This is a genomic window from Actinoplanes siamensis (assembly GCF_016862395.1).
GTDB lineage: Bacteria > Actinomycetota > Actinomycetes > Mycobacteriales > Micromonosporaceae > Actinoplanes > Actinoplanes siamensis.
Map to the genome: position 1 here is coordinate 1 of NZ_BOMW01000043.1, position 57,671 is coordinate 57,671.

The 57,671-nt window shown below is 71.2% G+C and carries 46 protein-coding genes and 4 pseudogenes (1 of these 50 running past the window's edge); 32 read left to right on the forward strand and 18 right to left on the reverse strand.

The features are described from left to right. Positions 1-247 precede the first annotated feature (247 nt). Entirely contained in the window at positions 248-1,702 is a 1,455-nt protein-coding gene (locus Asi03nite_RS22030) for a GGDEF domain-containing protein (protein WP_239102845.1), read from the reverse strand. Positions 1,703-1,839: 137 nt separating this feature from the next. Next, positions 1,840-2,751: an N-acetylglucosamine kinase gene (locus Asi03nite_RS22035; RefSeq protein WP_203682324.1), complete on the reverse strand. Its 912-nt coding sequence runs from the start codon at positions 2,749-2,751 to the stop codon at positions 1,840-1,842. An 86-nt stretch (positions 2,752-2,837) separates the two neighbouring features. Here Asi03nite_RS22035 and Asi03nite_RS22040 point away from each other — a divergent pair, with 86 nt between their 5' ends. The 4 genes from Asi03nite_RS22040 to Asi03nite_RS22055 are packed head-to-tail and all read left to right on the forward strand — an operon-like array spanning position 2,838 to position 6,918. Next, positions 2,838-3,761 (forward strand): MurR/RpiR family transcriptional regulator, encoded by a 924-nt coding sequence (locus Asi03nite_RS22040; protein ID WP_239102846.1) that lies wholly within the window; start codon positions 2,838-2,840, stop codon positions 3,759-3,761. 21 nt (positions 3,762-3,782) lie between these two features. Continuing rightward, positions 3,783-5,114 (forward strand): extracellular solute-binding protein, encoded by a 1,332-nt coding sequence (locus Asi03nite_RS22045; RefSeq protein WP_203682325.1) that lies wholly within the window; start codon positions 3,783-3,785, stop codon positions 5,112-5,114. A gap of 5 nt (positions 5,115-5,119) precedes the next feature. Beyond that, positions 5,120-6,094, forward strand: a complete 975-nt coding sequence (locus tag Asi03nite_RS22050) for a carbohydrate ABC transporter permease (protein ID WP_239102847.1) — start codon at positions 5,120-5,122, stop codon at positions 6,092-6,094. After that, entirely contained in the window at positions 6,091-6,918 is an 828-nt protein-coding gene (locus Asi03nite_RS22055) for a carbohydrate ABC transporter permease (protein WP_203682327.1), read from the forward strand. Before Asi03nite_RS22050 ends, Asi03nite_RS22055 begins: the two co-directional genes overlap by 4 nt. A 492-nt stretch (positions 6,919-7,410) precedes the next feature. Here Asi03nite_RS22055 and Asi03nite_RS22060 read toward each other — a convergent pair whose 3' ends face one another. Both Asi03nite_RS22060 and Asi03nite_RS22065 read right to left on the reverse strand, forming a co-directional pair. Beyond that, positions 7,411-8,877 (reverse strand): GGDEF domain-containing protein, encoded by a 1,467-nt coding sequence (locus tag Asi03nite_RS22060; protein WP_239102859.1) that lies wholly within the window; start codon positions 8,875-8,877, stop codon positions 7,411-7,413. A gap of 415 nt (positions 8,878-9,292) precedes the next feature. Continuing rightward, positions 9,293-11,617 (reverse strand): putative bifunctional diguanylate cyclase/phosphodiesterase, encoded by a 2,325-nt coding sequence (locus Asi03nite_RS22065; RefSeq protein ID WP_239102848.1) that lies wholly within the window; start codon positions 11,615-11,617, stop codon positions 9,293-9,295. Positions 11,618-12,076: 459 nt separating this feature from the next. Between Asi03nite_RS22065 and Asi03nite_RS22070 the strand changes: the two genes are divergently transcribed. From Asi03nite_RS22070 to Asi03nite_RS22085, 4 genes are all read left to right on the forward strand, one after another. Further along, on the forward strand, positions 12,077-12,244 hold the full coding sequence (locus Asi03nite_RS22070) for a hypothetical protein (protein ID WP_203682328.1): 168 nt from the start codon (positions 12,077-12,079) through the stop codon (positions 12,242-12,244). 113 nt (positions 12,245-12,357) lie between these two features. Further along, positions 12,358-13,821, forward strand: a complete 1,464-nt coding sequence (locus tag Asi03nite_RS22075) for a PepSY-associated TM helix domain-containing protein (protein WP_203682329.1) — start codon at positions 12,358-12,360, stop codon at positions 13,819-13,821. 557 nt (positions 13,822-14,378) lie between these two features. Next, positions 14,379-15,530 (forward strand): DUF4872 domain-containing protein, encoded by a 1,152-nt coding sequence (locus Asi03nite_RS22080; protein WP_203682330.1) that lies wholly within the window; start codon positions 14,379-14,381, stop codon positions 15,528-15,530. Next, positions 15,527-15,868: an SCP2 sterol-binding domain-containing protein gene (locus Asi03nite_RS22085; RefSeq protein ID WP_203682331.1), complete on the forward strand. Its 342-nt coding sequence runs from the start codon at positions 15,527-15,529 to the stop codon at positions 15,866-15,868. The genes Asi03nite_RS22080 and Asi03nite_RS22085 overlap by 4 nt, the downstream gene beginning before the upstream one ends. Positions 15,869-16,451: 583 nt before the next feature. On the opposite strand, the gene Asi03nite_RS22090 is transcribed toward Asi03nite_RS22085, so the two are convergent. Then, positions 16,452-16,676: a hypothetical protein gene (locus Asi03nite_RS22090; RefSeq protein WP_203682332.1), complete on the reverse strand. Its 225-nt coding sequence runs from the start codon at positions 16,674-16,676 to the stop codon at positions 16,452-16,454. A gap of 149 nt (positions 16,677-16,825) precedes the next feature. On the opposite strand from Asi03nite_RS22090, the gene Asi03nite_RS22095 reads away from it, so the two are divergent. After that, on the forward strand, positions 16,826-17,485 hold the full coding sequence (locus Asi03nite_RS22095; protein WP_239102849.1) for a flavin reductase family protein: 660 nt from the start codon (positions 16,826-16,828) through the stop codon (positions 17,483-17,485). A gap of 407 nt (positions 17,486-17,892) precedes the next feature. Continuing rightward, positions 17,893-18,825 (forward strand): SDR family oxidoreductase, encoded by a 933-nt coding sequence (locus tag Asi03nite_RS22100; protein WP_203682334.1) that lies wholly within the window; start codon positions 17,893-17,895, stop codon positions 18,823-18,825. Here the strand turns inward: Asi03nite_RS22100 and Asi03nite_RS38795 are convergent. Next, a pseudogene (locus tag Asi03nite_RS38795) lies at positions 18,822-19,198 on the reverse strand (helix-turn-helix domain-containing protein); the annotation flags it as partial. The gene Asi03nite_RS22100 and the pseudogene Asi03nite_RS38795 overlap by 4 nt on opposite strands. Positions 19,199-19,790: 592 nt before the next feature. On the opposite strand from Asi03nite_RS38795, the gene Asi03nite_RS22110 reads away from it, so the two are divergent. Then, positions 19,791-20,186 (forward strand): DUF5958 family protein, encoded by a 396-nt coding sequence (locus tag Asi03nite_RS22110; RefSeq protein ID WP_203682335.1) that lies wholly within the window; start codon positions 19,791-19,793, stop codon positions 20,184-20,186. Positions 20,187-20,234: 48 nt separating this feature from the next. Here Asi03nite_RS22110 and Asi03nite_RS39100 read toward each other — a convergent pair. Further along, a pseudogene (locus tag Asi03nite_RS39100) lies at positions 20,235-20,428 on the reverse strand (IS30 family transposase); the annotation flags it as partial. A gap of 122 nt (positions 20,429-20,550) precedes the next feature. Here Asi03nite_RS39100 and Asi03nite_RS22115 point away from each other — a divergent pair. The 3 genes and pseudogenes from Asi03nite_RS22115 to Asi03nite_RS22130 form a co-directional block, all read left to right on the forward strand. Beyond that, a pseudogene (locus Asi03nite_RS22115) lies at positions 20,551-21,204 on the forward strand (transposase); the annotation flags it as partial. Between the two features lie 52 nt (positions 21,205-21,256). Beyond that, positions 21,257-21,337: pseudogene (locus tag Asi03nite_RS39155) on the forward strand (intein-containing protein); the annotation flags it as partial. Positions 21,338-21,654: 317 nt separating this feature from the next. After that, entirely contained in the window at positions 21,655-22,158 is a 504-nt protein-coding gene (locus Asi03nite_RS22130) for a hypothetical protein (protein ID WP_203682339.1), read from the forward strand. Between the two features lie 665 nt (positions 22,159-22,823). Here Asi03nite_RS22130 and Asi03nite_RS22135 read toward each other — a convergent pair. The 4 genes from Asi03nite_RS22135 to Asi03nite_RS22150 form a co-directional block, all read right to left on the reverse strand. Continuing rightward, complete coding sequence (locus tag Asi03nite_RS22135) at positions 22,824-23,507, reverse strand: hypothetical protein (RefSeq protein WP_203682340.1); 684 nt, start codon at positions 23,505-23,507, stop codon at positions 22,824-22,826. A 44-nt stretch (positions 23,508-23,551) separates the two neighbouring features. Continuing rightward, complete coding sequence (locus Asi03nite_RS22140; RefSeq protein WP_203682341.1) at positions 23,552-23,803, reverse strand: hypothetical protein; 252 nt, start codon at positions 23,801-23,803, stop codon at positions 23,552-23,554. A gap of 46 nt (positions 23,804-23,849) precedes the next feature. Beyond that, on the reverse strand, positions 23,850-25,385 hold the full coding sequence (locus tag Asi03nite_RS22145) for an alpha/beta hydrolase domain-containing protein (protein WP_203682342.1): 1,536 nt from the start codon (positions 25,383-25,385) through the stop codon (positions 23,850-23,852). Between the two features lie 442 nt (positions 25,386-25,827). Beyond that, positions 25,828-27,906: a M14 family zinc carboxypeptidase gene (locus Asi03nite_RS22150; RefSeq protein ID WP_203682343.1), complete on the reverse strand. Its 2,079-nt coding sequence runs from the start codon at positions 27,904-27,906 to the stop codon at positions 25,828-25,830. 346 nt (positions 27,907-28,252) lie between these two features. Between Asi03nite_RS22150 and Asi03nite_RS22155 the strand changes: the two genes are divergently transcribed. Together Asi03nite_RS22155 and Asi03nite_RS22160 are read left to right on the forward strand one after the other, a co-directional pair. Then, positions 28,253-30,118: a SpoIIE family protein phosphatase gene (locus Asi03nite_RS22155; RefSeq protein WP_239102851.1), complete on the forward strand. Its 1,866-nt coding sequence runs from the start codon at positions 28,253-28,255 to the stop codon at positions 30,116-30,118. A gap of 67 nt (positions 30,119-30,185) precedes the next feature. Further along, complete coding sequence (locus tag Asi03nite_RS22160) at positions 30,186-30,560, forward strand: STAS domain-containing protein (protein ID WP_203682344.1); 375 nt, start codon at positions 30,186-30,188, stop codon at positions 30,558-30,560. 3 nt (positions 30,561-30,563) lie between these two features. On the opposite strand, the gene Asi03nite_RS22165 is transcribed toward Asi03nite_RS22160, so the two are convergent. Continuing rightward, positions 30,564-32,615, reverse strand: coding sequence for a sensor histidine kinase (locus Asi03nite_RS22165; protein WP_203682345.1), 2,052 nt, complete (start codon positions 32,613-32,615; stop codon positions 30,564-30,566). Between the two features lie 439 nt (positions 32,616-33,054). Here Asi03nite_RS22165 and Asi03nite_RS22170 point away from each other — a divergent pair, with 439 nt between their 5' ends. Together Asi03nite_RS22170 and Asi03nite_RS22175 are read left to right on the forward strand one after the other, a co-directional pair. Further along, entirely contained in the window at positions 33,055-33,663 is a 609-nt protein-coding gene (locus tag Asi03nite_RS22170) for a DUF2510 domain-containing protein (protein ID WP_203682346.1), read from the forward strand. 74 nt (positions 33,664-33,737) lie between these two features. Beyond that, on the forward strand, positions 33,738-34,607 hold the full coding sequence (locus Asi03nite_RS22175; RefSeq protein WP_203682347.1) for a helix-turn-helix transcriptional regulator: 870 nt from the start codon (positions 33,738-33,740) through the stop codon (positions 34,605-34,607). On the opposite strand, the gene Asi03nite_RS38580 is transcribed toward Asi03nite_RS22175, so the two are convergent. Next, positions 34,604-34,735 (reverse strand): ATP-binding protein, encoded by a 132-nt coding sequence (locus tag Asi03nite_RS38580; protein WP_275409491.1) that lies wholly within the window; start codon positions 34,733-34,735, stop codon positions 34,604-34,606. The two genes, Asi03nite_RS22175 and Asi03nite_RS38580, sit on opposite strands and share 4 nt — an antisense overlap. A 388-nt stretch (positions 34,736-35,123) precedes the next feature. Between Asi03nite_RS38580 and Asi03nite_RS22180 the strand changes: the two genes are divergently transcribed. Then, complete coding sequence (locus tag Asi03nite_RS22180) at positions 35,124-36,167, forward strand: NAD(P)-dependent alcohol dehydrogenase (RefSeq protein ID WP_203682426.1); 1,044 nt, start codon at positions 35,124-35,126, stop codon at positions 36,165-36,167. A 109-nt stretch (positions 36,168-36,276) separates the two neighbouring features. Here the strand turns inward: Asi03nite_RS22180 and Asi03nite_RS22185 are convergent, their stop codons facing one another. The 4 genes from Asi03nite_RS22185 to Asi03nite_RS22200 are packed head-to-tail and all read right to left on the reverse strand — an operon-like array spanning position 36,277 to position 43,001. Further along, a complete protein-coding gene (locus tag Asi03nite_RS22185; RefSeq protein ID WP_203682348.1) occupies positions 36,277-39,780 on the reverse strand; it encodes a tetratricopeptide repeat protein in 3,504 nt (1,167 codons plus the stop codon). Then, positions 39,777-41,267: a CpaB family protein gene (locus tag Asi03nite_RS22190; protein WP_203682349.1), complete on the reverse strand. Its 1,491-nt coding sequence runs from the start codon at positions 41,265-41,267 to the stop codon at positions 39,777-39,779. Before Asi03nite_RS22190 ends, Asi03nite_RS22185 begins: the two co-directional genes overlap by 4 nt. 1 nt (position 41,268) lies before the next feature. Then, complete coding sequence (locus Asi03nite_RS22195) at positions 41,269-41,757, reverse strand: CBS domain-containing protein (RefSeq protein WP_203682350.1); 489 nt, start codon at positions 41,755-41,757, stop codon at positions 41,269-41,271. Continuing rightward, a complete protein-coding gene (locus Asi03nite_RS22200; protein ID WP_203682351.1) occupies positions 41,754-43,001 on the reverse strand; it encodes a CHAT domain-containing protein in 1,248 nt (415 codons plus the stop codon). Before Asi03nite_RS22200 ends, Asi03nite_RS22195 begins: the two co-directional genes overlap by 4 nt. Positions 43,002-43,232: 231 nt before the next feature. Here Asi03nite_RS22200 and Asi03nite_RS22205 point away from each other — a divergent pair, with 231 nt between their 5' ends. The 12 genes from Asi03nite_RS22205 to Asi03nite_RS22260 all read left to right on the forward strand — a co-directional run bounded on the left by Asi03nite_RS22205 (position 43,233) and on the right by Asi03nite_RS22260 (position 54,516). Next, complete coding sequence (locus Asi03nite_RS22205) at positions 43,233-44,768, forward strand: hypothetical protein (protein WP_203682352.1); 1,536 nt, start codon at positions 43,233-43,235, stop codon at positions 44,766-44,768. Next, the gene (locus Asi03nite_RS22210) at positions 44,765-46,678 is read left to right on the forward strand and encodes a dynamin family protein (RefSeq protein WP_203682353.1); all 1,914 of its coding nucleotides are present in this window, start codon (positions 44,765-44,767) and stop codon (positions 46,676-46,678) included. The genes Asi03nite_RS22205 and Asi03nite_RS22210 overlap by 4 nt, the downstream gene beginning before the upstream one ends. Positions 46,679-46,756: 78 nt before the next feature. Next, positions 46,757-47,602, forward strand: a complete 846-nt coding sequence (locus Asi03nite_RS22215; RefSeq protein WP_203682354.1) for a TolB family protein — start codon at positions 46,757-46,759, stop codon at positions 47,600-47,602. 67 nt (positions 47,603-47,669) lie between these two features. Then, positions 47,670-48,185, forward strand: a complete 516-nt coding sequence (locus tag Asi03nite_RS22220) for a toxin-antitoxin system HicB family antitoxin (protein WP_203682355.1) — start codon at positions 47,670-47,672, stop codon at positions 48,183-48,185. Between the two features lie 73 nt (positions 48,186-48,258). Beyond that, positions 48,259-49,113 carry a DUF4097 family beta strand repeat-containing protein gene (locus tag Asi03nite_RS22225; protein WP_203682356.1) on the forward strand — a complete coding sequence of 285 codons (855 nt, stop codon included), beginning with the start codon at positions 48,259-48,261 and terminating at the stop codon, positions 49,111-49,113. Position 49,114: 1 nt separating this feature from the next. Further along, positions 49,115-49,876: an ABC transporter ATP-binding protein gene (locus tag Asi03nite_RS22230; RefSeq protein WP_203682357.1), complete on the forward strand. Its 762-nt coding sequence runs from the start codon at positions 49,115-49,117 to the stop codon at positions 49,874-49,876. Next, complete coding sequence (locus tag Asi03nite_RS22235) at positions 49,873-50,634, forward strand: ABC transporter permease (RefSeq protein WP_203682358.1); 762 nt, start codon at positions 49,873-49,875, stop codon at positions 50,632-50,634. Before Asi03nite_RS22230 ends, Asi03nite_RS22235 begins: the two co-directional genes overlap by 4 nt. Before the next feature lie 373 nt (positions 50,635-51,007). Continuing rightward, complete coding sequence (locus Asi03nite_RS22240) at positions 51,008-52,294, forward strand: M20 family metallopeptidase (RefSeq protein ID WP_203682359.1); 1,287 nt, start codon at positions 51,008-51,010, stop codon at positions 52,292-52,294. 9 nt (positions 52,295-52,303) lie between these two features. Then, the gene (locus Asi03nite_RS22245) at positions 52,304-53,104 is read left to right on the forward strand and encodes a GNAT family N-acetyltransferase (RefSeq protein WP_203682360.1); all 801 of its coding nucleotides are present in this window, start codon (positions 52,304-52,306) and stop codon (positions 53,102-53,104) included. Next, positions 53,101-53,505 carry a rhodanese-like domain-containing protein gene (locus tag Asi03nite_RS22250; RefSeq protein WP_203682361.1) on the forward strand — a complete coding sequence of 135 codons (405 nt, stop codon included), beginning with the start codon at positions 53,101-53,103 and terminating at the stop codon, positions 53,503-53,505. The genes Asi03nite_RS22245 and Asi03nite_RS22250 overlap by 4 nt, the downstream gene beginning before the upstream one ends. Before the next feature lie 106 nt (positions 53,506-53,611). Beyond that, on the forward strand, positions 53,612-53,878 hold the full coding sequence (locus Asi03nite_RS22255) for a GlsB/YeaQ/YmgE family stress response membrane protein (RefSeq protein WP_203682362.1): 267 nt from the start codon (positions 53,612-53,614) through the stop codon (positions 53,876-53,878). A gap of 194 nt (positions 53,879-54,072) precedes the next feature. Beyond that, positions 54,073-54,516, forward strand: coding sequence for a hypothetical protein (locus Asi03nite_RS22260; RefSeq protein ID WP_203682363.1), 444 nt, complete (start codon positions 54,073-54,075; stop codon positions 54,514-54,516). A gap of 96 nt (positions 54,517-54,612) precedes the next feature. Here Asi03nite_RS22260 and Asi03nite_RS22265 read toward each other — a convergent pair whose 3' ends face one another. After that, the gene (locus Asi03nite_RS22265) at positions 54,613-55,653 is read right to left on the reverse strand and encodes a zinc-binding dehydrogenase (protein WP_203682364.1); all 1,041 of its coding nucleotides are present in this window, start codon (positions 55,651-55,653) and stop codon (positions 54,613-54,615) included. 182 nt (positions 55,654-55,835) lie between these two features. Between Asi03nite_RS22265 and Asi03nite_RS22270 the strand changes: the two genes are divergently transcribed. Then, positions 55,836-57,671 carry the 5' portion of a PAS domain-containing sensor histidine kinase gene (locus Asi03nite_RS22270; protein ID WP_203682365.1) on the forward strand. The gene runs 87 nt beyond the window's last position, so the window shows 1,836 of its 1,923 coding nt (coding positions 1-1,836); it begins with the start codon at positions 55,836-55,838; its stop codon lies off the right edge, out of view.

A 57,671-nucleotide genomic window follows, 5' to 3' on the forward strand; every position in this document is an offset into this window, starting at 1 on the left:
TCTCCGAGCAGATCCTGTTCAACGAGCTGCGCCCCGGCCAGATCGTGGTGGTCGACGTGGACGAGTCGGGACTGCTCTTCCGTGCCGCCGACCGCGGCCCCTCGGTCCCCGACACCGTCCCAGCCGGCCTAGAGTAGTCCACCGGACCCGCGGAGATCGGGTCTTCCCGATCTCCGCGGCACCACGGCCAAGGCGCCGCTGGGCCCCGGCCGGCTGGTCGCGGCGGGCGGGTGTCCCGGGTGGCGGTTCAGGGTTTGCGGGTGAGCAGCTCGGCCGGGGTGGAGACGGCGATCCGGTTGCGGCCCGCCTTCTTGGCCTCGTAGAGGGCCCCGTCGGCGCGGGCGGTCAGCTCGTCCGAGGTCTCGGCGCCGTCCCACTCGGCGATGCCCGCCGAGAAGGTCTGCCCCAGCGGCGTCGCCAGCCGCATCCGGTCCACGATCTCGCGGGCCTGCTCGGCGGTCGCCTCCGGCAGCAGCAGGACGAACTCCTCGCCGCCGTAGCGGGCCAGGTGGTCCACCGTGCGCACCTGCTCCTGCCAGGCGGCGGCCGCCTCCTTGAGCAGGCGGTCCCCGGCCGGGTGCCCGTACGCGTCGTTGAACCGCTTGAAGTGGTCGACGTCGATCACCGCGACGGTCAGCGCCCGGTTGCCGCGCCGGACCCGCTCCAGCGCCCGGGGCAGCTCGGTGTTCCAGGCCCGCCGGTTCGGCAGGCCGGTCAGCTCGTCGGTGACGGCGAGCTCGCGCGCCTTCTCGGTCTGCACGTCGAGCTGGGTGAGCAGCTGCGACATCCGGGTGACGACCAGTAGGAACAGGGCGCCGCAGCCGACCGCGATGGACAGCACGTCGGTCACCCGGTGGGTGAGCGCCTGCACGATCAGCAGGCCGGGCCCGATCAGCGAGGCGGCGGTCAGGGCCAGCAGCAGCGGCCGGCTGATCCGGATCGGGCGGGGCGCCACGGCACGGGCCAGCGAACGCGCGTCGGGGTGTGCCGCCGCGACGCCGAACAGCAGGTAGCCGGAGAGGAAGACGTCGGCCAGGACCTTGTGCGCGCCCGGGCCGGGCTCCCAGACCATCTGGTTGATCAGCGCCCACGTGCCGTCACCGGCGAGGAAGCAGATCAGCGCGGCGGACAGCAGGCGGAACGACATGTTGTGCCCGCTCCCGCTGAGCAGCAGCCGGACCGTCATGGCGAGCAGCACCACGTCGCCGAGCGGGTAGGCCACGCTCACGATGTGCCCGGCCAGCCCGATCGACGGGTCGGCGGCCGCCGGCTTGATCATGAAGACCCAGGCGAGCAGCCCCATGCCGGTGGTCAGCGTGGTGGCGTCGACAATGCTCGACCAGTCCCGCTGGATGGTCCGCCGCCGAATCATCAGCAGCAGGCCGCCGGCCGCGGCGGGATAGAGCGAGAGGTACGCCGCGTCGGCCCAGGACGGGAAACCCGGGTCGGTCTGGGTGTGGGTCAGCACCCACTCCACCAGGATGCCACTGGCGTTGCCGGCCACCCCGAGCGCGAACAGCCACCACGGCGCCGCCGGGGTGACGCCGCGGCGCCGGACCCCGACCACGATCATGGCGGCCGCGAACCAGCCGCAGGCCACCTGCCACGCCATCTGCAGTGTGCTGCCGTCGGGCACGGCGAGGAAGCCGGCCACCATCACCACCGCGACGACGATGTTCGTCCGCATCAGCCGATCACCCATTGCTCGTCGCATCCTCCGCCTCGCCGGTCCGTCGACCAGAAATATCCGCAGCGGGGCACCGGATCTGCGGAGTTTCCGGTAGCAGAACGGTTGCGCCCTGGCGAAGCGGCCGCCGAGAAAGCGGCGGAATCAGACAGTCACGCCGGGCTGTCGGTGTGACCGAGCAGCGTCTCGTGCAGCGCCGTGGGAGCTGCCGGGCTCAGCGGCCGCGCGGCCAGCCACGCCGCGCCGGCCGCCGGGTCGTGGCCGGTCCGGGTGTGCCGGCCGCGGGATCGCAGCGTGGCGAGCACCCCGTCGCGGACCGGGGTGTCGCACGCCAGCAGGCCGCCCCCGAGCACGACCGGACCGTCGGCCCCCAGGGCGTCGAGTGTCCGGACCAGATGGGTGACGGCTTCGGCCACGATCGCCGAGGCGTGCTGGTCGCCGTCGCGGGCCGCCGCGCAGACGAGCGGGGCCAGCGCCCCGATCTGCTGCCAGGGCAGCGTCTGTGCCCAGTAGACCAGGTCGTCCGCGCCGGTCACGCCCGTGCGGGCGGCGACCCGGGCGGCCAGGGGCGAAGACCAGTTCCGGACAGCCACCCGTACCGCTTGCAGGCCCAGCCACCGCCCGGACCCCTCGTCGCCGAGCAGCCATCCCAGCCCGTCCGCCGTGCGGACGACGGCGCCGGCCTGAACGGCCGCGGCGATCGCCCCGGTCCCGGCGATCAGCACCGCGCCGGATTCCGCCGGACTGCCCGCCGCGAACGCCGTGACCACGTCGCCGACGACGTGGATCGGCCCGGTGACGCCCAGGGTCGCCAGCGCCGGCGCGAACCGCGCGGTCCGGGCCGGCCCGGCGACGCCCAGTGTCGCGGCCCGCACCAGCGCGGGGGAGTGCGCGCCCAGCGCCTGGCGTACCGCGGCAGCGACGGCGGCCGCCGCGGGGCCGGGGCCGGCGGTCAGTGGGTTGCCCGGGCCGGAGCGGCCGCGGCCGAGCACCGTCCCGTCGGTCGTCGCGAGCACCGCGGTCGTCGCCGTGCCGCCCGCGTCGGCGCCCACCACCAGTTCCATGGACGAGATCGAAACACAGGAATGTCTTGTTGACTAGAGAGCGTGACGGTCGTAATTTTCATCGACAACAGTTCTTAATGAAAAGGATGACCACGGTGACGGGTGAGAGCGGCGGGCTGCTCGGCAGGCTGCGGATCGAGGGGCCGCGGATGCCGGAGGCCCTGGCGAGGATCGCCGAGACGATTCTGGCGGATCCGGAGACCGCGGCGAACGCGAGCATCGTCGACCTGGCCGAGCGGTCCGGGACCTCGACGGCGACGGTGACCCGGTTCAGCCGCACGCTCGGCTTCAAGGGTTATGCGAACCTGCGGGTCGCGATCGCCACCGAGACCGGCCGTGCCGAGCAGGCCCGGTGGGAGACCGACATCAGCGGCGACATCGCCCCCGGCGACCCGCTCACCGACGTGCTCGGCGTGGTCACCGCGGCGGACACCCGGGCCATCCAGGACACCGCTGCCGGCCTCGACATGTCCTCGGTGGACCGGGTCGCGGACGCGATCGCCGGCGCCCGGCGCGTGGAGATCTTCGGTCTGGGCAGCAGCGGCACGTCGGCCCGGGAGATGGCGTTCCGCCTGGAGCGGATCCGGGTGCCGGTCTGGCACCGGGTCGACTCGCACACCGCCCTGACCAACGCCGCCCTGCTGCTGCCCGGCGACGTGGCGATCGGGCTCTCGCACTCCGGGCGGACCCGCGAGGTGATCGAGACGCTCGCCGAGGCGGCCGACCATGGCGCGCTCACCGTCGCCCTCACCAGCTACAGCCGGTCCCCGCTGGCCGAGGTGGCCGACGTCGTCTTCACCACCGCGGTGCAGGAGACCACGTTCCGCCTGGCGGCGCTCTCCGCCCTGCACTCCCAGCTGCTGGTCCTCGACATGATCTACGTCGCGGTCGCCCAGCGCACCTACGAGCGGACCGCCGAGGCGCTCGAGCTCACCGTCCGCGCCGTGGACGCCCACCGCCTGCCCGAGAAGAACCCGACGCGTCACCGGGGCCGCAACAGGAACCCGTGATCCCTTCCCTGAGGAGCTCGTATGCGCCAACGCCGCTATGCCGCCGCAGCCGCACTCTGCGCCGCCACCCTGCTGGCCGTCACCGCCTGCGGCGGCGGGGGCTCGTCGCCGGCCGGTGACGACGACTCGCCCAGGGCCGTGCCGAACACCCGTGGCGAGGGCCGGACGCTCACCGTCTGGGTGATGGACGGGGACTACACCGACGCCACCATCAAGGCCGTCAACGACCAGTTCACCCAGGCCACCGGCGCCCGGGTGGACGTGCAGGTCCAGCAGTGGGAGAGCATCACCACCAAGATCAGTACCGCGCTCTCCACCAGCGGCACGCCGGACGTGCTGGACCTGGGCAACACCCAGGTGCCCGGCTTCGCGGCGAACGGCGGCCTGCTCGACCTAACGCCGTACCGGGCCGATCTCCGGCAGGGGCGCAACTGGCTGGCCGGCCTCGAGGAGCCGGCCACCGTGGATCGGGCGCTGTACGCGGTGCCCGGGTTCGCCGGCGCCCGCGCGGTCATCTACCACAAGAAGACCTGGGCGGCGGCCGGCGTCACCGCGGCACCCACCACATACGCCGAGCTGACCGCCGCGCTGGACAGGCTCCGGGCGGCCCACCCGGCCGCCGACTTCGCGCCGTTCTACCTGCCCGGACAGTACTGGTACGCCGGCATGCAGTTCGTCTGGGACGCCGGCGGCGACATCGCCACCAGCGACGGCGGCGCCTGGAAGGGCGGCCTGTCCAGCGCCGCCGGCCAGAAGGGCCTGAGCGACTTCAAGACCTTCCAGAACGCCTACTCCACAGCGGCGTCGCGGACCCTGGACACCCTCTCCCCGGACCAGAACCAGCTCTTCGCCGACGGCAAGACCGCGGCCATCCTGTCCACCGCCGGCTCCATCGGCCTCATCCAGAAGGCCAACCCCCGGATCAAAGCCGAGGATCTGGGTACGTTCCCGCTGCCCGGAACGTCGGGCAAGGCACAACCGGTGATGCTCGGCGGCTCCGACTGGGGCATCGCCACCAAGAGCGACACGCCCGAACTGGCGCTGCAGTGGGTCAAGATCGCCGCGAGCCCCGCGGTGCAGGACACGTTCGTGTTCGGCAACGACGGCTGGATCCCGAACAGCATCGAGGGCATCGAGGCCGCCCAGCCCGGCCTCACCGAGCAGCAGAAGGGGTTCTTCACCGCCGCGCTGACCTCCAAGGCCACCCCGGCCGCCGCGCAGTGGCCCACCCTGGAAGGCGACAAGAGCATCAACCAGGCCTTCTCGGCGGTCGCCTCGGGCGCCAGGTCGCCCGCCGACGCCGGCCGGGAGTTCGACTCCCACCTGGACGCCACCCTCGCCGGCGGCAAGTGACGGTCATGCCCGCCACCACCGTGCTCCCGGACGCGGCCGGCGCCAGCCCGCCCACGCCGCCCCCGCCCACGCACAGGTCCCGCCGCCGGCGGCGGCGGGACCCGGCGCCGCTGTGGCTGCTGAGCCCGGCGGGCCTGGTGCTGGCAGTCGTGACGCTGGCGCCGATCGGCTTCCTGCTGTTCACCTCGTTCACCGACTACAACCAGCGGACGTTGTTCACCGGCCGGTACGCCTACGTCGGCCTCGACCAGTACTCGCGACTGCTGGCGGACCCCGCGTTCTGGGCGTCGCTGCTGCGCACGGTGCTGTTCACGGCGGCCATGGTGGCCGGCAGCGTGCTGATCGGGATGGGCGTCTCGCACCTGCTCACCCGGCTCGGCCGGATCTGGCGGTACACGGTGACGGTGGTGCTCATCGTCGCCTGGGCGATGCCGAACGTGGCGTCGTCGCTGGTGTGGAACTGGCTGTTCCAGCCGGGGTACGGCATCGTCAACTGGGCGCTCGACCAGCTGGGGATCTTCGGCGACACCACCGATCTGAACTGGGCGCAGGACCCGGCCCGGGCGTACCTCTCGATCTGGCTCCTGATCGTCTGGCAGGCGGTGCCCTTCATCGCGCTGACCCTGAACGCCGCGGAGACCCAGGTCCCGCCGGAGTACCAGGAGGCGGCCCGGCTGGACGGCGCGGGCGAGCTGGCGGTCTACCGCATCGTCGTGCTCAACCACCTGCGGCCCACCCTGCTGCTGGTCGTCATCCTGTCGGTGATCTGGGACTACAACGTGTTCAACCAGATCTGGCTGATCTCCCGGGGCGGTCCCGGCGACGCCACCGCCACGCTCGGCGTCTTCACCTACCAGACCGCGTTCGTCGGCTTCCAGGTCGGCCGGGGCGCGGCCGTCTCGGTGGTCACCACCCTGCTGCTGCTCGGGCTGACCGCCCTCTACATCCGCAACCTGCTCCGATCCGGGGAGGACCTGTGACGCACCGCGGCCGCCGGGTGGCCGGCACTCTCGCGGCGATCTTCTGCCTGGTGTGGCTCTTCCCGGTCTACTGGATGGTCAACACGGCGTTCAAGCCACGGCCCGAGGTGATGACCGCGACGCCGCACTTCCTGCCGGCGCACCCGACCCTGGACAACTTCGTCACCGCGGTCGGCCAGCCCCAGTTCCTCACCAACCTGCGCAACAGCGTCGTGGTGGTGACCCTGACCGTGGTCGCCTCGGTCGTGTTGGGCATCTTCGCCGCGGCCGCGCTGTCCCGGTTCCGGTTCCCCGGCCGACGCACCATCATGGTCGTCATCCTGGCCGTGCAGATGCTGCCGGGCACCGCGCTGCTGATCCCGATGTTCGTCATGTTCAACAGCATCGACCTGCTCGGGACGTACCTCGCCCTGGTCCTCGCCTATGTCGCCACCGTGCTGCCGTTCTCGATCTGGGTGATGCGCGGCTTCTTCGTCGCCGTCCCGGCCGAGGTGGAACAGGCCGCGCAGCTCGATGGCGCGAGCACCTGGGCCGTCCTCACCAGGGTGCTGTTTCCGCTGGTCGCGCCGGGTGTGGTCGCGACCGGCATCTTCGCGTTCATCGCTGCGTGGAACGACTACCTGTTCGCCTACACGTTCCTGCAGGACCAGAGCCGGTACACGCTGCCGGTCTGGCTGGCGTCGTTCACCAACCCGCACACCGGCACCGACTTCGGCGGGCAGATGGCCGCCTCGGTGCTGTTCTCCCTGCCCGTCGTCGGGTTCTTCCTGTTCATCCAGCGCAACCTCGTCGCCGGGATGTCCGCCGGCGCTGTGAAGGGCTAGCCTCTGCCCGGTCGCCGAGGCGCTCCGGAGCCCGGCCGGGCGCGACTACGCCGACTTCGCCGGCCGGCTGGCGCACCACCTGACCCCCTTCGACGCGCTCGGTGTGCAGTACCGGCGCGCCTAGGCCCGCAGCCCTGGCAACGCCGTTCCGGCGCGCCCGGCCGCGCCCGGACACCCGCCGGGCACGTCGCCCGGCTCGTCCAGAACACCGCCTCCGGAAGGACTCGACCGTCGCTGGTCAGGCGTCCACAGTGTGGCGGGCTCGTGCACGGCGCCGGGGCCGGACGGGTGGGCAGGCCGCGTGGCAACCGGAAGACCGGGAAAGGGCCGCCGCCCGGAAAGATCAAGGACGCACGGTGGACCCGTCCAGGTAAGGGGGCGGTACCCGTTCGGGCAGTTGCCGCAGGATGGGGTGGCTTACGGTTGCAGGTAGAGGCGATCTAGGGCGGGACTGGACGGCGCGCGATTTCCGCGCATCCGGCTCAAGCGTGCTCAATGGCTCGGGGTGCTTGCGGTCTGGTCTGCCGGGGTGCTGCCATGCTCGGCACCCATGCTCCGGGGCGCCTGGACGATGCGGTCCCGGCCGGTGTGCTTGGCCTCGTAGAGCGCGATGTCGGCGCGGGCGATCAGCTCCTCGGACGTCTCGGCCCGGTCCCAGGCCGCGACGCCGGCGGAGAACGTCTGCTCGAAGGGGGTGACCGTGCGGAGCCGTTCCATGATTGCGCAGGCCTCGGCGACGTCGGTGCCGGGCAGCAGCACGATGAATTCCTCGCCGCCGTAGCGGGCGAGGATGTCCGACTGGCGTAGCGGGCTCAGCCAGGCCGCCGCGGCCTCCTTGAGCAGCCGGTCGCCGGCCTGATGGCCGCGAGTGTCGTTGAACAGCTTGAAGCGGTCGAGGTCGACCATACAGACGCTGACCGGCTCGCCGCTCTGCCGTGCCTGCTCCAGCGCCCGGGGCAGTTCGTCGGTCCAGGCACGGCGATTGGGCAGGCCGGTGAGCTCGTCTCGGCGGGCCAGCTCGCGTACCTGTTCGGTCTGCCGTTCCACGAACCGCAACAGGATCGTCAGACGGGTCACCACGAGCACCGACATCATCGTGGATCCGATGGCGATGGCCCCGCCGTGCCGGAACGCGCCGTGCGACATCTGCATGACCAGCACGGCGGGAGCCATGAGCAGGGCGAGGAGCAGCATCGACATCAGCGGGATCCCCGGCGGGCGCGGGAGCGCGTTCGCGCGCCGCGTATCGGTGACAGCCGCATGGCGTACGGCGTACCCGAGCGTCACGAAGGCCGCGAAGTAGAAGAGGTCGATGCCGCGGGTCACCCAGTCGGGGATGGTGTGGTCGCCGACGAGCAGCCAGAACAGATCGCCACCAAGGAAGCAGAGTAGGCCGGTGGCTAGCCACGGCGGCGTGATGCCCCAGCGGGCGCGGCGGGAACCGGAGGCGTCGCCGCTGCGCACCAAGATGAGCGCCAGGAAGATGAGCGCCAGGTCACCGACCGGGTACGCCAGCCGGACGAGCTGCTCAAAAGCGGTGTAGTCGTGGTCCTGCATGGCTGGCGCGATGGCGTAAACCCAGGCCAGCACACTGATGCCGGAGGTGATGGTGGCCGCGTCGAGTATGGCGGGCCGGATCAGCCGGGTCGGCCAGCGACGGATCATCAGCGCGATGCCGGCCAGAAGGGCCGGGTAGAACAGCAGGTAGAAGGCGTCGGCCACGGTCGGGTAGGTGTCGGTCTTCAACACCTGAGACACGATGGTGTTGGGCACCACGGCGGTGCCGTTGGCGAAGATGCCCAGAGCGAGAAGATACCAGGGTGCACGCGCGTCGCGCGGCAGCCGGGACGCGGCGATCACGATCACGGCGACCGGACCGAGCGCGTTCACCACCGACCAGACCAACGCGGACCACGGTCCCAGCGGGGACACGAGGTATCCCGCCATCGAGACCGTCATCGTCACGACGTACGTCCTCCACCACCACTGACCCATGGAAGCCAGAGCATCGCATCTGCGGTGCCGACGGCATGCGAATCGGGTGCGGCACAGTTGCAGCGCCCGCGAGGGCTGGCGGACCTCGCCCGGCAGCGCCCGCCGGCCGAGTCCGAACGGCCGGTAGAGAATCGTAGCGAGGACACGGTCGCTGCCGATGACCTTCTATCGAAGACCTCCCGCCTCTGTAACCTGGTCGGGAAGGCCCAGCACGTGAAAGTGCTGCAAGAGGCTGACCTCATCGTGCGGGCCAAATCCGAGGGCGACCGCCGCCGCACCTACCTGACTTCGCAGCCCGGCATCTGTGGCCGCAACGCCAACGACGCTGGGGCCAGCCCGCCACCCAGGCAGCCTGACCCCAACACCTCAACGTTCTTGGTCACGGCACTATCGACCGTTCCGGTACACGCGTCCGCCGACGGCTGACCGGGTTCAGGCCGGTACGGCGGGCTGCGAAGTCAGGCGCGGCGACCGGCTTGCCGAAGTGGTAGCCCTGCGCCAGCCGGTAGCCGAGCCGGTACAGTTCGGCCGCCTGTTCGGCGGTCTCCACCCCTTCGGCGACCGCGGACAGGCCGAGCCCGTCGCTCGCCTGAATCAGCACGGTCGGGATCACCGCATGCCGGCCAGCCATGGTCACATTGTCCACGAACGATTTGTCGACCTTGAGAACATCGACCGGCACGGTCTGCAGCAGGCCGAGCGACGAGTGGCCGGTGCCGAAGTCGTCCAGCGCGATCCGGACGCCGCGCGCGTGGATGTCGTTCACGGTCTGCAACGCCACGCCGCCGCCGAAGACCGCGGTCTCAGTGACCTCGACGATCAGGTGGTCCGGTCGCATCCCGGTGGCCGCGAGTACGTCGGCGACCACCTGGGCGAAGCCGGGTTCGGCCAGCTGGCGGGCCGAGACGTTGACGCTGATCCGCTCGGGCGCGGCCGCACCGTGTTCCTGCTGCCAGCGCATGAACTGGTCGCACGTGGTCCGCAGGATCCACTCGCCGAGCTCGACGATCAGCCCGTTCTGCTCGGCCGCCGGTATGAAATCGACCGGGCTGACGAGCCCCCGCACCGGGTGCTCCCAGCGGACCAGCGATTCGACGTACCGGATACGGCCGTCAGGCAGATCGACGATCGGCTGGTAGACCAGCCGGAACTGGCCCTCGTTCAGGGCGATCCGCAGGTCGGCACCGAGCCGCGCCTCATCGCCGGCCCGCCGGTCGAGGTCGGGGTGGTACCAGCGGTACGGTTCGCCGGCTTCCTTGGCCGCGTACATGGCCACGTCGGCGCGGCGAAGCGCCTCGTGCGGCTCGGTGAGCCCGGTCGTGTCGGTCAGGCCGATGTTTGCCCCGATCAGCAGGTCTCGGCCGTCCGCCCGGATCGGCTGCGAGAGCAGCCCTCCGACGTTCTCGGCGACGCCGACGGCGTCCTCGCGGGTCGCGCCGGGCATTAGCAGGGCGAATTCGTCGCCGCCCATCCGCACGACCGATGCCGCGCCGCCGGCGGCCGCGGTCAGCCGGGTGGCGACCTCGGACAGCAGCAGGTCGCCGACGTGGTGCCCGAACTGGTCGTTGACCTTTTTGAAGCCGGTGAGGTCGAGCAGGGCGACGTAGGATCGGCTGCCGTCGAGGCCGTGGTGCAGCGCTGCCTGGAACTGGCGGCGGTTGGCCAGACCGGTCAGTTCGTCGTGCTGGGCCAGCCGTTCCAGCTGTGCGGCCTGTTTGTGCACCTGATTGACGAAGCCGGACATGCGCAGCGAGACGAGCAGGAACAACACCATCGCGCCGCCGGCCACGACCATCCAGTCCGCGCGGTGCTCGGCGATTCCGGGCACGAACAGGATGCCGGGCGCCAGCATGGAGCTCGCGGTGAGCAACAGCTGCCGCCAGTGGGTGAGTCCCGTCCGGGGGGTGCGCGGCACCGCGGTATGGTCCGCCGCCATCGAGGGGTGCAGGGCGGCGACGCCCCACAGGACGTACGACAGCAGCCACAGCGCGTCGAACGGGGTGCCGTTGTTGAAGCTGAAGTAGGAGATCAGCACAGAGAAGCCGATGTCGGCGAGCAACAGCGCCATGGCCGCCCCGGCGAGCAGCCGCGTACTGGTGTTCCGGACGCCGGACCCGGTGAGCAGACTGGTCAGGATGGCCAGCAGCAGGGTGTCGGCCGCCGGATACGCGGTGTTGAGCAGCTGCGCGAGGACCGAGTTCCCCGCCACGAAGACCGTGGGACGCAGCACGAAGACCCAGAACACCAGCCCGAACCCGGTCGCCACGACGGCCGCGTCGAGGAACCCCCGCACGTCACGGTCACGCCGCTGACCCACCAGCAGCACGAACCCCGCGATCAGCAGCGGGTAGCGGGCGACGTAGAACACGTCCGCGGCCGAGGGAAACGGCGACTGATGGAATCCGTACAGGTAGACGCTGTAAACGACCTCGGCGACGCCCGCCGTGAATTCTCCGGCCGCGAAGCAGTACCACAGCGCACGCCGGCGCGGCCGGTGCAAACGGACGCCCGCGAGCACCAGCGCGCCGGAGCTCAGCGCGACCGTGTTGTACACGAGGCTTTGCACGAGGCTGCCGCTGGGCAGCAGGTAGTAGCCGCCGATCACCGCAACCCCGGCGGCCAGCACCAGCCACCACAACCGTCGATGCAGTGGGGTCAGGTCGCCCCGGCCGCCCGCCGACGCCCACGCGGCAAACCACCTCAAGCACCGCCCACATTTCACGACAGTGCTATCGGCAGAACGGCGGCCGATTTCAGTGCCGGGCGGCGAGTCACCCAACACCGTGAACGTTCTCGGTCACGGCACTAGAGGTACCACCAGCACGTGGCGGACGTGTACATGCCTGCCCCCAGCGGTTTCGCTACGACTTCCGAGGCGAACTTCTAGGGCAGGCCGTTCACCACCGTGGAGATCAGCCGTGCCGTCGACTACCTCGCCCAGCGGGATTTGATCAAGGGCCTGGCGCGTTCGGCAGCACCGGCCCGGGCCGGCCACCATCACGCTGGACGGAATGGACTGTGTCGTCGATTGGAGTGCAGACGTGTCCGCCGGCCGCCGGCACCCGTTCGCTCCACGGCAACACCATCACGACCATCGCCACGCACATGGGGAAACGCGGTGGCCGTCGGCTGCTCGGGGCGATGCGGGCGTACACACCGGACGATGTGGAACACCGCCGCGGCGGCGAACGCCACCGAGCAGCCGTCGGATGGACGCGATACCGAAAATCGTGGGCCTCCCGTGTGGCCGGAGGTGCTGAGCATCGACGTGAGTCGAAATGATGTCTTTCGCCTGGTGTCACTGTGTGAAGAGCCGATCGCGCGCCGGTGATGCGGACTGCTGAAGAAAGCTGGGAACCAGCAGGCGTTCGCGGACGACTTCTGCTGCGACCCCGGATGCCGGCGCACCCCTTGAGCGCCGCCGACACCACGACGAGGACACCTATGGCCGTCACCCCCGAGCTCGCCAGCCCCGAACAGGTCGAGACAGCGGTCAGATCCGCGCGGCGCCCATCGCCGTTCGGCGGGCTGCTGCTGCGCCTGCACTTCTACGCCGGAATTCTGGTCGCTCCGTTCCTGCTGGTCGCGGCGACCACCGGCATCCTGTTCGCGTTCACCCCGCAGATCGAGCGGGCCGTCTACAGCGCCGAGCTGACCGTCGACAACCCCGGATCCGCGGCGTTGCCGCTGGCTGATCAGGTTGCCGCGGCCCGGGCCACTCATGCTTCGGGAGACCTTCTTTCCGTACGGCCGGGGGAAGGCTCGTTGACCACGCAGGTGGACTTCTCCGACCCGTCACTGGACGCCGACCACCAGCACACGGTGTACGTGAACCCGTACACGGGCAAGGTCACCGGCCAGCTGACGACCTGGTGGACGGCCACGCCCCTCAATGAGTGGCTGGACAACCTGCACGCGAACCTGCACCTGGGGGAGACCGGCGCGCTCTACTCCGAGCTGGCCGCGAGCTGGCTGTGGGTGATCGCGCTCGGCGGCGTCGTCCTGTGGTGGCGGCGGCTGAGCGGTAACCGCAAGGCCCGCCGGCTGCTGGCTCCGGACCTGTCGGCGAAGAAGGGCGTGCGTCGCACCCGGGGCTGGCACGCGGCCACCGGCACGTGGCTCACCGTTGGCCTGCTGTTCCTTTCCGCGACCGGCCTGACCTGGTCCAACCACGCCGGCGCGAACTTCGAAGAGTTCATCCACTCGCTCGACTCCAGCCGCCCGGCCGTCTCCACCGACCTGACCGCCGCCGCCGTGGCGAGCCCCGGCGGCGGCCACCACGCCGGCATGAACATGGGCGGCGCCGCGGAGGCCGCCACCGTCGACCCCGCCGCGATCACCACCGTCTACCAGGCCGCCCGCGACGCCGGAATCACCGGCGCGGTGACCATCGCCGTCCCCGCCGACGCGAACACCGCCTGGAGCGTCACCGGCAACGACAGCCTCTGGCCGGTCGGCCGCGACAGCGTCGCCATGGACTCCACCGGCAAGATCGTCGAGCGGATCGACTTCGCCGACTGGCCGGTGCTGGCCAAACTCACCCAGTGGGGCATCTACGCGCACATGGGCCAACTGTTCGGCCTGGCCAACCAGATCCTCCTCGCCGCCCTCGCGTTCGGCCTGATCTGCGTCATCATCTGGGGCTACCGCATGTGGTGGCAGCGCCGCCCCACCCGCTCCGACCGCCGCGCCCTGGCCGGCGTCCCTGCGACTGGCGGCAACTGGACCGGCCTGCCCGCCTGGACGATCGCGGTCGGCCTGCCGCTGGTCTTCGCCGCCGGCTGGTTCCTGCCCCTGTTCGGCATCCCACTGCTCGGGTTCCTGGCCATCGACCTGATCGTCACCAGCATCCGCAAGCGCCGCCGCGGATCCGACAGCCCGGTGAGTCCGGCGCCCGCCGGTCAGTGATCCGGCGGCGTGCCTCGTGCCACCCCGTTCGTCACCGTGAGCCGGTGATCAGGAACTGCGTCTGGACCTCGTGTCGCCCTGCTCAGACGCCCCGGCATGCACAGCGCCGCCCCTGGTCCTGCGGCCGCTTGACCACCTCGACCTTGTCGCGGGGTTCGTTGCCCGGGCTTCGCCGGTGTCGGGCGGGATCTCGGGACCGGGCAGGATGGCCGCGCCCGCGGACGTACCGTTGCGGCCAGTCGTCCGCATCACCGCGATCCCGCGTTATGGACGTCGGCCTCCTCAACGTCGCCTGTGGCCGGGGCTCCACTGACACGTTCCTCGGTCAGCTGGGTCACGGGGTTGCGTCTTGCGACGCTTGGTCGTATGCCGGTAGATTGCTGCCCGGCGGGAGTCCATCGCCGAACCCCTTCTGGCTCACCCCAGCTGAGCCGATCAAGGGGCAAAGGGGGAAAGACTCCCGGACCGATACGTTCTGATGGCCGTTGAACCCTTCCGACGCCCGTCGACCGGCTGCTGGGGAGTTGGTCACGACGGTCGTCGCGTAAGGATCGAACGTGCCCCGCGAAAAGAATTTCAAGGCGCTCGTCCGCAGCCGCATGGCGAAGACTGGCGAGTCGTATACGACCGCTCGGTCCCGGCTGGAACGGCCCGGGCCCGCACCGGCCCCGATTCCGGCGGACCCCGACGCCGCGGCCCTGGCCAGGGCGATGGCCGCCGTCGACGTCGTCAACCCCTTGACCGGGCAGCCCTTCAGCGAAGCATTACTGTTCGGCCTGGCCGGCGGAGTCGGGTTCGCCTACCTCGTCTTCACCCACGGTGACTGGACCACCGTCCACCTGGACGGGCGCAGCAACGCCCTCTACTTCGAGAAGAAGTCGTTCGTCGAGGTCGCCTGCGCCAGGATCGGGGTGCCGCTGCGCGTGCGGCCGCTGGCCGATCGCGGGCAGGCGGAAAGGTGGGTCCGCGAGGCCCTGGCGAAGGCCCCGGAGGTCGCCCTGACCCTCGACCTGGTGAAGCTGCCCGCCCGCGGGCCGGTCACTGCCGACCCGTACCAGCCGCGCATAGTCACGGTCTCCGGCGGGCAGGCCGATCTCGCTGTCACAGGCCTGCCGTGGGGCCGGGTCTCCATGGGCTGGAGCGAGTTGCTCGACGCCCGGTGGACCGGCGCCAAAAAGTACGGCGGTCTGCATCTGGTAGGTCGGCCGGCGCAGGAGCCCGATGTTCGCCCCGCCGTGGTGGGCGCACTGGCCAGGACGGCGGACTGCCTGCTGGAGCCTGCCCGCAGCAGCTACGACGTCAACTTCGGCGTCCCCGGAATCCGCAAGTGGGCTCGGCTGCTCACCGATCCCAAGGACAGGAAGGGGTGGTCGAGGCTGTGGTCGGACCGTGAGTCGTTGGCCGAGGCGCTGGCATCGGTGGTCCGAGGGCTGGGCAGCCCCACCAGCTCGGGCGCATCGCGGCGGCAGTACGCCGCGTTCCTCGACGAAGCCGGGTCCCTGCTCGCCGCGCCGGCGTTGGCCGCAGTGGCGCGGGCGTACCGCGAACTCGGCGAGCGATGGACGGCGCTGGTGACGCTGGCCCGGGAGCCGGGCGTCACCGCGGCCGACCTGGCCGAGCCGTTGCCCGACCTAGCCGACGCGGAGGAGGCCGCAGCGCTTTCGCTGCGTGCCTCGGCGACCGCGCTCACGAGGGGAGCGCAACGATGACCGACGCAACCGTGACACCGCAGATGGTCTTCGACCAGATGCCCTCGCGATTCCTCCCGGAGGCGGCGGGCAAGACCAGGGCTACGGTCCAGATCGAGCTCTCCGGCGAGCAGGGCGGCGTCTGGACGGTACGCATCGCCGAGGGACGGTGCGCGGTTCACTCCGGCGCCGCGGACAAGCCGGACGTGGTGATGAGCGCCACCGCTGAGGACTACGTCAAGATCAGGATCGGCCGGCTTGATCCCATCAAGGCCGCCATGCCTGGCGGCGCCTTGACGATCAAGGGCAGCTACGGCGTGGCGATCAAGTTCGCCAAGATGTTCCGACGCGATACCTGACCGCATATGCGAGAGGCCCGCCCACGCCGGGCGGCCTCTCGCCGAGGTGCGTTCGCCACCCCTATGCACGCCGACCTTGTCACCGACGCCGCGTTCGACATCCCCGCTGACGCCTCAGCCGCCAGCGCGGCCGTCGGCCAAGATAAGGTCGCCAGACCCAGGCGCTGCGCCTGCCGAAAACCTCGTCCGTCCTGGCCATGGCGGCTCTAATCGCCGGGATGAGATCCGCTGCAGGTTTGAGCTCTCGGCGCCCCGCGCGGCAGGAAGCCACGCTGATAACCGCGCGAGGATGGCCAACCGTGCTGTTTCAACCGGTCCACCTCGGCGTGACCAACACGATCGCGCTGCTACGGCTGCTGTCGACGAGCGACCGTGACAAGAACGCCGAGATCCTCGCGCTCCGGCACCAGATCGCGGTTCTCGAACGGCGACTGCCCTGCCAGAAGAGTCGGTTCACCTGGGCGGATGGGGCGTTGCTTGCCGCGCTGCTACACCGGCTGCCCCGCGACGTGCTGCACCCAGTCCGGTTGGTGGTGCGCCCGGAGACGGTGTGTCCCGCCCCGAGTTTGATGGAGACTCTCCATCAGGCCCGGGGCTTGAGACCCTGTTCTGGGTAGACGAACCCGTGGGAGGCGATCCAGAACATGCGTTTAGGCAGGGCCTTGCGGTCCGGGGAGTTCTCATCGCCGGCGCCACCGGTGAGGCGCGGCTTGATGTCGGCGACCACCAGGGCCGCGGGGGCCGGGTTGTAAAAGACGAGCGGGATGCAGAGCACGATCTTGTTGCTGGTGATGGCACCGCTGAACACGTGCCCCGTCTCCACGCAGGGGTGACTGCGGCGAACCTGTATCCACCAGAGCGTCACGCGCGGATCGCGGCATGAGCGGATGTCGGCGGTGCAGGTCGACGTCTGTTTCCCGCCAGCCGCAGGACCAGGGATCGAGCAGCATTTGGTTCGTGACTGAACTTGACCTAATCAGCATCGCCGTTGACAACAGACACCCCGGACACGTGAAGATCGACCCAGCGATCCTCTACTGGGGCACACCGGTTGTGTTGATTTCCACCCTCAACCCCGACGGCAGCGCCAATCTGGCGCCGATGTCCTCTGCGTTCTGGCTGGGCCACACCGCCGTGCTCGGCCTGGGGACGTCCTCGCACACCGCTGGGAACTTGCTGCGTACCCGGGAATGCGTGCTGAACCTGCCCTCGGAACATCAAGTCGACGCCGTTGACAGGCTGGCCCTGACCACCGGAGCAAACCCCGTCAACGCCTGGAAACGCCTCGCCGGCTACCACCACCTCAGCAACAAATTCGGCGCGGCAGGGCTGGAGCCCATCACCTCCAGCACCGTAGCCGCGCCCCGAGTCGCCCAGTGCCCGGTGGCGATGGAGGCCACTCTGACGGCTGTGCACACGACCGAGTTCCACCTGTTGACAGTCCAGATCCAGGACGTCCACGTCCACGAGTCGATCCGACTTGCTGGCCACGCCAACCGGATCGACCCGAACCGCTGGCGGCCGTTGATCATGAGCTTTCAGAGCTTCTACGGGCTGAGTGAACAAGTGCATCCTTCTCGGCTGGCAAGCATCGACGAGGAACATTATCGCCGCTGATCCGTGAGCAGACCTACCCGCACAGTCGGAATCACCGCCGCCACTACGTCGGCGGACATGCGCGGCCCGTCCACAATCTCCCATGGCCACCCGGGGAAAGCGGCGCACGTCCGGCAACGCAATTGCGCCTACTACGCCCCATCATCGGCATGATGGTGCACCGTTCAGCGCGGAGCAGGGTACACGCAGCGTGACGGCTCGTCGGATGCCGGTGCGCTCGTCGCGGCAGATGCGGGTGGCCTCGAAGCGCGGACGGGCTGCTTTGCCGGTGGACCGATAAACGATGGTATCGATGAAATTCCCGCCGGTCCGAGCTGGCGGTCGATAGCGTTTGCGCTGCCTAATGGCAATATGTGAACACGGTGTTCGCGTTTGCGTCGATCGATCCCACGGGCTAAGCAGGGGGAATGCGAATCCTGGTAACCGGGGGAACCGGAAACATTGGAAGGCTCGTCGTCGAGCAACTACTCGAGGCCGGCGTGACAGTACGTGTGGTCAGTCGCAGGTCGCACCTGCTCCCATCCCCGCATGTCGAGGTGTTCCCGGGGGATCTGGCCGAGCCCGCCAGCTTGCTCCCGGCCCTGCAAGGTGCGGACCGCATGTATCTGTTTCCGGTCCCAGAAACCGCCTCGGAACTCGTGCGCCTGGCGGAGAGCTGCGGGATCCGGCGGGTCGTCACGCTGTCTTCCGGCGCGGTGAGTACCGGTCACGACACCAATTTCCACCTGCCCGTGGAACGCGCGGTGGAGGCCTCCGGAATGGAATGGACCCACATCCGGCCCGCCGAGTTCATGCTCAACAACCTATGGTTGTGGGGGCCGTCGATCCGAGCCGAACGAGTCGTGCGAGAACCGTTTCCCGATCGTACGGGATACCCCGTTCACGAGCGTGACGTCGCCGACGCGGCCACGGTCGCTCTGCTCCGGGACGGTCACCAGGGCGCCGCCTACACCCTGTACGGGCCCGAACTCATCAGCCGCCGCGACCAGGTCCGGATGATCGCCGACGCCATCGGCGACAACATCCACCTGCAGGTGGTGACCCCGGCGCAGGCTCGCGAGCTGTATCTGGCTCAGGGCGGCTTCGCAGCGGCCTCCGCCGACTTTCTCGCTGGCCTCCAGACATACTCCGGCGCGGCACCCGAACGCGCGGCGGTCAACCACACCCCGCCCGCGACATTCACCGCAATGCCCACCGTCGAAGACGTCACCGGCGCCCTTGCCCGGCCGTTCATCGTGTGGGCGCGTGAGCACGCCGGAGATTTCCACGCCTCCACGTCTACTCCGACGCCCACGACGCGGCTGGATGCGCGGAAACCACGGAAGAACGTGTGCGCTTGACGGACTCGGTCGGCCATGGTGGCGGGCGCGGTGTTCGCGATGTTGCGTTTGAGGGCGGCCCAGATTCGTTCGACTGGGATCAGGAGCAGCCGGTGGATGCGTTCGCCGAGGCGGTGGCTGCCTTTGCGGGGTCGTCCGCTGCGGGGTCGGTCGGGTAGTCCGGCGAGTCCTTCGTGCTGGTGGCGGGCGATCAGCGGCGGACGGTGGCGGGGTCGTAGTGCAGCAGGTCGGCAATCTCCGGCGCGGACCAGCCTGCGGCGGGGAGCACGATGATGACCAAGCGGGTGGCGGTGCGCCAGGGTCCATGCAGGGCGGTAATCAGTTCCGTGTGTTGCGGCTCGGACATGCGGGCGTAGCCGTGGGCGGGGCGCATACTGGTGGTGACCTCGTCGGGGGTTTCGGTCTGTGTGGAAGCTTGATCCGAACCCACGACGAGGTTTTTCTGTAGCTATGTCCATCTCGCCGGGCGAGTCTTAGTTGACACCGTTACGTGCAGAACCTTTGCCACATGCTTAGTCAGCGCGACTTCACCGGCGAACGACACATGCTCACCTCACAGTCGCCGACATCCACACGTACTATGTGCTCGCCGGCAAGACCCGGTGCTCGTACATAATACGGGATAGGCTGTGGGGCTGGCCTTAGAAAACCCACTGAGGCGGGGATAAGTCCTGGCGATGCTCTGCGTATACAGAATGCAGCGAATAAGACAGGCCAGAGGATTACTGTGGTTGGCAGTCGTGCGGGCGGCACGGCCAATCCGGCTTCGGACTGGGACTACATTTTGTCCGGTCCGTCACGGGCTCGCGGCAGGGCGGCTAACTCTCTCCGCAGGGGAACCGGCGACGGAGAGGGTAGCGGAAGGGGGCGCGACATATTTCAGGACTACAACCCGAATGCTCCAGCGTACACTACGTTGGATCCCAACCTTCCGCACGATATCTTTTTGAGCCGCAGGTCCCGTGATGAACGACCGATCTACGATCTTGAATCAGTTGAGCCAGGGGCGTCGCCCCCTCCAAGGTGGGCTGGCCTGGCTCGGCGCCTTGCCAGTGGATGAGCGGCGTGATGTGCTTCGAGAGCTGGCTGGCTACTGCCTTCAGGCGAAGGCGGTCAGCGAGGATGCGGCACAGAGCATTGCGCAATCAGGAGTGAAGCCAACCGCAACGCCAGCTGTCCTGATTTCGCGAGGGCGGCTTCGTGACCAGCTGGCCAAAATTGGGAATCTCCCCGAGGCGGAAATGGAGAAGTCGTTCAGGATACTTCTTGCGCTGCTGTCGATCGCGGATTCCCGCAGGCGCGAGGTTGATTGCGCCAATGGGTGCACGCATTCTTGGCATAACTGGGGAGACGACCTGTGACCACTGCTTGAGTTATTTGATTCCAGCAGCTTCATAAAGGGGACAGGTTCAGGCAATCGAAGCATTTGCCTCTACGAGTTCGGCGAATATCTCGGAGGGCTTCTTCTAATTGTGGATCTTACGGGCCGGTCGTTGATTTCGGAGGCGACCATCGCTAAATAGTTCGGGTCCGATGTGGTCGGGAGGCCTTTCGGGAAGTATTCGCGTAGGATCCGGTTCGGGTTCTCGTTGCCGCCGTGCTTACGGTAAGTGGCGAGGCGGAAGTGTCAAGAAAAACGGCTCTGGTGCTCTTTCGGTGGTGACGCAGCGCGTTGCTGTCCATGTTGGATAGTAGTCCTGGTGTGGTACTGATGATCTTGTTCACGTGGTGTTCGGCGGGCTGGCGCCGCTGGTGATCGAGCAGGTCGAGGACGCCGGCGACCGGATCGTGGTGCGAGCGTCGACGCCGTTGGTGGCGGTGGCGTGCCCGGATTGCGGCGTGGCGACGGCGCGGGTGCACGGCCTGCATGAGCGGACGGTGGGGGACGTGCCCGTCAATGCCCGGCGGGGGCAGGTGGTGGTCCGGGTGCGGGGGCGGTCTGCCCGACGTTCGGGTGCCGCCGGACGTTTCGGGAGCAGGTCCCCGGGTGTGCTGCACCGCTATCAGCGGCGGACCGTGCGCCTTCAGGCTCTGGTCGGCTCGGTGGCCCGAGAGCTGGCCGGGCGTGGTGCGGCCCGGTTGCTGTCGAAGCTGGCGGTGCCGCTGTCGCGGGATTCCACGGTCCGGGCGCTGCTGCGCATGCCGTATGCCGCGCCGCCGGTTCCGCGGCTGTAGGGCGTGGACCACTTCGCGTCGCGTCGGCGCAGCCGCTACGCGACCGTGCTGATCGATGCGCAGACACGCCGACCGGTGGACGTGCTGCCCGACCGCAACGCCGACACCTTGGAGGCGTGGCTTCGCCGGCACCCCGGAGTTGAGGTGGTCTGCCGGGATTGTTCCGGCGCCTACGCCGAAGCCGTCTGCCGGGCACTTCCCGACGGTGGGCACGGACGCGTCGATTCCTTTTGACAAGCTCTCCATCGGTCGCAACCTCGCCTACAACCTCACCGTCAATGGCATTCACACGTACTATGTGCTCGCCGGCATGACGCCGGTGCTTGTGCACAACTCGTGTCCGGTGGCCGCTCGTCTCACAAGCAGTGCCGATGCTCCTAAAGTTTACAGTCAGACTGTACACATGGACAAAAATGGTCGGTTCCGGATCGACGTTGAGAACCAGAATCCGGGTAAGCTGGGAGCGAAAATCCATCTTCAACCTATGGGGTGGGGTGCCTCGGGCAAATATTACTACCACCAGGATGCGGGAAAGTGGATCTCGGAGGGCGGAGAGGAGCTGGCACCGAAGATCGCGCGTCAGGTTCCGCAAAGCGCTCTCAATAAGGCCTACCAATATCTGGGGATAACGCGGCCGTGAAGATGAATTCACATATGTCAGACCTGCTTGCCGATGGGTGGGGGGCTCTGCGTCGCGACCTGCCCCCCGATCTAGATGAAGTCGCGAGAGCGGGCTGGGTGCTCGGCCCTCGCGGCGCGATCTTGCTGAGATCTTTGTGGGGCCCGGGATGGCGCACGAACCTGCAATCCTCGGAGATTGGCTCCTACGAGTACGAGGTGAACGACGTTTACGCTTCTCTGTCAGACCTTGTAACCGAGAAGAACACATACTTATTTAGATCGGCCGTGCGAGGCATTTCATTTGCCACTCGGATGCTGATGGATGCAGCAATCCTTCCAGGGGCCGAGAGGCTAATATCAGTGGTGGGCGTGTCGATTGATGATGAGGATGAGAGCTTCTTTCTGCAAGGAGCAACCATTCGATTCTTTAGCCGCCGTGGCGATTACCCTAGATCGTTCGAAGATCTGGAACGGTATCAAAAGGAGGCGATCGCTGTTCTGGACATGACTGACCTCGCTGAACTCGACTTACGATAAAATCGCTATCGGGCGGGAAGCACTACTCCTGGCACACCCCATGACGAGCGGTGCTCGCCGGAGAATGTGCCTGGGACGGTATTTCCGGCGCGGTTAGAGAACCTCTCCAGCCTGCCGGTGTGGCTCCGGACACCGCGATGTGGTGCTGCGGTCCTACGGTGACCTGCCCGATCGCGCTCGCATCCAGCGCACCGGCGCCGCCGGCGTCGGTGCGAGGCGTGGGCGTGACACTGCGGGCCAGCTGCCTTCGCCGGTTCTGTGCTGCGGTGGCCACTCGGTCCTCTGGGCGGCCGAGGACCAGGCCGATCTGATTCCAGCTGACTCCAGCGGCCCGGGACGCATCGATGAGGTTGAGCTCGGCCCGGTCGACGTCGGCTCGGGCCGCCGCTGCCATGCTGATCCCATCGAGCAAGTCCTGCGGGTCCGGCCTCGGAGTGAGCTCTCGGCGGAGGTCGCGTTTACCTGGTTCGGCCGTCGGTGAAGGCCCGACACTCTTCGATGAGATCGTCGAGATCATTCGCGACCACGGTCCTGGGGGTGAGGAATCTGAAGATGGTGTAGTGCTTGAGCTGCTGTAACACCCGGTGAAAGGTCGTGAGACCTGCCGGCCGACCTCGCTGTCAAGGGAGGCGATCGGACCGCTCACAAGTCTCAGAGGTGGTCCGCTATGCGCCTCCGCGTAGACCCCATTCATCCAGCCCTGAGTAGATCAGGCCGGTACGGATGACCGGCGCGCCGAGGCAGCGGGACTCGCCCGAGTAGATGGCTATCAGCGATTCGGTGCCCCGCCACCAGGTGTCTGCCAGTCCTCGAACTTCGGCCACTGGTTCGAAGTTGTGCAACTCCAGCTGATCCAGCGCTTCGCCGGTCACCTTCGTGATCTGCTTCGCCCAGGTCGCGGCGTGATGGGCCAGGGCGAGGGACTCGATCCAGCCTTCGATACTGGCGTGGAGTGGCACCCACCGTCGGCCATCGTGGATGCCGAACTCGTCGGTCGGGCCCATCATGAACGAGTAGGGAACGGCTGTCCTCTGCGGGCCGGCTTCGAACCACCATCCCGGAATCGGGGAACCGTCGGCTGCGTCGGTGGGTGAGCTGTCGGGGGTGTCGGCCTGGAAATATCTGGGTCCGCCGTCGTATTGCGGGGACGGTGGCAGGACCAGGCCGCCCCACCGGCGCTGGAACGCCACGGCGCGGCCGATCTCGGCGGCCGGGATGCCCGATTCCAGCCAAGCGGAGCGGTGTTGCTCAAGGTCTGGGAGGTCGGCTTGAACCCCGTGGGCGACGACGAGCGACCGGGCTCGCCGGGTCAGCCCTTCCGGAACGTGATGAAAGAGGTTCAGCTTCACCGGTTGGACCCTACTCATTCCTTCCGCGGCGCGGTTGAAGGTAGTTACTGCTGTGGTCGAGGGGGCGGGCCCGGCCTTGCGCTGAAATCGGCAAGCAAGGAGGTGTCGATGCGGTCGGCGAGGTAGATGAGCGGGGCTTGTGGGTCGAGGCCGAGTGCGGCGGCGACGAGCTTGGGGTCGAGGGTGTTGACCAGGTCGACCAGGCGGGTGCTGCGGATCGTGGGTGGTGGTACGCCGCAGCCGTCGAGCACGTGGCTGAGGTAGGCGGTCGATGCCGCCAGGTAACTGGCAGACATCAGTGTCAGCCGCGGCGGAACGTTCAACGCTCATCAGGTGACGCGGTCAGCCGCCGATCGGGGCCGCCTGCGCGATGGCGACGATCCGCGCCGCGTCCGGAGGCAGCAGGTAGCCGGCGGCCACCGCGGCGTCGGCCGCCGCCCGCACCGCCGCGACATACCGCGCATGCGTCGGGTACAGGGTGGCCAGGTCCGGTTCCGGGCTGGCCGGTGGGGCCGGGTTCGACGGGTCGCCGGCGTCGTGCCGGTCCCACCCGTCGGCGTCGGCGTTCCACGGGTCACGCGCCCCGTAGAGGCCGCAGAACGGTCCGCCGCCGATCGCCCGCAAGCCGCTCAGCGTGCGGGTCGGCACCGTCACGTCCGGAAGCCGCAGGCCGCCGACGGCCAGCCCGGTCGCCGCGTCGCGGATCACCGCGCCGCCGCCGACCGCGACCGGCGGGGCCACCGGGGGCGCCGCCCCGCCCTGAGCCCACGTGGTCAGGTGCGCCAGCGCCGCGTCGATGCCGTAGTGGCCCGGCCCGTCGTTGGGCGGGGCCGAGCCGGCCGGGCAGTCGGGCGACGGTGTCTGGCTGCCCAGTGACCGGCGCAGTGTCGGATCGCCCAGGTCGAGGGCCCACTGGTCGCCGTGCGCGGTGCCGGCCAGCTCCCAGGTGCGCACGGTCGCGGTGTCCGGCTGACGGGCCGGCGCGTGGCCGAGCACGTCGGTCTCGGTGAGCACGACGAAGGTGGGCTGCTCGAGGTCGGTACGGATCCGGACGGTCAGCGGCATGCCGAGCCCGAGCGCGTCGATCGGGGCGGCCAGGGCGCTGTTGCTGTGGATGAGGAAGCCGTCGTACACCTTGGCGACCGGGTGCACCGCGTTGACGTACGTCGTCATGCGCAGCGCCGACTGGGATTCGCCGTCGGCGAGCACCGTGCGTACGGCTAGGCCGGCGAGCGGGTTCGGTCCGTCAGGGGTTCGCAGGGCCTGCCCGGCCTGCGAGAAAATGTCGTACGAGAACTGGTCGCCGGGGTGACTCAGCGTCCGGTACCGGGCCGGGTCCCACCGGCGCAGCCCGGGCAGATCGCCGATCCCGCCGTCCACGCCGACCTCCTGGGCCGACACGCCGACCCACGCGTACCCGGCGCGCAGCAGCTCGTCGTGGGCGAACCAGTAGTCCGGCGAGAGGTCGACCTGTCCGCTGACGTTGAGCCACTCCACCACCACGACGCCGTTGAACCGGGCCGGGTCGGCCGGGCGGCGTACCAACATCCGGGTCCGGTACGGGGCTCGGCCGGTCACCGCGACCGGCCAGCGCCCGTCCGGGCGCAGTACGCCGAGCCCGACGTACGAGGACGCGACGCCGGAGAGGAAGTACTCGGACTCGGTGTACCCGGCTGCGGGCAGGTCCTCCGCCTCGGCCAGGAACGGGAAGCCGTGCGTACCGGCCGGCGGGACGGTGATCGTCGGACCGGGCACCGCGGCGGGCACGGCCGCGCCGGGAGCCGGGCCGACGATCAGGGCGGCGGCCGCGGCGGCCACCGCGGCGATCAGCTGCGGCCAGCGGCGGGGCCGGCACGGGACGGACACTGGCGCGGTCATCGCTACCTCCTCGGTCGGGAACGTCCGCCGGGCCCGGACCCGGGCCGGCCGTCCTCAGCGGGCGGTCAGCGGCGGTCCTGCCAGTCTCGACACGCCGGTCTCCGGCCGCATCGGCAGAATCACCGGTACTGATTACCGCACCGGGAGTGGCTGGGCCGGGAGTCCGGCGTCAGCTGAGCGAGGACGTCGGCCAGGCCGCCGCGGCCGGGCCTGACCGGCCCACCCCATGCGATCGAGGGCAGCGGCACGGGTGCCGGGTCTGCGCCTGCCGGGGGCTTGACAGACAGAACCCACCCGGGGGTACGACCGCATCGGCGCCGCCGCGCCGGGAGGCCGCGGCGGCGCCGATCGTCGTCGACGGTCGGCGGATGACCGGGGTGTGCGAGCTCGGATCAGGCGGCGCGGGGGTACGGGCGGGAACGCCCGTACCCCCGGATCGTCCCTATCGGTCTTGCGCCGCCCGCGCGTCCCTCGCGACGCGGACCAGTTCCACCAGCCCGCCCGCGTATTCCTGCGATTCGGCGTGCGCCTCGTCGAACGGCGGCTGGAACCCGACCCCCTCCCACTGCGAGGTCGCGGGGTTCCAGATGTCGTTGCCCACCTCGAAGTCCCAGGCGTCGATGCCGAGCTCGTAGTAGAGCTGGTCGGCCGAGTTCCCGGCCGCCGAGTAGAGCACGTCAGCGACCGGCCCGGTGTACGACGGCCAGGTCACCGTCCCGCGGGAAGCGGCGATCGCGCCGACGATGCGGCGGGCGCTGTCCAGGTAGAACTTTGACTCGTCGATGGACGGGCGGGGGAGTGTGACCCGGCCCTCGGCCTTGTACGACCCGGGCGGCCACATGAAATATCCGCCGTAGGAGTGCACGTTCATCGCGAACTCGATGTTCGGGTGCGCCGACGCGAGCGCGATCACGTTGCTGCTCTCCGCCTCGGACAGCTCCGCGGTGCCGGCGTAGGTGCCGGACAGGCAGTTGGCGCTGCCGCCCACGTAGCCGTCGAAGTACGACCCGACGGTGTAGTTGCGGTTGACGTCGACGCCCCACGAGTCCCGGTTGCGCGGGTCCCGGTTGGCGCCGGTGCAGTGGTTGACCAGGTTCTTGCGCTGGAAGTTGTAGTCGTTGAACGAGTAGTTCGCGCCGTCCGGGTTCACCGTCGGGATGACGAACACGTCCACGTTGTCGACCAGGTCCCTGGTCGCCGCGTCGGTGGCGTAGTTGGCCAGCAGCCGCTCCGCGAACTCCAGCGTGACCAGCGGTGTCGCCCATTCGCGCGCGTGCTCCTGGGAGTACGCCAGCACGCCTACCTTGGAACCGTCGCGGACCTTGCCGATCCGCAGCGCCTGCACGGTCCACGGCTTCTTCGGCACCTCGGTGCCCTTGAGGCCGTCGTCGAGCCGGACCGGGGCGACGACGGGCATCGGCAGCCCGGCCGAGCCGGACTCGACGAACGCGCGGAACTTCTGCGGGTACTTGGCGGTGATGAACGCGGCCACGTCGTCGGTGGTGCTGATCGTCTTGCCGGCGTTGTCGGTGGCCAGGCGGATGGTCAGGACCCGGTCGGCGTACGACGCGGCCAGCGGCCGGTTGGCCGCCCCGGGGTCGACGGTGCGCACCTGCACGCCGTTCATGTTCTGGTCGCCGAACGTGACCGACTCGACCACCACGGCGGCCGCGTCCGGGTCGCCCAGGTAGGCCACCGCCGTACGCCGGTAGCCCTGGGTCTTGTTCGGCAGGTCGATCACGTCGACGAGTTTCGGGTACTGCCGGGCGAGCCGCTTGATCCGGGCGGTGATGTCGGTGGGCGTCAGGTACGCCGAGATGAAGTCCTTCTGGTAGCCGGCCGGGGTGGGCGGCGGTGTGGCGGACGGCCAGGGGGCCGGGGTGACCGCGCGGGACTTGCCGCCGAGGCTGGACGACGCGGTGACGCGTACCGGTGTGGCCGGCAGCGGCTGCGGGAGCGAGTAGTGGTACTGGTATTCGCCCGAGTCCTCGAAGCGGACCAGCGGGAACGTGCCGGTGGCGCCGTCCGCGGTGGTCCAGGTGACGGTGATCTCGACGTCCGGGTCGTCGGTCGCGGTGGTGGCGACCTGGGTCTGCAGGAATGTGCGGCCGTTGGTGGTCCACCAGTAGGACTGCAGGAACTGCAGCGTGTCGGCGGCCTCGGCGAGGCGGCGGGCGGCCGGGCGGCGCGCGGCCGCGTCGGACTCGGTCTGGATCAGCTGGACCGGGGTCGCACCGCTCCCGGTGAGCGCGGCGAGCTGCACGTCGTCGACCACGACGTCGGCGAGCACGGCGCCGCCGTCGGTCTTGGGCCGGGCGGCGAGGTCGGCGCCCGCGGCGACGAGGCGCTCCAGGGCGGCCTGGTCGGCCAGGCGGAAACGGATCAGCGCGTGCTCGCCGGAGCTGAGCGTGATCGCGGGCTGCGCCGCGGCGGTGGGCGCCGCGTGCGCCGGTGGTGCGGCGAATGGCAGTCCCAGAACGAGTGCGGCGGCGGTGGCCGCCCAGCGGGCTCTCGGTGACATCACGACTCCTGATGGTAGAAAGACGTGAGATCACCCCATCGCGCCGATCGATCTATGTCAACACATCGATTACTGCGGAGGTGTGCGGCGCGACATGGACCAGGCCGGGCACGCGGACGGCGGCCCGGGGCGGCCGTCGAGCAGCTTCACCGGTCAGGTGACCGCGAACGATCTCGCCGGCCGGCTGCGCCTGCCTGCGGCAGATCAGCGGGCAGCGCATCGGTCCCTGGGTGGACGGAGACCGGTTTCCCTCGAGCCCGACGGCGCGGCCACCGACGGCCAACCTTATACGTGCGCCGGTTTGACCCCGTACGTCCGTGGTAAGCGAGCGCCGTGATGAGGTCCAGTGAAGCATGACGACGAGTTCGGCGCTCTGGTAGGTGAGCCGGAGGAGGTTCTGCGGATCTTCGAGTCGATGCCGGTCATGCTGGCCGGTCTCGCCGGGCCGCGGCACCGGTTCGCCGCCGTGAACCGGGCTTACCGGGAGACGTTCGAGCGGGCCGGGTATGTCGGCCGCCCGTGGGGCGAGGTGTTCCCCGAAGCGGCCGGCCGGCAGCTGACCGAGATGATGGACCGGGTCTACGAGACCGGCGTCGCGCAGGCGCGCGACGGCTGGCGGGTGCAGGTTGCGAACCCGTCCGGCGGCCGGGTCGAGGAGCGCTGTCTCGACGTGGTCGTCGTACCGCGCCGGGACATCGCCGGCGCCCTCACCGGGGTCAACGTCGTGACCGTGGACAGCGCCGGGCGCTCCCCGCACCCTCGGGACGTGACCGTCGCGCTGCAGCGTCAGCTGCTGCCGCCGGGCCTGCCGGTGTTGCCCTCGGTGCGGATCGCCGGCAGTTACCTGGCCGGCGGGACCGAGGACGCGGCCGGCGGTGACTGGTTCGACGCGGTGCCGGCGCCCGGCGGACAGGTCGTCCTGGTGGCGGGCGACGTGGCCGGGCACGGGGTGCCCGCGACCGCGGCGATGGGACAGCTGCGCGCGGTGCTGCGCGAGCGGCTGGACGCCACCGGCGACATCCTGGCAGCGGTGGCCGCGGCCGACCGGACGGCTCCGGGGGTGCCCGGCGGGCCTGCCACGACCGTGTGCGTGACGCTGCTCGACCCGGCCGACGGCACGCTGACCTACTGCTGCGCGGGGCACCCGCCGCCGCTGATCACCGGCGCGGCGGGCACCCGGTTCCTGGCGCTGACCGGGCACGGGCCGCTGGGCACCGGGAGCGCGTTCGGTGTGCGGCGCGACCGCCTGGAGCCGGGCGAGCTCGTGCTGCTCTACACCGACGGCATCATCGACCGGCCCGGGCGCACCCCGGCCGCCGCCACCGTCGAGCTGGCCTCGGTCGTGCACGGCGCCACCGCCGAGCAGGCCACCACCAGGCCGCTGGAACTGCTGGCCGGCCGGACCGGGCACACCGACGACATCGTCCTGCTCGCGGCGCAGCGGATCGTTCCCGTGCCGCCGTTGCACCTGAGGCTGCCCTGCGAGTCGGCGGCCATCCGCCAGACGCGGGCGGCCCTCGGCCGGTGGCTCGACAGGCATCAGGCCGGTGACGAGGACCGGTCCGCTCTGGCGCACGCGGTGGGGGAACTGGTCACCAACGCCGTCGAGCACGCCCACCCGGACCGTCCGGGGGGCACCGTCACGGTCACCGCCGAACTGCGCGACGACGGCGAGGCGCGGATCACCGTCGCCGACGACGGCCGGTGGCGGGAGCGGACCCGGCCCGGCGACGCGGGGTTCCGCCGGGACCACGGCCTCGGCCTGCTGCTGGCCGCCGCGTTCGCGGACCACCTGGACGTCGGCCACGGCGTGCACGGCACCACCGCCACGATCCGGCGCCGCATGTCCCGCCCGGCCCGGCTGCTGACCGCCGAACCGGGTGGCGGCGACGGCTGCCCGGCGCCGGAGACCATGCTCATCGTCGATCAGCCGCGGGCGCCCGGCAACCGGGTCGCGATCCACGGGCCGCTGGACACCGGGACCGCCGCCCGCCTGGCCCGCGAGCTCGACGAGCTCACCCTCGGCGGCACCTGCGAGCTGGTCGCCGACCTGAGCGCGGTCACCCAGCTGGCCAGCGCGGCGGTGGCCGTGCTGTTCGACCGCCCGGCGTTGCGGCTGTTCGCGCCGCCGGGCAGCGTCGCGCACCACGTCCTGGAAACGGTCCATCTCCCGCACAGCACGACCGACCCGCACCCGAGCGGGGCGGCGTAGGCTGGAGCACGGCCACCCAGCCTTCAAGAGCGAGGGGATGGGGTCCGGAGCACAGCGGGAGATTTCCTTGACTGGCGACGACATCGCCCAGGGCCTGACGGATCTGGGTCATCAACTGCTCTTCCGGGTGGCCGGTGCCGAGGGCGTCGGCCCGCTGCGCCTCACCCTCGCCGGTGAGCTGGACGGCGAGGAGGCCGACAACCTCCATGCCGGCTTCGCCGAGTTGCTCGCGCGGCACCCCGGCCGGCCGATCCGGATCGACGCCGGCGATCTGATGTTCCTCGACTCGTCAGGCATCCGCGCGCTGCTGATCTGCCGGGTGCGTGCCCGGGCGGCAGGCGTCCGGCTGTCGATCACCGAGATCAGCAAGATCGGATTCCAGGTCCTGCAGGTTTCCGGTCTGCTGGGCGCCTTCGGCGACCCGCGGGAGAAAGCCGCGTGAGGATCAGTTCTTTCGTACGGCCGGCGTGCCCTTGCGCGGATCCGCCCCGAGCGGCTCGGCGACGTGGCGCACGGGCGGGCGCGGCACGGTGAGCGTGAAGGTCGATCCGTTCGGCTGGTGCGGCCGGTAACTGACGGTGATGCCCCCCGCCTCGGCCAGCTGCCGCACCAGGTAGAGGCCGAGCCCGGTGCCCGGTTTGGTCACCGCGACCCCGGTCTCGGCCCGCGCGAACCTGTCGAACAGGTGCGGCACGAACGCCTCCGGCACGCCCTCACCGTTGTCGGTGACGTGGATGTCGACGTGGCGGGGGTTCCCGACGATCCGGATGGTGACCGGCGGCGCGCCGTACTTGATCGCGTTCCCGACCAGGTTGCCGAGGATGAGCTGCAGGTGGGCGGGGTCGGCCAGGGCGATCGCCTGGTCCGGCGCCAGGATGTTGATCGGCTGCTCGGGGGAGAGGCCCTGCGCGGCGACCGCCTCCGGCACGGCCTGGGAGAGGTCGAGCGCGACCGGGCGGGCCACGATCGCTCCCTCGTCGAGTTGGGCGAGCGTGAGGATCTCGCTGATCAGTTGGTCGGCGCGGTGCCCGGCGGCGAGCATCTGCCGTACGTAATGGGTCCGGTCCTGGTCGGACAGCTCGTCCCACTCGTCGATCAGCAGCTCGCCCCGGGCCACGATGCCGGTCAGCGGCTGGCGGACGTCGTGGGTCAGCATCGTGATGAAGTCGGCCATCTGCGCGTTGGCCTTCTGCAACTGTTCGGCCCGCTCGGCGAGCTCGGCCTTCTGCTGGTCGCGGATCCGCTCCAGCGCGTAGCGCTCGCTCACGTCGATGATCTGGCTGGCGAAGAACCGCGGGTGGCCGTCCGGCTCCCGCAGCAGCACGCTGGTCACCAGCGCCTCGATGTAGTGCCCGTCCGCGTGCCGGTAGCGTTTGTGCATCTCGAAGTCGTTGCGCCGGCCGGCGCAGCAGTCGTTCACGACCTGCAGGCAGGACGGGATGTCGTCGGGGTGGGTGAACTCGGTGAACTCGTGGCCGATCAGGTCGTCGGGCGCCCGGCCGAGCATCTGGCCGAGAGCCGGGTTGACCCGGGAGAACCGGCCCTGCGGGTCGGCGATCAGCATCCCGATCCGGGAGTAGTCGAACACCATGCGGAAGCGCTGCTCGCTGGCCTCCTGCTCGCGGCGGTGCCGGCGGCCGCGGGCCGCGGCGGCGACGACCAGCAGGCCGACGGCGGACGCGGCGACCACGGCGACCCGGCCGGCGGTCTCGTTGCCGCGTACGGAAGCGAAGAGCGCCGACTCCGGCACGGTCGCCGACAGCAGCCACGGGGTGTTCGGAACGTGCTCCGACGAGTAATGCCACCATCGGCCGCCGTCCCGGTACCGGCCGCTCTCCTGCCGGGTCAGGGCGAGCGCCAGTTTCGGAGAGTCGGACGCCAGCGACGGCGTCGCGGGGTCCACGGGCCGGCTGCTGGCGGCGATGAGGCCGGACGGATCGGTCAGCTGCACCCGGACGCCGTTCACTGTCCAGGACGTGGCCAGGTAGGACGACAGCGGGCTGCTGGCGATCGGGATGGCGCCGGAGAACACCCGCCGCCCGGAGGAGGTGTCGAACGGCACCGCGAACGCGACCACCGGCTCGTCGCGCACGGCGGAGCGCACCACCGACGACACCGCCGGCCGGCCCTGCCGGGCCGCGATGCGCAGGTGCTCGTACGTCGAAACCAGTTCCCGGCCGGTGAGGGCCGGGTCGGGCGGGACGGCGTGCAGCAACCGCCCGCGGGAGTCGATCAGAACCGCCGCCGGGTAACCGAAACCGCCCACTGCGCGGACGAAGTCCCGCTCGCTGACCACCGGATCGGCGAGCATCGCGCGCGCCTGCGCCCGCTCCCGGTCGATCAGGTCGGCGGCATAGTTGCTGACGAAGTTGCCCACCTGCCTCAGCCGCACCTCGAACTGCTGCGTCAGCCACGCCCGGCTCTGTGCCTGTGACCACAGCAGCGCCGTCGTTCCGCCGGCGGTGAGCATCAGCCAGATCGCCAGCGGGACAGCCACGAAACGCCACCACGCCCGTGGCGACCAGCCAGCCCGCACCCGTCCACCATTGCTCCGCGGCGGCCAGAACCGCAGCCTAATCCGGCAATCACCGCCGGCCCGTTGTTCCCGGCCGTTTTTCCGGATCGATGATCATGAACATTCCGTATCTTCACAGAAATGGGCCGGCGCCGGTGGCGGAGCCGCTCTGGCCTGGGCGGGATACGTCCGACAACGCTTACCCGGAGCGGGTCGTCCCTTCGGCTGGCCCCTGGTGGCGATCATCGCGACGGGTACGGCGGAAGGCATTTTCCGGGATGGACGGTAAGCCGGAAGACATCGATGAATCTTGAACCGTCGTCGATTCCGCGGCTAGCGTCTGCGGTGCGGAAACAACCGTGCAAGATCCATGAGAAGTGGCGGATGAAGATGGAATTCTCACGGCGTCCCGGAGACGGCCATGCGTAAGTTTCTGCTCTGGCTGGCGACGATGTGGGTCGGCATGATCACATTCGTCGTCGTGTTCACCACGCTGATCGGCGCGAGCAGCGGGGCCGGGACGTTCCTGGGCAGCCTCGTCCTGTGGCTGTTCGCCCTGGCCGGCGGCATCGCGCTGAGCGCTCCGGCGTTCCTCAACCCGCCTGACGACAACGGCGGCGTGTGGTATTTCCGGCTGCCGCTGCCGTTGTGGATGTTCCTGATGATGATGAAGCTGATGTCCTGGATCGGCTTCCAGGTGCTGCTCGGAGCCTGGATCCTGATCTTCAAGGTGCGCGACGACCGGCAGAACAAGCGACTGCCGGCCTTCAGCAACGGCGCCCAGCAGCCGGGCGCGCAGCAGCCCCCGTTCGCCCAGCAGCCGCCCGTCGCGCAGCAGCCCCCGTTCGCGCAGCAGCCGCAGTTCGCGCCGGGCCCGCAACCCGGCGCCGGCCCGCAGCCCCCGCCGGCCGGTCCGCCGGCCTCCTGGCAGGCCGACCCGACCGGTCGCTTCCGGCACCGCTGGTGGGACGGCGCCCGCTGGACCGACCGCGTCGCGAACGGCACCACGCAGACCACCGACCCGCTGTAGGGGCGCCGGCTCCCCGCTGGGGTGTACTGACAGTGCATCGCAGGCCAGCGACCTGAGGCCGTACCGTCGGGGTCGTGGACAACCGAGCCGAAGTCCGTGACTTCCTCACCTCGCGCCGGGCGAAGGTCTCGCCGGAGCGGGCCGGTATCCCCGCCGGCGGCCGGCGCCGCGTTCCCGGGCTGCGCCGCAGCGAGGTGGCGGCGCTGGCCGGGATGAGCGTGGAGTACTACGCGAAACTCGAGCGCGGCTCGCTCGCCGGGGTCTCCGCCGGCGTCCTGGAGGCGATCTCCCGGGCGCTGCAGCTCGACGACGCCGAGCGGGCCCACCTGCTGCGCCTGGCCCAGGCGGCGAACGGCAGCAACGCGCTGCTGCGGCCCAGCCGGCGACCCCGGCAGTGGACGGTCCGGCCCAGCCTGCAGTGGTCGCTCGACGCGATCACCGTGCCGGCGATCGTCGCCAACGGCCGCCAGGACCTGCTCGCCGCCAACCACCTGGGCCGCGCGATGTACAGCGACGTCTACGCCGACCCGGTGAGCCCGCCCAACTTCGGCCGGTTCACGTTCCTGGACAGCGCGGCCCGACGGTTCTACCCGGACTGGAACCTCGCCGCGGACATGCTGGTGGCCAACCTGCGCACCGCGGCCGGCAAGGATCCGCACGACAAGGGCCTGCACGACCTGGTCGGCGAGCTGTCCACCCGCAGCGACGACTTCCGGCGCCGGTGGGGCGCGCACAACGTGCGCACGCACGGCACCGGGATCAAGGAGTTCCGCCACCACATCGTCGGTGACCTGACCCTGGCGTACGAGAGCCTGGACCTGCGTGCCGACCCGGACCTGACCCTGACCATCTACTCCGCCGAGCCGCAGTCGCCGACCGCGCACGCGCTCACGCTGCTGGCGTCCTGGGCCGCGACCACCGGCGAGGTACGCGTCCACAGTTAGGGCGGCCCCGGACGCCCGCCCAGGGCGAAGGTGGCCCAGACCTGTTTGCCGGCGCCGGTGGCGTACCAGCCGACCTCCTCGGCCAGCCGCTCGGCCAGCACCAGCCCGAGTGCCGCCGGCGAAATCACCGCTGGCCCGCCGGACCGGCCGGTGGATCACCAGCTCCGCTCGCCCCCCGGTGCGACGTTCCGGAACCAGTCGGCGTCGGCGAACGGCACCCGGCGACCTTCGTCCAGAACCGCCGGATCTCCGCCTCCTCCGGCTTCCCCGAGGCGCCGCCGATCCGGATGGCGGCGTACTGCACAGGCTGGGCGCGCCGGTGGTGACGAAGCCCACCGCGGCGCTCCTGAGACAGGGCCGGCCGCCGGCCGTCCGACCGGTGTACTGCCAGTACACCCATCGCTGGTGACTTGCTCGCGGCCCGGCCGTCGGGTGTGCTGGGGGGGTGCACCGTTTTTGGGTACCCGCATCCAGGTGATATAGCGGACAAGACCCATTTTGCTCCAGGAGGATGTCATTCTTACCGTCAACGCCATCGCCGCGACCTCCGCCACCGACCCGCTCGTGCGCACCACGATCGAGCGGCGCGACGTCGGGCCGCGCGACGTGCTCATCGAGATCCGGTACGCCGGGATCTGCCACTCGGACATCCACACCGTGCGCGGGGAGTGGGGCGAGGTCGCGTACCCGCTCACCGTCGGCCACGAGATCGTCGGCCAGGTCACCGAGGTCGGCTCCGAGGTGACCAAGTTCTCCGCCGGTGACCGGGTCGGCGTCGGCTGCATGGTCAACTCGTGCCGGGAGTGCGACAACTGCCGCGCCGGGCAGGAGCAGTACTGCACCAACGGCAACGTCGGGACGTACGCGAGCGTCGACCGGGACGGCACGATCACCCAGGGCGGCTACTCCACGCACGTCGTGGTCGACCAGGACTTCGTGCTGCGGGTTCCGGAGTCGATCCCGTACCAGGCGGCCGCGCCCCTGCTCTGCGCGGGGATCACCACGTACTCCCCGCTGGCGCACTGGAACGCCGGTCCGGGCAAGAAGGTCGCCGTGGTCGGCATGGGCGGTCTCGGCCACATGGCCGTCAAGATCGCTGTCGCCATGGGCGCCGAGGTGACAGTGCTGTCACAGACGCTCAGCAAGAAGGACGACGGGCTGCGGTTCGGCGCCGAGCACTACTACGCGACCAGCGACCCGGCGACGTTCGAGGCGCTCGCGAACACCTTCGACCTGATCGTCAACACCGTCAGCGCGCCCGTCGACCTGGCCGCCTACCTGCGGCTGCTGCGCCTGGACGGCACGCTGGTCAGCGTCGGCGCGCCGCCGGAGCCGCTGCCGGTGCCGGTGTTCGCGCTGTTCGGGGCGCGGCGCTCGTTCGCCGGGTCGAGCATCGGCGGCATCGCCGAGACCCAGCAGATGCTCGACTTCTGCGCCGAGCGCGGGATCGCGCCGGAGGTCGAGATGATCAGTGCCGACCAGGTGAACGAGGCGTACGAGCGGGTGCTCAAGTCCGACGTGCGCTACCGCTTCGTCATCGACGTCGACACCCTGCGCTAAGGCGTTTCCTCCCGCGCCGCCGGACGTCTCGTCCGGTGGCGCGGGCCGTCCCGCGGCCCAGGACCGCGGCTCGGGCGTGTGGCCGGAGGGTCGGTCACCCCGCGGCGCCTCACGGATCGAGCAGGGAGCGAGCCTCCTCGACGGTCATGGTGTCGCCTCGGCGCAGGGCCACATACTGTGGGTCGAATCCGGCCATCTCCGGGTAGAGGTCCGCCAGGCGTTCGGCAGCCGCCACGGTTCGCGGGCCGGGCTGGTTCGCGCGCAGGACCTCCAGCGCGGCTCGTTCCTCCTCGAGCAGGTCCGCGAACCGGCCGGCGGCCGCCCGCCGAGGGTGCAGGTCGGCGGTGCGCAGCAGGTCCGCCAGGGCGCGTGACTTCGCCTGCTGCACGACCGTGTAGGCCTCGCCCGGCGCGTCCCGGTCACGCAGGCATTCGACGAGTCCGGTGTACGCGGACTGCTTCCCGGCGGCGTAGGCGATCCGGGACCTGTCGTCGTACGGCCGTTCCTGTCGTCCGTTCTCGATCAGACCCACCGCGGTGCGGTACCAATCCTCCGCGCCCGCCAGGTCGCCCCGGGACCGCAGCAGCCCGGCGAGGGCGACAGCGCTCTTCTCCGCGGACTCGAAGTACCCCCCGGACATCGAGATGTCGAGGCTGCGCCGGTATGCCTGCTCAGCCTCCGCGTCCTGGCCGCGCCGCCGGTTCCACCCGCCGATGTTGGCGAGGGTGACAGCCAGCCCGAGGTGATCGTCCCCGCGCTCCTTGGCGTCCCGGACCTCGGCCAGCATCGCCAGCGCCTCCTGCGGCCGGTCCCGGGGGATCAGGTTGCTGAGGTCGTTGAGTGCCCCCGCCCACCCCCGCTCGTTGTGCGCCTCCCGATAGGTGCGTGCGGCGAGGCGCAGCAGCGTCCGCGCGACGGCCCACGGCCCCTCGGCGGCGGCCTGCCCGACCGCCGGGTCGATGTCCAGCAGGACGCTGGCCAGTCGGGACGCCGCCTCCTCCGAGTGGATCCTCAGCTCGTCCAGGGCGACCTGGCCGAAGAGCGTGCCGAGCGCGTGCAGTTGGTGTCCCTGTCCGTTGCGATGGCCGGCCCGCCGGGCCAGGGACCAGGCCGAGTGATGTGCCTCCACCGCCGCGGGCACGTCACCGAGTCGTACCAGCAGGTGGCCCAGTGCCGAGTCGAGCGGCCCGAGATCGAGCGCCATCCGGGGATCGTCGCGCCACGGTGCGCCGACGCGCTGCGCCTCGCGCAGGTCGGCCAGCGCCCGGTGGTCACGGCCGAGTGAGCTGAGCACCTCGGCGCGCCCGCCGAGGGCCGAGACCCTCTGGCGAGCGGCTTGCAGGCCGGGCGCGTCCGGGGCGGTCTCGACGATCCGGTCGTGCAACGGCAGGGCCTCCCGGGGTCGGCCGGCTCGCAGGTAGGCCATGGCGAGCAGGTGTACCGCGAAGTCCGCGCCGGTTTCCGCCAGCAGCGACCCGGCCCGTTCCACGGCCCGCGCGGCCTGCCCGGATTCCAGGTCGACCAGAATGTTCGCGGCGGCGGCGAACGCCCGGTCCGCCGGGTCGGGCCCGGCCACCGCGTCTGCCGCGGCGGCCCACCGGCCGGCCTGCCGCACCGCTTCCGGACCAGCGCTCACCCCGAGATAGCCGGGTGTCCGGCGGGGTATGGCGTCCCCGACGACCTGCCGGATGCCTTCGGGCTGAATCCGGCCGGCCTGTTCCAGAGCGGTCTGGACGATCCCGGACGCGAGGAGCGGGTCCACCGGCGCGCCCGGCTCCACGGCGATGAGCTCCTCGACCACGGGCAGGGCACGGGCGGCGTCCAGCCGGGACAGCAACAGCAGGATCAGGGTCTTCAGGTCGCGGAGGCCCGCTTCGCGGTGACCGGACCGCAGGTTGCGGCGCACCAGGTCACGGATCCGGAGGAGCGCGGCGTCCTGGTCCGCGCCGCCGTACCGCACGGTGTCCAGGTCGGACCGGTCCGGGATCTCACCCGGCGGCTGGCCGGTCGTACCGCCGCGCGCGGCCTCGTCGGCGACGTCGGTCAGCAACGCCAGCTGGTCGGCGGTGAGCTCCGGGGTGACCCGGGCCAGCACGGCATGCGCCTCGGCCGGCCGCGCCGCCATGGCGCGGATCGTGGCGGTGAGCACCGCGCCGCCCGGGACTCGCGCGGCGTGCTCCAGCCACACGTCGGCGCCGGGCTGCGGCACATGGAGGTGGCGGGCCAGAACCTCGACCACCGATCGGTAGCGGTGGCGCGCCTGCGCTGTCTCGACGGCCAGGTCGGCGACTGCCGACACCGGGCGCACGGACCCGTCCAGCACGCCCAGCGCATGGCGGACGATCGCGGTGTCCGTCTCGTCCAGCCCGGCGGTGAGGGCGCCAAGGTCACGGGCTCCGTCCCGGATCGCCCGCAGCACTGTCACCAGGGCACTCCATTCCGGGGTGACAGCCCGGATCCGGAGGTACGTGTCGAGCGCCTCCCGCGCGGCACGATCACCGCCCGCCGCGGCGGCGATCGCGGCGATCGCGGGTTCCCATCGGCGGACCATGGCCGGCACGGTCGGCGCGTCCCGATCGCGCAGCATGCCCACCAGCTCGGCCAGGATGGTCCGGGCGATCCCGGTGGTCAGTCCCAGGGCGGGTCCGAGCGCGGCGAAGGAGCTGCCGGTCGAGTGACGCAGGGTGTCGCGCAACCAGTCCAGGCTGACGCGGTCGAGCAGCTGCGGCGCGGGTGCGAGCGCCATCAGTTCGCTCAGCGTGTCGCGCAGCTCGCCCTCGTCGCCGGAGAAGCGGTGCACCAGGGACGCGGCCAGCGCGTGCGCGAGTTTCTCCTCGGCGTGGTCGCCGGGCAGGTAGTCGGCCAGGTGGCGGTGCGCGGTGGCGACCAGGTGCGGTTGGGGACGCTGGTAGGCCAGGCGCAGCGTCTGGTGCTGGAGCCGCAGTGCCGCCCGGCGGTCCCCGCGTTCCCGGGCGATCTTCCCGCGGCTGCCGAGCACCATGGCCAGCAGGGACGGATCGCCGGAGCGCTGAGCGGTCTCCTGAGCTGCCAGCAGGACGGTGTCGGCGGCGTCGAGCTCGCCCATCTCGCGCAGGGCGATCGCACGGGTGACGTCGACGGCGGCGGTCGCGGTGGCCGGCGCCGAGCGGGCACCGAGCAGTTCCCGTTCCTCGTCCAGGTAGGCCAGCGCGACCATCCAGTTGCGGGTGGCCTGCGCGGCGCTCGCCCCGATCGCGGCAAGTTGCTCGCGGACCTCGGATTCCGGCCACAACTCCCGCCCCTTCGCCGCGGGCGCGCCCCGCAGCGCGGAGAGCGCGGCCAGCACCTCGTCGTTGCGGCCGAGCGACTGCACGATGCGCAGGCGCTGCGCCTCGACCGCCAGCGCGGTCCAAGGTCCGAAGGAACTCCGCGGGAGCAGGTCACGCACCTGCTCGTTGACGGCGTAGGCGGCGCGCGCCGACCGGGTGCGGGTCAGGTGGGCGGTGAGGTTGGCGCCGAATTCCACAGCGCCGTCCGTGTCGCCCGCCCGCAGCCGCCGGTCGAACTCCCGCCGCAGCATCCGCTCCAGGACGGGTGCCGGAATCCGGTCGAGGTGTCCGAAGTCCGCGGTCATGGGACGAGCACCACCTGGACGGTGCGGGTAGCGGCAGCGGTCAGCAGCCGCTCGGCGTCGGCGCTGGGCACCGCCAGCACCAGTACGGGCGGGGAGACCCGCTGGTCGAGCACGATGGCCCCGGCGAAGCGTTCCGCGGTGCCAGCGGTAACGATCAGGTCCACGGTCCGGCCCGCTCCGAGGCGTGTGGTGAGACCGGCGACCGGCAGCGTGGTCACGGTGCGCCCGGCGAGGCCGCCGTCGAGCGCCGGTCCCAGGTCGCTGGCGTCCAGCGGCGCGTCCTCGTCGACAGCGGCACGGGTATAGCGCCCGACCAGGTCCCGCGTGCCGGCGCCGTACAGGTCGCCGGTGGTGAGCACGTGGAAGGCCGGCAGATCACGGGCGGCGCGCGCCTCGTCGCCGTTGCCGGACAGGCCCGCGGTCAGGGCGGCGCCGCCGGCGGCGACCAGGACGGCGACGAGCAGCAGACCCCGGACCGGGAAGGGCCGGACCGGGCCGGCCGGCGGCGTGGGAGCGGCGGCCGCCGGGGTGGGCGCGGGCGGGGAAGGAGCCGGGGAGGCGGGCGCGGGAACCGGATCGGCGAACGAGACGACGAGCGGACCGGCCGGCTGCGGGTAGCGCACCGCGGCGGCCTGGTCGCTGTCCGGCCAGCCGCCGTACCAGATCTTGCCGAGTTGGCGCCACTGCTCGCGTTCCTGCGCGAAGCCGGTGGGCAGCTCCAGCCGCATGGCCTCCAGCAGCGCGAACCGGTGCACGTCGAACGCGGTGCGGATGAGCTGCGCGTACGGCACCGCCGCCCGAGCCGCGGCCCGGTACCCTCCGGCCGCGACCGCCGCGCCGGCCAGCACCGTCGCCGCCGCCGGGACCGGCCCGAGCAACGCCGTCGCGAGCCCGCCCCCGGCGAGCGAGAACACCGCCCCGAGGGAGCTGATCACCGCGGCGCCCTCGACGGCCGCGGCGGTGACGGCGAACGTCTCGACGAACGGGCGCGGCAGAGCCACGTACAGCCGGGGCCAGGCCGCGACACCGTCGATGCCGTACCGGTCCGCGTGCTCCTCACCGGCCCGGATGATGTTGCCGAGCCGGGTCGGCAGCACCCGATCGGCGCGGCGGGGATAGCAGAGGAACAGCTCGGGATCGGCAGCGGTGCGCCGCGCGTGCGCGGCCCGGTGCCGGGCGGTCAACTGGTCCCTGAACCAGCGCGGTCCGGTGGTGTCCGGCCAGTGCCCGGCGAACAGCCGCAGCAGCGCGGTGCGCTGCCCGTTGAGGAGCTGCCCGAGCAGCACGGTGAGCACCACGAGAGCGACCACGGCGACAGCCCGCACCTCGGAGTCCAGGCCGTCCCACCACGCGTTCGCCGCGTCCGGGCCGGCACCGGCGACCACGATCCCGGCGATGCCGCCCAGGAACGCGAGCAGCGGCAGCCACACAGCGGTGAGCTGACGCCTGTCGAGCAGGCCACCGACCGTACCGAAGAGGGCGCCCACGTCACTGCCACTCGGGCCGCAACGGGTGCCCGCCGCCGGCACAGGGTTGCCCGGGTTCGGGGAATTCGCCGAGCTCGTTCACTGTCTGGCAGACACCGCACCGGACCCGGATCGCGTCCGCCGGGCGGGCGCCGCCGACCAGCGTGACGTCGACCGTGCCGTCCAGGACGCCGGAGAACGCGGGGTCCGACTCGTTCGCGGCCACCAGCAGGTCGCGCAGCACCTCGACCGGGATCACTCCCACGGCCCGGCCCTCGTCGTCCACCACCACGACCCCGGGCAGGCCGTCGGCCAGCAACGGCAGGACGGTGTCGGAGCGCAGGATGTCGGAGACCGGCCGGTCGGCCGCCACCGGCAGCGCGCCGGCCGGCCCGTCCGGTCCCACGACCCATCGCGGACGGCCGTCGGGGTCGGCCACCACGGTGACCGACTCCGAGGTGCCCGCCAGTTCCGCCGCGGGTCGGTCCCACGGCCGCGACATGTCACTCATCGCCAGTCTCCCACCAGGACGAAGGGTGCCCAGAAGAACGGGTGCTCGTAGACCTTGCGCCCGGCGCCGGTAGCCGGGGTCCCGGCCAGCAACCGGCTCCGCGCGGCGAGCCGGCGCGCCTGCAGGCGATCCTCGTCCGCCGTTGCGAGCTCGGCCGCGCCGGTGGCCGCCAGCAGGGCCGCGGCGTGGTCGCCGGCGAGCTGATGCATGCGCGCCTCGATGATCGCCTGACGGACCGCGGCCGGGTGGCCGGCCGGCGTCGAGGCGCGGATCCGGGCCGCGGCCTCGGCTGCCTCTTCGGCGGTACGGTCGCGCAGCCACCGCTGGCCCCGGGTCAACGCGTCGCCGGCGGCCGCGCCGTCACCGAGCGCGCGGTAGAACCGTTCCAGCAGCAGCGCGGTGGCCAGCTCGTCCACCGGCCAGAGGCTGACCAGCACGCCGGGCGCCCCGGCGTAGATCAGTGCGCGGATCAGGCCGAGCAGCTCGTCGCCGGGCCGGGCCTCGGAGACACCCGTCCGGCAGGCGGCGAGCACCACCAGAGTGCCGGTCAGGCGTAGGCCCAGGATGTCGTCGGCGGTCAGCCGGCCCCCGGTGAGCTCGACGCCCGAGCGCATCGGCTCCCGCTCGTCGAAGACGCCGTGCGCGCCCACGTGCAGGACCGACGGCGGCTCGGCGGGCGGCCTCAGCCGGGCGATGACGTCGTCCCGGCTCGCCCGTGCGCCACGCAGCTCGCTGTACTGCAGTTCGTCGGCCGCCGCGGCGGTCTGCGCGGTCCCGAACGTCAGCGCCCGGGTGCCGAGCGGGTCGGTCACCGCGAGGACCGTGGCTCGGGGAGCCCGGCGGTTCGCGCGACAGTACCGCAGCACCGAGGCGCTGGGACTGTATGCCACCGGGTTCCGCTCGCCCAGGCAGGTGCCGCCGGCCCGGACCGCGTGCAGCGGTACCCGGTGCAGGGCGCCGTGGGGCACGATGTGGACGCGGTCGTCCGGCCGGGTCCCGGCGAGGACCGGTGCGACCAGGCTCGCCAGCAGAGGGTCGTCGAGTGCGGCGCGCACGCGGGCCAGAGCGTCGCCGTCGCCGGCCGCCGTCTCGTCGAGGCTCTTCAGCAGGGTGAGCACCCGCGTGATCAGCTCGTCCTGCCGCACCGGGACCGTCGTCAGATCCGGTTGCGCGGCGTCCTCGGTGATCCGGAAGATCAGGGCCGCGTCGTCGGTGAGGAAGTACTCGACCAGGTGGGTTCTCACGCGTTGCTCCTCGGCCGGGAGGTGGCGCAGTTCGGTGTGCTGTCCAGCCGGCTTCGCAGCCGCGCACGAGCGTATCGATCCTGCTGATGAAACCGGTGAACCGCAATCCCGCTGAGCTCCCTCGGGCCGATCGGCGCCGGCGTCGACGCCTCTCACCCGGAACGAGTCGTCCGATCGGGTGGAAAGAAGTCGATCTTCATCGATGCCGCGCGGCGGGCCGTACGGGAGAGCATGGACAACCTCGACGACTGGGTGGCGTTCCTGCGGGCGGCCGCCACCGCATTGGACGCCGGGGAGGTGCTCGGCCGGCTCGACGAGACGACCGCGACCGACCCGCGCGATGACGACCTCGCCGTTCTGGTCACCGGACGGGGCAGCGGGCCGCGCCGGATGCTCGCCCGACTGGGCGCCGAGGACGCCGGGACGGTCCCGGTCGTGCCGGCCGGCACCCGGTGGAGCGCGGCCCCCGCGCTGGATCTGGTCGGCGGCACCGCCCGGACGACCGCGGAGCGGCTGGCCCGCCACAGCGACGTGGTGATCCACGTCGTCCCGGCGACGGCGTCGATCGACGGCACCGATCGGGACTTCCTCGCCGGGTCCGTCGTCGCGGTCGCGCACGTGCCGGTGATCGCCGTCGTGGTCGCCGACCTCGACCGGGTCGAGCCCGTGGACCGGGACCCGCTGATGACCTATGTCCGCGACGCGGCCGGGACGATGGACGAGCGGATCGCGGTCGGCGAGTGGCCCGGCGACGACTTCGAGGACTGGTGGCGGCGATTGCTGCCCGGCCCGCGGCCGGCCCGCTCGGCCCAGCGCCTGGCCCAGTTGGCCGACTGCGCCGACGCGGTGGCCGAGGCCGCGACCCGCGCGGTCGAGCGGGCCCGGCAGCAGGCGCCCGACGAGCACCTGGGCACCGCCGGCCGGCTCGCGGCCCGCTCGCTCGACGCCGCGCAGGTGCGGCGTGAGCTGCGCAAGCGGCAGGAGACGGCGGTCGGCATCGCGAACGCGAGCATGACCGAGGCCGCCGAGCGGCTCGCCGCGGTGACCACGGCTCGGATCCGTGCCGCCGGCCCGGACGGTGTCGACGCGGTCCTCGACCGGTTCCCGGCCGAGGCGATCCGCATGGTCGACGAGGTCCAGGAGAGCTTCGCGCGTACGGTCGCGGCCGACGTCGCCTGGTTCGACGAGCGACTGACCGCCCTGTTCGAGGCGATGGGCGCCGCGGGCCGCCCCGGGCTCGTCCCGCGCACGCCGGTGGCGTCCCGGCCGGTCCCGGCGTACCGGGAGGCCCTGTGGATCACCGACAAGGTGACGCCGCTGGCCGGCATGCTGAGCAGGTTCGGCACCCGGCTGGCCATCGGGCTGATCAAGGACAAACTCGGCGGCGACGCGAGCCGAGGCCTCAAGCGTGTCGCGTTCACCGCGGTCGACGGCAGCACCGACGTACCAACGCAGGTCGGCCGGACGGTGGAGGGACACGTCGCCGCCTGGCTCGAGCGCTGGGACCGATCGCGGCGCACTGAGGCCGCGGACCGGGCCACTCGGGCCGCCACCGGCCTGCTGGTGCGCGAGAACGACCTGGCCGAGGCCGCCCGTGTCGTCTACGACGGTCTGGCCGACGAGTTCGACAAGGCCCGCGGCGGCTGGCAGGAGCCCGGCGACCGGGCCGGCCAGCCGACCGCGGCCGAGGTCCGGGCGCGGTCGCTGGCCGAGCGGGCCCGCACCGTTTCCCTCGACATCCACCGCGCGATCCGGGAGGCACGATGACCGTCAAGCTGGAGAACGGGCTGGGTCGGCTGCATCGGGACGGCGAGCGGGCCGGCGCGGCGCTGGAAGCCCTCCAGGACGCCGCCGCGCGGTTGGGCAACACCGGCCTCGCGGATCAGCTGGCGAGGCTGATCGAGCAGTTCCGGCGCAACGTGCTGCGGGTGGCGTTCGTCGGCCATTTCGACGCGGGCAAGAGCACGCTGATCAACGCGCTGCTGGGCGGCCGGGCGCTGCCCGCCCGGATGCGGCCGACCACCGCGATGATCACGGTGGTCCGCTCCGGCGCGGACGACGCGGCGCGGCTGCACTTCCGGGACCGCGGCCGTGAGCCGATCCCGGTCCCGCTCGCCGAGTTGGAGAGCCACCTGGTGATCGACGGCAAGGATGATGCGCCGAGTCCGTACGACATGGTGGTCATCCCGCATCGGTCGGATCTGCTCGCCGACGGCGTCGAACTGGCCGACACCCCTGGACTGGGCGACGCGTACCGCAACAGCCAGGCGCGGCTCGACGCGGTGGTCCGCTACGTGGCCGCCGCCGACGCGGTCGTCTACGTCTCGACCAGCAACGGCTTCATGGGCGCCGACGACCAGAATTTCGTGTACGACGTCCTGCAGCCGATCGGACACAGCGCTCTGCTCGTGGTGGGCACCTGGGCGGACGCCCTCGAGGACGAGCCAGGTGGCCCGGACGCCGCCAAGGCGTACCTGACCGGAACCGTCGCCGAGATCGCCCCTGCCGAGCGGGTCTTCTTCGTCAACGGCATCGGCGCGGTGAAGGCGCACGAGGCAGGCGACCGGCTGGCCCTGGCCGCGTCCGGGGTGCCCGCGTTCGAGGCGGCGCTCCGGTCGTTCCTGGTCGACCGCAAGGCCGGCGTCAAGCTGAGCCGGGCAGTGCTGGCCGCCGAGCGGGTCGCCGACGGCCTCACCGCCGAGATCGCCCAGTTGCGCGACCTGCGCGAGCAGGACGCCGACAAGGTCCGGAGCCGCTGCACGGCGGTTGAGGAGCAGTTGCCGGTTCTGCGCAAGCAGAGGAAGAGCGTGCGGCACACCATGGCGCCGATCGTGGCCCGTCTCGAAGCGGAGGTGCAGGACTGCGCCGCGGACTTCCTGCGGGCCACCGCGGACAGCTGCGCCGAGTGGATCGCCGCGATGGACGACCCGCAGGCCGTGTCGCTGATCGAGCGGTTCCAGGTGACCGCCCGGGCGAAGGCGGCGGCCCAGGCGGCCGCCGACGAGCTCAGCGGCCGCCTGCAGCGGGAGGTCGCGAGCTGGCAGCGTGAGCGGCTGGGGGCGATAGTGGAGCGGCACCTGGCCGAACTGCGCCGGGCCGTCGATCCTGACCTGGCGAGTGCCTCGGCCTTCGCCGACCAACTGCTGCGGACGCTGGACGGGAAGGACGCGGAGGCGACCGGCGGTGGCTCGCTGCGCTGGCACCTGCACGATCTGGATCCGGTCGCCCTCGAACATCCGGCACCCGCCGCGTCCACCGCCATCCACGAGATCGCGGCCCAGGCGGCGGCCAGGATGATCGCGATCGGCATCGTGGCGCAGTTCCTGTCGCTGTTCACGATGCTGCCGGGGGTGGCCGTGGCCGCTGTGCTCGGCGCGTTCGTCCCCGGCTGGGGCGAACGCGCGGTCCGGCGCAAGGTCGGCGAGACGACCGCGGCCCGGCTGCGCGCGGAGGCGCCGGCCTGGGGCGCCGCGGTGCGGCGCACTGTCGCGGAAGGCGTCGGGACGATGCGGGCCACGCTGGACACCGCGATGCGGGAACAGGTGGCCGACATCGAGGACCGGATCAAGGCCCGGCGGGCCGCCCTGGACGGTGATCCGGACGGGGTCGTCCGCGATCTGGACCGTGCCACCGAGGCGGTGCGGTTCGCCCGGGCGAAGATCGCGGAGATCGGGTAGCGAGCACCGACGAGGAACGGCCCTCCACCCGGCTGAACCGGTCGGCCGTGGCGGTGTCGGTCCACCTATGCTCGGCTGATGCGCGGTCTCGCCGAGAATCAGAAATGCCGGATTCGGACGTACGACGTCAGCGCCGGCACCACGGCGGTCGTGCACACCAGTTCGGCGGTCCTCTACGAGGCGCCGAACTGGTCCGTGGCCGGTGATCTGATCCTCAACGGGGACGGGCTGCTGTGGCGGCTGCCCGCCGACGGGTCGGCGCCGCCGCGGCGGATCCCGCTCGACGGCGTGCCGCCGCTCAACAACGACCACGTGCTCTTCGGCGACGTGGTGTTCCTGTCCGCCGACGACGGTCACCTCTACCAGGCGCCGCTGGCCGGGGGCGCCGGTCGCCGGGTGACCCACGAGGATCGGATGCACTTCCTGCACGGGGTCAGCCCGGACGGTGCCACTCTGGCGTACGTCGGTATCGAGCGGCAGCGGTGGGACGCCGGCACCCTGTGGACGATCGGGGCCGGCGGCGGCCGGTCCACCCGGCTCACCCCGGAGGGCGGCCCGGACGACGGTCCGGAGTACTCGCCGGACGGCAAGTGGATCTACTTCAACACCGAGCGGTTCGGCGCCAACGCGCAGATCGCCCGGATCCGCCCGGACGGCACCGGGCTGGAGCAGCTCACCTTCGACGAGCGGGTGAACTGGTTCCCGCACCTCGCGCCGGACGGCAGCCGCGCGGTCTACCTGAGCTACCCGCCGGGGACCCGGGGGCACCCGGCGGATCTGCCCGTGGAGTTGCGGCTGGTGGAGGGCGACGACTGGCGCGCCGGACGCACCGTGGTCGCACTCTCCGGTGGTCAGGGCACGATCAACGTCAACAGCTGGTCGCCGGATTCGCGCCGGTTCGCCTTCATCGACTACGTGTTCTGAGCCAAACTGGCACCAGTTAGTGCCATCAATGCTTGCGCGTGTGCCACGCGCGTGCCATAGTGGTGCCATGGACTTGACCTCGTATGTGAGCAACCTCGGCCGTGAGTTCGCCACACTCGCCGAGGCCGGGGGCGAGCAGTCGCGTGCGCTGGTCGAGCGCCTGACCGGATCGCTCGAGTCGGCGATCCGGATGACGCTGCTGGACGCGCTGTCGGCCGCGGCCGGCGAGATCACCCGCGACCTGGCGCCCGGCTCGGTGGAGCTGCGCCTGCGCGGCCGCGACCCGGAGTTCGTCGTCACCCCGCCACCCGCCGACCCCGCGCCGGCCACCGCCGCGCCGGCGCCGGATCCGGAGCCTGCCCCGGCCTTCGCCGAGGACGGCCCGGCCGCCCGGATCAACGTGCGCATGCCGGAGCAGCTCAAGGCCGCGATCGAGGAGGCCGCCGCCAAGGAGGGGCGCTCGGTCAACGCCTGGCTGGTCCGCGCCGCGACGGCCGGCCTGCAGCAGCCCAGCCACGAGCCGGCCGCCGAGCCGCGCGGCGCCAAACGCAACGCGCAGCGCTTCACCGGCTGGGTTCGCTGACCGCAACCCCCTTCTTCCCACACCGTCCCTGTCTTGCGGGGACGTCTCACCCACCCACTACCCGGGGACCACCATGCCGAAATTCGACACACCCGCATCGATCTTCGTCAACATCGAGTTCGGCGTCGGCAACGTGCGGATCGCCGCGAGCGACCGGACCGACACCGTCGTCGACGTCCGCCCGACGAACGAGTCCGACGAGTCCGACGTACGGGCCGCCGCCGACCTCCGCGTCGAGTACGCCAACGGCCGGCTCGACATCACCGGCCCCAAGCGGCTCCTCGACTTCTCCAAAAAGAGCCGGTCCGCCGACGTGACGATCGAGCTGCCCACCGACTCCCGGCTCGACCTGCACCTGGTGGCCGGCGAGGTCCGGACCACCGGCCGGCTCGGCGAGTGCAAGGTCAAGACCACCGGCAACGTCCAGCTCGAACAGACCGGCCCGCTGCGCCTGCACACCGGAGCCGGGAACATCACCGCCGACAGCGTCCGGGGCGACGCGGACATCTCCACCGGCACCGGCAAGGTGCAGGTCGGCGACGTCGACGGCGCGGTGCAGGTGCGCAACTCCAACGGCGACACCACCGTCGACGCGGCCACCGGCGAGGTGCGGGTGCGCAACGCCAACGGCGACATCGAGATCGAACGGCTCGGCGCCGGCGCCGACGTGAAGACCTCCAACGGCGGCATCCGCCTCGGCGAGTTGGTCCACGGCTCGGTCACCCTCGGCACCGCCACCGGGGACCTGGACATCGGCATCGCCGCCGGCACCGCCGCCTGGCTCGAGGTGACCACCGGCTACGGCCACGTGCGCAACCTGCTGGAACAGGGCGGCGAGCCGGCAGCCACCGAGCAGAGCGTCGAGGTGCGGGGCCGCACCGCGTTCGGCGACATCACCATCCACCGCTCCTCCGTCGGGAAGGCCTGACATGACCGCGATCCGGGTTCAGGGACTGCGCAAGTCCTATCCGAAACTCCAGGTGCTCAAGGGCGTCGACTTCGAGGTGGCCGAGGGCGGCATCTTCGCCCTGCTCGGCTCCAACGGCGCGGGCAAGACCACCACCGTGCGGATCCTCGCCACCCTGCTCAAGCCGGACGAGGGCACGGTCACCGTCAACGGGTTCGACGTCACCTCCCAGGCCGGGAAGGTGCGCGAGTCGATCAGCCTGACCGGCCAGTTCGCCGCGGTCGACGAAATCCTCACCGGCCGGGAGAACCTGGTCATGATCGCCAAGCTGCGCCGGGTGGCCGACCCGCGCCGGGTCGCCGACGACCTGCTGGCCCGCTTCGGGCTGGCGGAGGCCGGCGGTCGCCCGGTGGGCACGTACTCCGGGGGCATGCGCCGCCGCCTGGACATCGCGATGAGCCTGATCGGCGACCCGCCGATCATCTTCCTCGACGAGCCCACCACCGGACTCGACCCGGAGGCCCGCCTCGAGGTGTGGGCCGAGATCCAGAAGCTCGCCGACAGCGGCACCACGGTGCTGCTCACCACGCAGTACCTGGACGAGGCGGAGAAGCTCGCCAGCCGGATCGCGATCCTGCACGAGGGCACCATCATCGTCGAGGGCACCCTCGCCGAGCTGCGGGAACTGCTCCCCCCGGCCAAGGTCGAGTACGTCGAGCGTCAACCCACCCTGGAAGAGATCTTCCTGTCCATCATCGGCAGCGACCAGAAGGGCCAGCGATGAGCACGCGCGCCATCAGCGACACCGGGGTGCTGCTCGGGCGCTCCATGCGGCACATCACCCGCAGCCTGGACACCATCATCACGGTCACGATCATGCCGATCGCCTTCCTGCTGCTGTTCCGCTACGTGTTCGGCGGCGCGATCCAGGCGAACACCGACAACTACGTCAACTACCTGATGCCCGGCGTGCTGCTGATCGCCATCGCCAGCGGCATCTCGTACACCTCGTTCCGGCTCTTCAACGACATGCGGAGCGGCATCTTCGAGCGGTTCCACTCGATGCCGATCGCCCGCTCCGCGGTGCTCTGGGGGCACGCGCTGACCTCGCTGGTCTCCAACGCGATCTCGGTGGTCGTCATCATCGGGGTCGGGCTGCTCATCGGCTTCCGCTCGTCGGCGGGCGTGCTGCCGTGGCTCGCGGTGATCGGCATCCTGGCGCTGTTCACGCTGGCGCTGACCTGGATCGCGGTGATCGCCGGGCTGAAGGCCTCCTCGATCGACGGGGCGTCGGCGTTCGCGTACCCGATCATCTTCCTGCCGTTCATCAGCTCCGCGTTCGTCCCGACCGGCACCATGCCGGGGCCGGTGCGGGCGTTCGCGGAGAACCAGCCGGTGACCGCGATCGTCAACTCGATCCGCGCGCTGCTGGACCAGCAGCCCGTGGGCGGCGACGTCTGGGTCGCGCTGGGCTGGTGCGCCGCGATCCTGGTGGTCGCGTACGGCTTCGCGATGGCGGCCTACCGCCGCAAGATCGCCTGACGCGCCACCTACCGGCACCGGCCGCCGTCAGGCGGCCGGTGCAACGGGCAACCCGCGGGTCCCCGGGGGTGGTGCAGCCCTTGGCCACGCCCTGGCAAGGGGATTTCCCCGTCAGCATCGCTCGATCGAGCGAACGACGTAACTCCAGGACTGCCCTGCTCACCCAACCACCGACGCGGGTCAGCCGGGCACTGGAGGAGTTCAAGAGCTGCATCTGCCATTCCGACATATGGTTCGAACCAGGGGTCAGCAACCGCCTGATCGACCACACCCGGCAGCTGTACGCCGCCGCTCGACGGATCGAGGACTCCCGCCCACACGCCGAGCTGCCAGTGCGACGCCACCGCAGCCGGTCCGGCAACCGAAGGGGAGCATGCCTGTGGCCACCGCCGAAGCAACCGACCGACAGGCCGTCGTCGCTGCCGCCCACGACGACGCCCCCTCCGTGCTAAGCCTCATCCGCGACCTCGTGGCCGTGCCCAGCCGCGGCGGCATCGATGCCTACGGCCCGATCGTCGGCCTGCTCCGCGACTGGCTGCGAGCACGCGGCCTGCACCCGCGGGTCCTGCACGCGAACGACGGCACCGACGTCGCCGTCGTCTGCGAGATCACCGGCGCACACCCCGGCCCCCGGCTGGTACTCGACGCCTGCCTGGACACCGCCCCGTTCGGCGACGAGTCCGCCTGGACCTACCCGCCGGCCACCCCCGTCGAACACGACGGCTGGCTGTACGGGCGCGGTACCGCGGACTCCAAGGCCGCCGTCGCGATCTTCAGCCACCTGGCCGCCCGACTCGCCGCCCGACGCCACCTGATCCACGGCCGCCTCGTGCTGCTGTTCGACCTCGACGAACACACCGGCGGATTCGGCGGCGCGAAGACCTACTTCGAAGGCCCCGACGCGCCCACCGACGTGGCCGGCGTGATGATCGGCTACCCCGGCGTCGACGAGCTGGTCGTCGGCGGACGCGGCGTCCACCGGGCCCGCCTGCACGTTCATGGCGTCAGTTCCCACTCCGGCGGCCGCGGGTCCACCCCGAATGCGATCGCCAAGGCCGCGCAACTGGTGCAGGAACTCACCGCCATGCAGCCGGTCGGCGCGGACGAGCAGTACCCGATGGGGCCGAAGGTCACCGTGACCGCCGTCGAAGGTGGCCAGGGCTACTCGGTAACCCCCGACCTGTGCACCGTCAACGTCGACATCCGCACCACGAGGTCGTTCGGTGACCGGGACGCCTACCTGCTGCTGGAACGCCAGACCGCCGGTGTGGACGGCGATTGGCCCGACACCCGCCCCACCGTCATCGAAACCGTGACCCGATGGCCTCCGTACGCCCTGAACGACGACCACCCGTTGCCGTCGGCACTACGGGAAGCGGCCACCGACCTCGGAATTCCGGTACGGCGAAAGGTCGCCGGACCATCGAACATCGGCAACTACCTCGCCGGACGCGACGTACCCGCCACCGCCGGATTCGGCGTGAACTACAAAGGGGTGCACGCCACCGACGAACGCATCGAGACAAGTACCATCCCCCTGATCCAAGCGGTCTACCACGCCAGCGCCCTCACCCTTCTCGGACCTGGCTCGGACGTGATCGGTGTAGGCGGTCCCACCGATCCCGATCGCCGTCCCGGCGCCGTTCGCGATGATCAATAGAGTGGGGTCGTGACGATCGACGAGAATGGCGCGGAACAGGCCGAGGCCGAGTTCATGTACGACTACGAGACCGGCATGCCGGCGCGGGCCCGGGAACGTCTGGGCGTACGGGCCCTGCGGGTCGGCGGCGGAGTGGCCCTGGCCATGGTGGGCGACCCCACGTCGTACTGGAGCAAGGCTCTGGGATTCGGTCCGGAATCGCTCGACGAGGTGATCGACTTCTACCGCGCGTCGGGCGTGCGGCAGGCCGTCATCCAACTCCTCCCACGGCACGCGGAGGCCGCCGCCGCCCGTGGCCTGCAGCGCGCCGGCACCTGGATCAAGCTGGGCGGCGACCCGGCCGGGGTAGCCGCGGCGGCCACGGACCTGCACGTCGCGCCGGTGCCGGTGGACCGGGCCGCGGAATGGGCGGACACCGTCCTCGGCACGTTCGGCATGCCGGCCGGCGACCTGACCACGATGCTGGCGAGCACGGCCGGCCGGCCCGGCTGGCACCCGGTCGCTGCCTTCGACGCCGGCCGGATCGTGGCCGGCGCGAATCTCTTCGTCCACGGGACCGACGCCGCGCTGAACGCCGCGGCGACCCTCCCGTCGCATCGCGGCCGGGGCGCGCAGTCGGCGCTGATCGCGGCCCGCGCCGCCATCGCCGCCGAGGCCGGCTGCCGCCGGCTGTTCGCCGAGACCGGCAAACCCGCGGAGGGCACGGCCAACCCGTCGCTGTCCAACCTGCTCAAGGCCGGATTACGGCCGTTGTACGAACGGGACAACTGGCTGTGGCGGCCCCCGGCGCACGAGATGATCGTGCCATGACGACGGGCGGAGTGGATGCGCTGCTGGAACGCGCACGGGCCGGCGTGCGGCGGCTCGACCCGCACGAGACCTGGGCGGCGGTGACGGCCGGCGCGCTGCTGATCGACACCCGGACCGATCGGCAGCGCTGGAAACAGGGCGACCTGCCGGGCGCGATCGTCATCGACCGGACGGTCCTGGAGTGGCGGCTGGACCCGGCCTCGGCCCACCGGATCCCCGAGGCGACCGGCCACGACCTGGCGATCGTGGTGGTCTGCCGCCAGGGATACAGCTCCAGCCTGGCCGCGGCCAGCCTGCGCGCGATCGGCCTGCACCGGGCGACCGACCTGATCGGCGGTGTCGAGGCCTGGCTGGCGGCTGGCCTGCCCACCACCACGGAGCCGGCCGACATCCGGGAGTGATCACTGAGCGCGCCTGGCACGTTCGGCCCTCCCCGAACGGCGGAAATTGGCGGATATTCAGAGACGGGCATCATTGCGTGCAACCGGCACCCCGGAGGAGGGGCACGTGGAGATCACCGGAATTTTCACAGCCATCGTCATCGGCCTGATCATCGGCGCGCTCGGGCGGCTCGCCGTGCCCGGCAAGCAGAGCATCCCGATCTGGCTCACCCTGGTCATCGGCATCGTCGCCGCGCTGCTCGGCACGTTCCTCGCCGCGGCGATCGGTGTGGACGACACCCGCGGCATCGACTGGATCGAGCTGGCCCTGCAGATCGGCCTCGCCGCCGCCGGCGTGGCCCTGGTCGCCGGCGTGCGCGGCCGCCGGCCGTGACCGGGAGCCGTCCCGGCATCCGGTAGATCCGTGCGGCTGCCGGCAAAGCCTGTCCAGGTGCCACTGAACTGTGTCCGCGGCGATCCGAACGGGTGACGGCACCCCGAGCTTGCCCGCCTCGACGGCGTTGCCTCGCCGCGGTCGTTCGGTGGCGATCCGGCCCACGGGCTTGCTCGGAGTGGAACTCTTGGTTCATGCAGGACTACCGCTCTGCGGCTTACTTGTCGTCCAAGAAGGTGAGCGGCCGCCGCCCGTTGTTGAGGACGGCTCAACTCAACATCGTGGGCTGGATCGCCGTCACGGGACTTTGCGCCGTCGGCGCGACGGCTGGTCTGGCAGTGTCGCGCCTGGCCGGTGTCGGCACCAGGATTGCCATGCCCGCGGGCGGCATCGCCGCGTTGGTCGCGGTGCTCGCAGTTGATCGGCGTAAGTGGGGCGATATGCCGACTTCGTATTCCTGGACAGATGACCCGGACGCCACGGCGCAGGCTGCCGCATTGCTGACTCGCGAAGGAATCGGGGCGTCGGCTCAACTCGACCAGTTCGGGCTTCCCGCAGTGCACTACCGCAACCGCGACAGCCGGCGGGTCCGGCAATTGTTCCGTAGCGCCGGCCTTCCAGCACCACCGACGGCGTAGCCTCTCCCTTTCGAGAGTCGAAGATCTTGCCGCTGACCGACTACCCGCCGTGACGGCTCGTGCCCGATCGACGGCATGACAGTGCGTCGGCGTTGATCAGCGGCGGGCCGGGTCCACCATCGTCATGCCGGCGACCGTGGCCCGGTCGAACCCGGGCAGCAGCGACGCCGCCTCAGCGAGGCCGACGGTGCGCTCGATCAAGCGCTCGGGCCGCAGCGAGCCGTCCGCGATGAGCGCCATCATGGCCGGGTAGTCGGCCGCGGCCATACCGTGGCTGCCGAGCACGTCGAGCTCCCAGCCGATCACCCGGGACATCGGCACGCGCGGATGGCCGCCGACCGGCGGGAGCAGCCCGACCTGCACGTGCCGGCCACGCCGGCGCAGGCTGAGGATCGCGTCGGCGCAGGTCTGCTCGCTGCCGACGGCGTCCACCGCGACGTGGGCGCCGCCACCGGTCAGCTCGGACACCGCGGCCGGCACGTCGCCACCGGCCGGCAGCACATGCTCCGCGCCGAGGTCCGCGGCGACCGCCAGGGCCCGCGGGTTCCGGTCGACAGCGATCACCCGGCCGCCCAGCGCGCGGGCGATCATCACGGCGCTCAGCCCGACGCCGCCGGCGCCCACCACCGTCACCCACTCGCCCTCGGCGACCCGGGCCCGGCCGGCCAGCGCCCGGTACGCGGTGGCGAACCGGCAGCCGAGGCTCGCCGCGGTGGCGAACCCGACCCGCTCGGGGATCGCGACCAGGTTCGTGTCGGCCGCGTGCAGGGCGACGTACTCCGCGAACGACCCCCAGTGCGTGAACCCGGGCTGCTGCTGGTCGGGACAGACCTGTCCCTGACCGGCCCGGCACCACTGGCACCGCCCGCAGGCGCAGACGAACGGCACGGTCACCCGGTCGCCGGCCCGCCAGTGCTCCACCCCCGGACCGACCTCGGCAACGATCCCGGCCAGCTCGTGCCCGGGGACGTGTGGAAATCGGATGTCGTCGTCGTGCCCGGCCCAGCCGTGCCAGTCGCTGCGGCACAACCCGCTCGCCATCACCCGCACCACCACGCCGCCGGCCGGGGCGGCCGGGTCCGGCACCTCCCGGACCTCCGGCTGGACACGGACGGCATCAACAACCACGGCACGCATCACCCCATCCTGTCAGCCGCCGGGTCCGCCCCCGGTCGCGGCTTCCCTTGCCGGGTACGACCAGGGCCGCCGCGCCCGAGCCGGTGGCGCTCCGCCGAGGCGGCGGCCACCGCGCCGCGGTGACCCAGGTGGGGTGGATTCGCCGTCCGCCCCGCTCACCGGGGTGAGATGCTATGCCCGTTATGTCAAAGCTCTTGGCGGTCGACCATCGGGCATTGTTCCGCAGCGCACCAGCAGCACTTCTCGCGCTCGACACCGACCTGGTGATCGTCGAGGTCAGTGACGCCTACCTGGCGACCACCCTGCGCCGGCGCGAGGACCTGCTGGGACAGCCCGTGTTCACCGCCTTCCCCGAGAATCCCGACGCCGCGTCGGACGGGGTGGCCCGGCTCACGGCCTCCCTGGACCGGGTGCGGCGGGAGGGCGTCACCGACGTGATGCCGGTCCAGAAGTACGACATCGCGCTGCCCGGCGGCGGTTTCGAGGTCCGGTACTGGGCGCCGGTGAACGCCCCGGTCTTCGCCGCCGACGGCCGGCTGTCCCTGTTCCTGCACCGGGTGGACGACGTCACCGAATACATCAGGGCCCTCGATGAGGGACCGGTCGAGCGGCTGGTCGACGAGCTGCGCGTCCGCACCGTACAGATGGAGTCGGAGGTCTTCGCCCGCCGGCAGGCGCAGGAGCGCAACGTGACGCTGCAGGCGGTCGTCGACGCTTTGGACACCGCGGTGCTGGCCTGTGACCCGACCGGCCGGCCGGTGCTGCGCAACCACGCCGTCCGTGATCTGGTCGGCGACCTGCTCGACGGCCGGCCCGCCGGGGACTGGCCCGACCAGCTGCGGCTGCCGCTGACCCGGGCGCTGAGCGGCGAGCCGGTCCGCGACGCCGAGGTGGTTCTGCACCTGCCCGGCGTGCCCCGGCGCATCCTGCGGGTGCACGCCCACCCGCTCACCGGCCAGTCCGGGCTGGCCGCTGTGGTCGCCCTGCGCGACGTCACCGGGCGCAGCCTCGCCGCCCGGCTGCAGGAGGGCGAGCTGGAGGTGATCCACCTGATCGCGCGGGGCGAGCCGCTGCACCCGGTGATGCGGGCGATCGGCGAGTCGGGCGGCTGGACGGCTACCGAGTTCTGGACGGTCGACGACGTCACCGGCGCGCTGTGCCTCGACGCGTACTGGCCCGAGCCGCCCGCCCTCTGCACGGAGCTGCCGGAACGCGCGTGGCGGGCGGCCGCCGCGCTGTGGACCACCGATCCGCGTACCGGCGCGGCCCTGGTCGTCCCGGTCCCGGCCGGGCCGAAGCCGCTGGGGGTGCTGGTCTGCCGCAGCGACAGCGCCGACGTCCCGGCCGAGCTGCGCACCGCTGTCGTCACCGGGATCGGGGCGCGCCTCGGCGAGCTGCTGGAACGCCGCCGGGCGGAACGCCTGGCCGCGGAACTCGACCGCACCCGCGACGAGTACATCGCGCTGGTCGGCCACGAGCTGCGCACCCCGCTGACCAGCATCCAGTCCTACACCGACCTGATGCTCGACGACCCGGCGCTCGACGACGAGCAGCGTGAGGCCCTCGAGGTGATGCGCCGCAACACCGGGCGCCTGCGCGGCATCGTGATGCGGCTGCTCGACGTGGCAGGCATGCGCTGGGGCCACATCGAGCTGCACCGCTCGGCGACGGACCTGACCGAGGTGGTCCGCGAGGCCGCCGCGGGCCGGGCCCACCTGATGACCGACGCCCCGGAACCGGTGATCGTCTCCGGCGACCGGGAGCGGCTCCGCGAGGTGGTGCACGAGCTGCTGGACAACGCGGTGACCTGGGCGGTCCCCGGCACGACGATCGAGGTCGCGGTGCGCGCCGGGGAACGCGCCGGGCTGATCGCCGTGTCGAACACCGGCGAGCCGATCCCGGCCGGGGAGCGCGGCCGCCTGTTCGACCTGTTCTTCCGCGGCGAGGCGGCCCGGCACCAGGGCGTGCCGGGCAACGGCCTGGGCCTGACGGTGGCCCGCGCGATCATCGAGCAGCAC

Excerpts from the sequence above, each read along its gene's own strand:
- Asi03nite_RS22060 (WP_239102859.1), bottom strand. The coding sequence starts at position 8,877 with ATGACGGTCTCGATGGCGGGATACCTCGTGTCCCCGCTGGGACCGTGG.
- Asi03nite_RS22145 (WP_203682342.1), bottom strand. The coding sequence starts at position 25,385 with ATGACCGCGCCAGTGTCCGTCCCGTGCCGGCCCCGCCGCTGGCCGCAG.
- Asi03nite_RS22045 (WP_203682325.1), top strand. The coding sequence starts at position 3,783 with ATGCGCCAACGCCGCTATGCCGCCGCAGCCGCACTCTGCGCCGCCACC.
- Asi03nite_RS22220 (WP_203682355.1), top strand. The coding sequence starts at position 47,670 with ATGGACTTGACCTCGTATGTGAGCAACCTCGGCCGTGAGTTCGCCACA.
- Asi03nite_RS22215 (WP_203682354.1), top strand. The coding sequence starts at position 46,757 with ATGCGCGGTCTCGCCGAGAATCAGAAATGCCGGATTCGGACGTACGAC.
- Asi03nite_RS22210 (WP_203682353.1), top strand. The coding sequence starts at position 44,765 with ATGACCGTCAAGCTGGAGAACGGGCTGGGTCGGCTGCATCGGGACGGC.
- Asi03nite_RS22240 (WP_203682359.1), top strand. The coding sequence starts at position 51,008 with ATGCCTGTGGCCACCGCCGAAGCAACCGACCGACAGGCCGTCGTCGCT.
- Asi03nite_RS22170 (WP_203682346.1), top strand. The coding sequence starts at position 33,055 with ATGCGTAAGTTTCTGCTCTGGCTGGCGACGATGTGGGTCGGCATGATC.
- Asi03nite_RS22265 (WP_203682364.1), bottom strand. The coding sequence starts at position 55,653 with ATGCGTGCCGTGGTTGTTGATGCCGTCCGTGTCCAGCCGGAGGTCCGG.
- Asi03nite_RS22150 (WP_203682343.1), bottom strand. The coding sequence starts at position 27,906 with ATGTCACCGAGAGCCCGCTGGGCGGCCACCGCCGCCGCACTCGTTCTG.
- Asi03nite_RS22070 (WP_203682328.1), top strand. The coding sequence starts at position 12,077 with ATGTGGAACACCGCCGCGGCGGCGAACGCCACCGAGCAGCCGTCGGAT.
- Asi03nite_RS22250 (WP_203682361.1), top strand. The coding sequence starts at position 53,101 with ATGACGACGGGCGGAGTGGATGCGCTGCTGGAACGCGCACGGGCCGGC.
- Asi03nite_RS22075 (WP_203682329.1), top strand. The coding sequence starts at position 12,358 with ATGGCCGTCACCCCCGAGCTCGCCAGCCCCGAACAGGTCGAGACAGCG.
- Asi03nite_RS22030 (WP_239102845.1), bottom strand. The coding sequence starts at position 1,702 with ATGGGTGATCGGCTGATGCGGACGAACATCGTCGTCGCGGTGGTGATG.
- Asi03nite_RS22130 (WP_203682339.1), top strand. The coding sequence starts at position 21,655 with ATGTCAGACCTGCTTGCCGATGGGTGGGGGGCTCTGCGTCGCGACCTG.
- Asi03nite_RS22260 (WP_203682363.1), top strand. The coding sequence starts at position 54,073 with ATGCAGGACTACCGCTCTGCGGCTTACTTGTCGTCCAAGAAGGTGAGC.
- Asi03nite_RS22035 (WP_203682324.1), bottom strand. The coding sequence starts at position 2,751 with ATGGAACTGGTGGTGGGCGCCGACGCGGGCGGCACGGCGACGACCGCG.
- Asi03nite_RS22100 (WP_203682334.1), top strand. The coding sequence starts at position 17,893 with ATGCGAATCCTGGTAACCGGGGGAACCGGAAACATTGGAAGGCTCGTC.
- Asi03nite_RS22040 (WP_239102846.1), top strand. The coding sequence starts at position 2,838 with ATGACCACGGTGACGGGTGAGAGCGGCGGGCTGCTCGGCAGGCTGCGG.
- Asi03nite_RS22225 (WP_203682356.1), top strand. The coding sequence starts at position 48,259 with ATGCCGAAATTCGACACACCCGCATCGATCTTCGTCAACATCGAGTTC.
- Asi03nite_RS22185 (WP_203682348.1), bottom strand. The coding sequence starts at position 39,780 with ATGACCGCGGACTTCGGACACCTCGACCGGATTCCGGCACCCGTCCTG.
- Asi03nite_RS22235 (WP_203682358.1), top strand. The coding sequence starts at position 49,873 with ATGAGCACGCGCGCCATCAGCGACACCGGGGTGCTGCTCGGGCGCTCC.
- Asi03nite_RS22230 (WP_203682357.1), top strand. The coding sequence starts at position 49,115 with ATGACCGCGATCCGGGTTCAGGGACTGCGCAAGTCCTATCCGAAACTC.
- Asi03nite_RS22195 (WP_203682350.1), bottom strand. The coding sequence starts at position 41,757 with ATGAGTGACATGTCGCGGCCGTGGGACCGACCCGCGGCGGAACTGGCG.
- Asi03nite_RS22140 (WP_203682341.1), bottom strand. The coding sequence starts at position 23,803 with ATGTCTGCCAGTTACCTGGCGGCATCGACCGCCTACCTCAGCCACGTG.
- Asi03nite_RS22050 (WP_239102847.1), top strand. The coding sequence starts at position 5,120 with ATGCCCGCCACCACCGTGCTCCCGGACGCGGCCGGCGCCAGCCCGCCC.
- Asi03nite_RS22205 (WP_203682352.1), top strand. The coding sequence starts at position 43,233 with ATGGACAACCTCGACGACTGGGTGGCGTTCCTGCGGGCGGCCGCCACC.
- Asi03nite_RS22085 (WP_203682331.1), top strand. The coding sequence starts at position 15,527 with ATGACCGACGCAACCGTGACACCGCAGATGGTCTTCGACCAGATGCCC.
- Asi03nite_RS22110 (WP_203682335.1), top strand. The coding sequence starts at position 19,791 with ATGAACGACCGATCTACGATCTTGAATCAGTTGAGCCAGGGGCGTCGC.